The organism is Trinickia sp. EG282A, from assembly GCF_040965455.1.
Classification (GTDB): Bacteria; Pseudomonadota; Gammaproteobacteria; order Burkholderiales; family Burkholderiaceae; genus Trinickia; species Trinickia symbiotica.
The window spans coordinates 1-57671 of record NZ_JBFRCC010000005.1; the positions used below are offsets into that span (position 1 = coordinate 1).

The following is a 57671-nucleotide window of genomic DNA, read 5'->3' on the forward strand; positions in this document are numbered from 1 at the left end:
CCACCATGCTGGAGCCCGAACTCGACCAAAACTGACAAGGAAATCTACAATCGACACCGCGCAACGCCCAAACTCGCCGAATCGGTCACGTTCCCGAAATCGGCGGTCACGTTCGCCGAAATACGCAGCATGGCTGCGAGCTCTTTGCCGGCGGGGGCTGTCGCGCAACGCTACGGACGTCGTGTCGCCTTCATGGTGGGAACTGGCTTAGGTGTGTTGGCGGGCTTGCTTGCAGCTTGGGCCGTCGTGTTGGGCTCGTTTTGGCTGTTTTGCAGTGCGACGTTCCTCGGCGGCGCATATGCTGCGGTTGTGCTTTCTTTTCGTTTTGCAGCCGCTGATTGCGTACCTCACGATCGTCGCTCGCGGGCGCTTTCGTTTGTCATGGGAGGTGGGGTGTTTGCGGGTGTGATCGGGCCTCAGCTCGTCACCTGGACCATGAATATGTGGTCACAGTACACTTTTGCTGCGACCTTCTTGGCGCAGGGCGCGGTAGCTGCGTTGTCCGCAATTGTGCTGCGAGGTGTCCGTCTGCCCAAGCCGGCCGTGGCAACAGTTGCAAGCGGCAGGCCGATTGCCGTTATCGTCACCCAGGGGCGGTTCGTTACGGCTGTGATTTGCGCAGTCGTGTCGTACCTTCTCATGAACTTTCTCATGACTGCTGCCCCTTTGGCGATGGAAATTTGCGGCTTATCGCAGACATCGTCGAATCTCGGTATTCAGTGGCACGTCATCGCGATGTACGCGCCGGGTTTTTTCACGGGTAGGCTGATCGCGCGCTTCGGTGCACTAAGGGTGGTTATGGCCGGACTGGCGCTTACGGCGCTATCGGTGGCGACCGGCTTGCTCGGTGTCGACGTTGCTCATTTCTGGGCCACACTCATCTTCCTCGGGGTGGGTTGGAATTGCGGCTTTGTCGGGGCGTCGGCTCTCGTGCTCGAATGCCATCGACCGGAAGAAAAGGCGCGCGTGCAATCGCTTAATGATTTTCTCGTATTCGGAGCGACAGCCCTTGGGTCCTTCCTGTCCGGCGGACTGCTCGCCGCATATGGATTGAACACAGTGCTCTGGCTGTCGTTTCTTCCACTGGCACTGGCAGTCGTCGCGCTGACTGCGAAGCGCGTGCGCGCGGTCATCACGCTTTGACAGAGTTCTCGTGTTCGAGCAATTCAACGACAAACGGCAGCGGGGAAAGTCGCTTGATGAGCTGCAAGTCAGTTTGAATTGATGTCCTTGAACGCGATCACTTAGACGTCCGCACAGTTACCTGCGGCGAAATTTCGCCAGCTTGGCATTCAAACACACTCCGATAGTGGCTGCTATCGCGGGCAGCAATGCGCTGTGTGTCCCAGCTTCCACTATTCGGCCGGCATTGAACACGAGGATGCGGTCCGGGGCGCGTACGGTCGACAGGCGGTGTGCGATGACAATCGTGGTGCGACCGATCGCATGGATCGCGATCGGACCTGCATCGTCCTGGTCCTTTTCGCTCACAGGTTCGTCACTTATCTGAATAAGTCTTCTGTTTCGTTGACCATGCGCTGGAGAGCTTGAATGTAGCGACCGAGTGTGCGATGCGGTCGCGCGGGGTCGCCCGTACCTTGGCCGTCGTTGAACGACGGGGAGGACAGTTCTTATCTCCAGCACTGAGGCGTAGGCCTGTCGTGTCTGAGCAGCCTAGGGTAAACCGGAATGTTTGAATATTTTTGTATCCGGAAGATGCGTCTGACGGATCTCAAACAGCGTTGTATTGTATTCATACGCTCTACATAGAGATGCAAGGAGACCCGCTTCGCGATCTCATTCGTCAGTGCAATCGCGATCGCAAGAGAATTTCGAATGATGTTTTCGATCGCACCCATCGCTCAGGGCGAAGATTGAAGGCGAGCAGGGCTGGAGGCGATTTTTAGGAACCGACATGCAGTGAAGTCATCTGCCGCTCGCCGATGCAGCGGTTACTGGATATTAGGTCGACGACACGGGAAGGAGCGGGCGTCATGAGTCAGGTTACTGCTGTAGGTAGTGCAGGCGAGCAGCGTTTAGGGGACGAACTGTACAACGAAGATCTCGCACCGACAGGTGCCGGTCAGCGCACCTGGAAATGGCAGCACTTCGCCGCACTGTGGGTCGGGATGGTGATGAACGTTGCGTCATACATGCTCGCATCCGGTTTGACCGGGCAGGGCATGTCACCGTGGCAGGCGGTATTCACTGTCCTGCTCGGCAACATGATTGTACTTCTGCCGATGTTGCTCATTGGTCATGCCGGCGCAAAGTACGGCATCCCGTTCGCCGTGCTGGTGCGCTCGTCGTTCGGTACGCAGGGGGCCAAATTGCCGGCGGTTTTGCGCGCGGTAATCGCTTGCGGTTGGTACGGCATCCACACCTGGCTTGGCGGAAGTGCGATGTACTCGCTGGCGAATATTCTCAGCGGAAACGCGTTGACCGGGGCGGTATTGCCGTTGCTCGGCATTTCGGCGGGTCAACTTGGTTGTTTTCTCGCCTTCTGGTCCTTGCAGCTCTACTTCATTCTCCACGGTACCGAGTCGATCCGCCGACTCGAGAGTTTGTCGGCTCCAGTCAAGATTGCAATGTGTGTTGCCCTCGTCTGGTGGGCAACTTCAAAGGCAGGTGGTGTCGGTGCGATGCTCTCGGCGCCGTCTGCCTTTGTGAAGGGTGGGGCGAAAGAGGGTTTGTTTTGGGTGACGTTTTGGCCGAATCTCACCGCTATGGTCGGTTTCTGGGCGACCCTTGCGCTCAACATCCCTGACTTCACGCGCTTTGCGAAATCACAGCGCGATCAGGTCCTGGGCCAGACAGTTGGCTTACCGATACCGATGGCCTTGCTCTCCCTGATGTCTGTTGTCGTCACTTCTGCGACCGTCGTGATCTATGGTAAGGCCGTCTGGGACCCGATCGACCTAACCGGCCGGATGACGGGCATCGGCGTTGGGGTAGCACTGGTGATCCTGACGCTGGACACGATGTGCTGCAATTTGGCCGCCAATCTAGTTGGTCCTGCTTATGATTTTGCAAGTCTGTCTCCAAGTCGTATCTCCTACCGCATGGGCGGTATGATCACGGCCACCATTGCTATCGCGATGATGCCGTGGAAGATTCTTTCGAGCACGCAGGGCTATATTTTCACTTGGCTGGTCGGCTATTCGGCATTGCTTGGGCCGGTAGCGGGGGTAATGATCGTTGATTACTTTCTTGTGCGGCGTACGAAGCTAGATTCGGCGCAGCTCTTCGAGCCGGACGGCATCTATGCATACAAGAACGGATGGAATCCGATTGCGGTCGTCGCTTTTGCGTGCGGGGCGATTCCCAATCTTCCGGGTTTTCTGAAGACTGCCTTTCCGGCGGCGTTCCCGTCGGTACCGGGCGTATTCATGCAAATCTATACGTATGCGTGGTTTGTCGGTCTTATTATCGCCTCGGTTGTGTACTCCGTCGGCATGGGAGTAGGGCGTCAGCGAGCGTAAGAAAGAGGTGCAATGCGCCCCCACCGCGGAACTCCAGCCGCTGCTCGCGAATGGTCACCTGGATCTTGCTGTTCTCTCAGCGGAAACCGATACGCAGAAGGTCTTGTTTTGCTAAGCGAATGACTTGTGTGGACGGCATCAGGCCAACACGACAACGTCGTGGATCTGGAGTGTCTGCCACCCAAGCTGTTTCGTGATGTTGCATCTTCCTGAAACGGGCGTTGAAACAGCTGCGCACCCGCGGACGGAACGACAGCATCGTGCGTACTAGCCGTAGCATGTCGGCCATTCAGGCACGCGTTGCCAGCGGGGTTCGTTGCGTTGGTGGTCGCTGAAAGTTGTGCCCCGCACGGCGCCATCGTTGTTATCAAGAAGGCTTTCCGGCGCTTCCGCCGTTGTCGGCCATCCTTGATGCTTGGCCGACCATTGACCCGTTGCCGGTTCAACGACTTGGCGACCAGGTGCGCACGAAGCTGCACCGGTTACAGTGCCGCGCCCCGACCGATACTGCCGTGAGGCGATGCGTTACGCCGTTTCGCGCGACTCCAATCGGACTGCAACGTATCAACGCGGCGATGTTTCACTTGCCTCTTACCGAGCATGGATGCCGTTCCATCTGGCTGCCTCGACGGACGCCCCTTGATGCGACGAGGCGGTCGTGCTTCTCGTACTTCTCGCGCCGCCAGGGATGTTTCCTTGCGCATTGTCAAGGATATCCAGCTACTCGCGATCCGCGATTCTAGAGCATCAGAGCGTTCTGCCGTGACCGCCGCCCCGCGCGATCGTTTGGCTTCACCTTGCATCGCAGCAACCTTCAGCTTGCCAGCCCCACCGGGACATCGTTAAAAAAACCCCTTGCGTTGTATTTTGAACGCATATCATTAGTACACAACAGAGTTACATGTGAATACAAAAGTACTATCTTTTCCATCGCTTGGGCGAAATGAGGGAGGAAACTATGAGCGGGGCTGTAGACATCGATGCAGGCGTCCGGCGCGGAGCAGGGTTCGAAGAGCAGACCTATCGGAAGGTGACGCTTCGGCTCATCCCCTTCCTGGTGTTGTGCTATGTGGCGGCATATCTCGACCGGGTAAACGTCGGTTTCGCCAAGCTGCAAATGTTAGGTGATCTTCATTTCAGCGAAACCGCGTACGGGCTGGGGGCAGGCGTATTCTTCATCGGATATTTCCTATTCGAAGTGCCGAGCAACCTCATGTTGCAGCGTGTGGGTGCCCGGGCGTGGATAGCCCGCATTATGGTGACATGGGCACTCGTCTCCGGGGCCTTCTTCTTCGTGCAGACGACAACCGAGTACTACGTGTTGCGGTTCTTTCTCGGCGCTGCGGAAGCTGGCTTTTATCCTGGAATCGTGTTGTATCTGATGCAGTGGTACCCGGCGCGTCGGCGCTCGCACGTCCTGGCCATTTTCATGGTCGGTATTCCGTTAGCCGGTATCGTTGGCGGCCCGCTCTCAGGCTTCCTGCTGGAAGCTTTCAAAGGCGTGCACGGATATGCGGGTTGGCGCTGGCTGTTTATGATCGAAGCCGCTCCATCTCTCGTTCTTGGTGTGGCCGCATTCTTCTATCTGGCCAATCGCCCTGCGGACGCGAAATGGCTCACAGTTGAGGAGGCCGAGCTTCTGACGAACGCGCTGGATGGTACGAGCGCGCACCAGACGCGTGTTGCAAGTACGGTGGGCCAGGTATTTTGCGACGCCCGCATCTTGCTGATGGCATTGATTTACTTCTGCGTGATCATGGGGCAGTACGGGCTGACCTTCTGGATGCCAACCTTGATTCGCGGGTCGGGCGTACGGGACCCGATCATGATTGGCCTGCTTTCCGCGATTCCGTTTGTCGTCGGCGCCGTGAGCATGATTTCGTTCGGCAGGAACTCTGACCGCACGGGTGAGCGCCGATGGCACCTCATCATTCCGATGGCGATGGGCGCGATCGGTTATCTGATCACAGTGTGGGCAGGGTCCAACGTGGCACTGTCGATGCTCGGGTTGTCGTTGGCAGCCGCAGGAGTACTAACGCCGGGGCCGCTTTTCTGGGCCCTGCCAACGGCAATTTTGAGTGGAACGGGGGCTGCCACCGGTATTGCAGCCATCAACGCCTTCGCCGGATTGGCTGGCTTCGTGAGCCCTTACCTCATTGGCTGGCTTCGCGATCTCACGCATTCCGCGACGATCGCAATGTACGTGTCCGCCGGCGTCGTGACCCTAGGCGCCGCAATGATCCTGCTGGTTCCGGCGAAGCTCGTGAACCGTTAATTGGTCGCGCTATCTGAAGCCGCGAGGTTGTCACCTCTCTGCTGTTTCGACAGGGGGCAAGAGATCTCCATAAATCCGCCCCCCAAGAGCCGCCGACCGTGTGGTCGGGGCTTGCTAACCGGCGTGGAGCGCTGTCTCGTCGAACATGAGACGCGGACCATATCGCGCGCGAGCATCCCATCTCTCGTGCGCCGCGCCGCAGTCATTGCATGGCGGCGCACGCACGCGCCGACTTGCAGAAGAGCAACGTGTGAGTGGGCACTTAGGGAAGACCATAGGCCTCAATGTATTCAAACTGCTGGCCTAGTAAATACAAGAAGAGTATATTTGCATTCGTACGGTGCGCTGATGTTCGAGCTGGAGGTGGCGTATCGATGTCTGGCGGGCCATGGTGGACTCAGCCAGGATGGGCCGAGGTGCCAGAGATCTGTGTCGACAGGACCGCGGCCTCAGTGCGATGAAGGGGAAGTCGATGGCGAGTGGGCAAAACTCGTTGCGTTTGATGGTCGAGCACTGGCTCGCTCCCGATCCTGCGATGGGCGTTCGGGTCACGAAGTTCATAAACAGGCGATCCAAACGTGAATGCTATGTATGCGTTGAGACACTACGGACGGACGGTCCCGTTGCCATCTTCTTTTTTCGTCACCAAGACGGGGCATGGCACGTTTTCCCGCCGGCTCCGGAGCGACTTGCAATGCTAGCGGTTTAAATATCGACGAACTTCCAACTTGTCACAGAGTGGTGGCGACGGGCCGATTTCTGTTGCCGAGGCGGAGGCCTCCTCGTGCGGTCAACTGGATCCAGGGTGGAGCAAATGAGCATGCTCAGACGACGCGTTGCAAGTGTCGGCATGTCACTTTCCTCCCAGAGCAGACGGTTTCGACTATGGGGGAACATGGCCACATCATCGCAGCGATCCAGTGGCAGGTTCACAAGCGCGCAGTGCTGCTCCATCGGCGCACACGAGCTTTTAGGCAGTGACATTGTCGGCTTGATTGCACGCTTACCCAACTTTCAGAAATTGGTTCAGTAGACAGACGAAGACGAAAATCATGCCGCTTGAGAATATTCTTCCTGAGGCCAAAGACGGTCACCATGTGTTTTACGATGGCCGCTTCCAAGAGATCATCGGATCGGGGCGATTGCCTGTGCGCAGCCCCGCGAGCAACGAGGTAATCGCCTATATGGCGATTGCGGAAGTGGATGACGTTGCGAAGGCGACGCGTGCCGCCGCTGCGGCGCAGGAGGGGTGGGCCACCCTCGACGCGCTGGATCGCGCTCGCCTCCTTCGAAGTCTCGCCGAACTGATTCGCCGCAGAATCAAGGATCTGGCAAGTTGGGAATCTGCGATCACGGGTCGTCCACTGCGCGAAATGCAGGCGCAGATGTCACGGATTCCCGAGTGGATCGAGTACTTTGCCGGTATTGCACCCGGCCTCGAAGGCGAGTCAAATCGGTTGCGCGGTGGATTTGCATCCACGACGAGTTGGCAACCGTACGGCGTTTGTGCACTGCTGACTCCGTGGAATCATCCCGTTCTGATCCTCGTTAAGAAAATGGCGGCGGCGCTGGCTGTTGGCAACACCGTCGTGATTAAACCATCGGAACTCGCACCCTGCACGGCTCTTGTTCTCGCGGCATGGTGTACGGAAGCTGGCATTCCTCCCGGCGTCGTCAATGTTGTGACAGGCGAGGGCGCAACTGGCGCAGCGCTGTGTGCGGCGCCAGAGGTAAGACGGATTGACCTCACGGGCGGAACGGCCACAGGCCGTCGTGTTGCGGCCGCGGCGGCCGAGCGTCTGGTTCCCTGCACCCTGGAGTTGGGCGGGAAGACGCCGGTGGTGGTCTTTGAAGACTCCGATATCGAAGAAGCAGCGGCTGGCGCGGTTTTCGCAGCGTTCATCGCAGCCGGGCAAACATGTGTCTCCGCGAGCCGTTTCCTCGTTCAGCGTAGCATCTATAACAAATTTATCGCCGCGTTCGCTCAGCGAGTCCGCGCGCTGCGCATTGGTGATCCGGCCGACCTCGGCACCGACGTTGGTCCTGTAATTTCGCAGACGTCATTTCGGCAAAGTCAACGATTTATCGCATTGGCTAAGGCGGAGGGTGCACGGCTCGTGATTGGTGGCGAGCCGCTTCTGCTCGACGCTCCATTGAACGCAGGCAACTTCGTTGCACCCACGATTTTCGCTGATGTCAGTCCCTCGATGGAACTCTTTCGTGAGGAAGTTTTCGGTCCGGTGGTGGCTGTCACTCCCTTTGAAGACGAAGCCGATGCGTTGCGGCTCGCCAATGATTCACCGTACGCGTTGGGTGCTTCAATCTGGACCCGAGATGTTTCGCGCGCGAATCGGGTTGCCGGCAAGATTAAGGCGGGAATGATCTGGATTAACGACCACCACAAGAACGATCCTCGATCAATTTGGGGCGGCTATGGCGATAGCGGCTACGGTTATGAGAATGGCTGGGACGCGTTGAAGTCATACCTGATCAAACGCAACGTGATCGTTTCGACGAACACGAGGTTCGACGATTGGTTCGCGGGCGGCGGTCGCTACGGCTGATCAGTTTGAATTGTACTCGGTTGGTCGCAACCATTTTTCAGCGAGCACTTTCATGAACATCGGTTTTATTGGTATCGGTGCGATGGGCGCAGGAATCGTCCGGAATTTCTTGAAGGCAGGGCACCAGGTCGCCATTTGGGATCGCTTTCAGGAGCCGATGAACGAACTTGCTGAGCTCGGCGCACATGTCGCGGCGAGTCCCGTCGAGGCAGCGCAGGACGCTATCGTCTTTTCGATGCTGGCACACGATGACGCGATCCAAGACACCCTGATCGATAGGGGGTGGCTCCGGGGCGTCAACAAGCCGCTGTTGCACGTCAACATGGCAACGATCTCGGTCCGCTACGCGAGGAAGCTCACAGAACTACACGCTGCCGCCGGTATCGAGTATGTGGGTTCGCCCGTCTTCGGACGGCCAGATGCGGCGGCGGCGCGTACCCTCAATCTCATCGTGGGCGGGACAAAGTCAGCGGTCGAGCGACTCACGCCATTGTTCGACGCAATCAGCAGTAAGGCATGGCATGTGGGCGAGGAACCCTTTCAGGCGAACCTGGTGAAGCTGGCGGGCAACATGATGATCGCCTCGGCGATCGAAGCCATGGCCGAAGCAACGGCCCTCGGTACTGCGCATGGCGTGGATCGCAACGTCATGCTCGACGTTTACCTCGAGGCGCTTTTCCCTTGCGCCGTCTACCGCGGATACGGCTCGTTCATCCGCAAGCGCGAATACGAACCGGTGGGCTTCAAGCTGCCGCTCGGTTCCAAGGATATTCGTCTCGCCCTCGAGGCGGGCGAGTCAGCGCGCGTGCCGCTTCCCTTAGCGGGTGTCGTCCGGGACAGCTTGCTTCAGGCCCTCGCCAACGGCTATGAGCAAAGCGACTGGTCGTCGCTAGCTGAAGCGTCGTATATGCGAGCTGGGCTGGGCCCGAACGAATGAAATTCCTAAACGGAGGACCACGCTGTCTTCCGATACCTCAACCTCATCACTATCGCTGGAAGAAATCATGGATTTGCAACTATCGGGAAAAAAAGTTCTTATCACCGGCGCCTCGCAGGGTATCGGTGAGGGCTTGGCCTACTCGTTCGCGCAGGAAGGCTGCGACCTTCATCTGACGGCCCGTTCGCAGGAAAAGCTAAACGAAATCGCGTTAAACATACGCGAAGACTTCAAGGTCGAGGTAAGCGTCACGGCGGTCGACATGACGCAAACGGGCGCTTGCGAGCGCATCGCGGAGGAAGCGGGCGATATCGACATTCTTGTCAACAATGCCGGCGTGATTCCTAGCGGTACCCTCTTTGACATCGACGCGCAGAAATGGCGTGACGGCTGGGCACTGAAGGGCTTCGGCTATGCTGACATGATCCGCCTCATCTACCCGAAGATGAAGCAGCGCGGTGGCGGCGTGATTCTTAACAACATCGGCAATGGCGGCGAAATCTGCGACCCGAACTACATCGAAGGTGCTGCGGGCAACGCATCGATCATGGCGATGACGCGTGCAATCGGCGGCCGCAGCCTCGATGACAACATTCGCGTTGTCGGTGTGAACCCCGGTCCGGTCGACACGACGCGCATCTACAACATGCTGAAAAAATTCGCCGAGAACAAGCTCGGCAGCGCCGAGCGTTATGACGAGCTGCTCGAAAAGTACCCGCTAAAGCGACCGGCGAAGGTCCACGAAATTACCGACCTCTTCTTGTTTCTCGCGTCGTTTCGATCAGGCTATACGTCGGGTACCGTGTTCACAGTCGACGGTGGCATTGCGTCGCGCCGCACGGTGGTGTAACCGAACCGCATCCACTGAAACCAAAATTTGTAGTTCGTTAAGAACGAATTATTTTTCTGCTGGACAACGTGTAGGTCGACATATCGCCCCAGCAGTGGCTGGGCCCTTGTCGCCCCGCGGCCGGAGTCTCTGAAGGATCAATCATGAAGAACTTTGAAATTCGCAACCTCTATTTCGACAAGCTCTGCAACACGCCGGGGCTTATGTGGCTCGGCCAGAACACTAACCACTATGAGCCGCACGAGTCGGTTCGTGAAGCCGTAATCAAGGCGATGGAGAGCGGCGAATATCACGCTTACGCCCCCCCCGCCGGCTTCGAAGAGCTGCGCAAACTGATCCGCGAAGACATGGGTATTCCCGATGCATCGGTGTTGGTGACGGACGGGGCCGTCGAGGCGCTCTATAACGTGTGCGCGAACATCTGCGAATCTGGTACGGACTTCGTTACGACGGACCCGAGTTGGGCATGGCCGATGGCGTTCGCCCGCAGGGCGGGTTCGAACGTGGTGGAACTGCCTATCTATAATGCCGAGCAGGGTTACAAGCTGACTGTCGAGCAACTGCGAAAGGCGGTGTCGGAAAAGACGCGGGTGATCTATCTTGTCGATCCGAACAACCCGCTCGGCACGTGCCATACCGAAGACGAGATTCGCGCGATCGCAGATATCGCACGGTCGGTCGACGCGTACTTGATCCACGACGCGACCTACTGCCACTTCGCCGAAGAATTCACGCCGGCCTACAAGTTCTACCCTGAGAAGACAATCGTCACGTACAGCTTCTCGAAGTGGCTCGGCCTCGCCGGCATGCGTCTTGGAGCCGTTCTGGCTAGTCCCGACATCATCGAGAAGCTCGCGACGGCATCGCCAAACAACCTCGGCAGTAATGTGCTGTCGCAGCGCGCTGCGATCGCTGGCCTGAAGACGAAGTCGCAATGGTTTCCGGAAATCTGGGGACGTCAGCGTCGTAATCAGTCGGTGGTCGCAGAAACTGCAAAGGCGATCGAAGGGCTCACAATACCGGTCTTTCCATCAAACGCTAACCTGCTCGTGATCGAGACCATCGATGCGGGCGTCAATCCGGAAGCGCTGGTGGCAGCCTATCAGGAAAAGGGTGTGATGATCCGTCAGGGCACGTATCACACCAAACGCTTCGGTGAGCGCTTCGTCAAGGTGAGCTTGACGGTCCCGGAGCTATGGGCTGATCGGTTTTGCGACCTGCTGCCGGCCATGGTGGAACGCGCTCGCAAGATCGAAGTTCCGCCGAGCTTGTTCTGATCGGGGGAAGCGATGCCGTACATCAAGACATCCGACGGGATCAACCTCTACTACGAGGAAGCAGGCGAAGGCGATCCCATCGTCTTCGTGCATGAATTCGGTGGGGATATGCGCGGCTGGGAGCCGCAGATGCGCTACTTCTCACGACGTAATCGGTGCATCGCGTTCAACGCAAGAGGCTATCCTCCGTCCGATGTACCTGAATCGCTCGATGCATACAGCCAGGAGCGCGCAGCACTCGACATCGGATGCGTGCTCGATGAACTCGGTGTGCAGAAAGCGCATATCGTCGGTTTGTCGATGGGCGGCTTCGCCACACTGCACTTCGGTCTGCTGCGTCCTTTGCGCGCGCTGTCGCTCGTTGTCGCCGGAGCCGGTTATGGCGCGGAAAAGCAGCACGAGGAGTACTTTCGAGGCGTCTCAAACGAGGTGGCGAAGCAGTTTTTGGCACAGGGCTCTGAGCAGTACTCGAAAACGTACGGTCTGGCGGCATCACGCATCGCTTTTCTGGTGAAGGATCCGCGTGGCTGGGCGGAGTTTCAAGCCCACCTTGGCGAGCACTCCGCTCTCGGCGCAGCGATGACGATGCGTGGGGTGCAGGCGCGTCGACCGTCGCTCTATGACCTCGAAGACCGGCTGAAGGACATGCAGGTTCCGACCTTGGTGATTGTGGGCGATGAGGATGACCACTGCCTGCAGCCGGGAATCTTTCTGAAACGGACGATTCCTGCCTCGGGCCTCGCCGTCCTGCCGAAGGCTGGGCATACGTTGAACCTGGAAGAGCCGGCCCTCTTCAATCAACTGGTCGCAGAGTTCCACGCGACGGTTGGGCAAGGGCGGTGGCTGCCGCGGGATCCGCGAGCCGTGCCAACTCAGATCATGAAGACATCATGAGCAACCCATTTTCCGACAGCGTTTCGAAGGAGCGACTGTGGGAGCGCCATCAAGCGCTTGCGCGTATTGGCGCCACAGTCACCGGCGGTGTCAATCGTCTAGCGTTGTCCGACGAAGACTTTTCCGCCTGTCGACGTTTGATCGAATGGGGAAAATCATTCGGGATGCTCGAGTCGCGAGACGAGGTTGGTAACGTGTTTCTGCGGCTCTGCGGCACTGACTCATCTGCTGCTCCGGTCGTCTCTGGCTCTCACCTGGACAGCCAGCCGACCGGCGGAAAGTATGATGGTGTGTATGGCGTCCTGGCAGCACTCGAAGCATGCGAATCGATTGCGGCGTCGCGTGTTCCCCTGAGGCGCTCTATCGACGTTGTCGCGTGGATGAACGAGGAAGGCTCCCGTTTTGCGCCTGGCATGATGGGCTCGGCGGTGTTCGCTGGCGCCCGTACCCTGGCCGAGATAAAGGCGGTGAAGGACGCCACGGGCGTCTCAGTCGCGGAGGCGCTCGATAAGGCCGCCACCGCGCTCGCTGACGTACCCCTGCGCGCACTGGGCGGCGTGCCGTTCGCCTATGTGGAGGCGCATATCGAGCAGGGGCCTGTGCTGGAACGTCTCGGAAAGACTATTGGCGTGGTCAGCGGCATCCAGGGCAAGCGTACGTTTCGCGTCGTCGTAGAAGGCGAAGCGGCCCATGCTGGCACCTCCTTGCGAAGCGAAAGAAAAGATGCGCTGCTCGCGGCTACGGCTATGGTCGGTGCACTGATCGAGCATATTCACGACGAGGAAGACGTCGTGAAGTTCACCATCGGGCAGTTTACTGTAACGCCGAACGCACCCTCGGTGGTTCCGAGTGGCGTGACATTCTCCATCGATCTCCGTCACCCTGACTCGGACGTGCTCAGGAAACTGGGGGACGCCATTGACGGTATCTGCCAGCAGAACGCGGCTCCCTGCCGCGTCGACGTGAAGGAGCTGTCGACGGCCATGTCGCTCGACTTTCCCGATCACATGCGGCGGCGCATCGACTCGGCTGCCGCCCGCCTCGGAATCAGCAAAATCGAGCTCTACTCCGCAGCGGGGCATGACGCGAGATACCTCCACGGTGTCTGTCCATCAGGGATGGTCTTTATACCGTGCCATCTTGGCATTACGCACAACGAGGCAGAGTCGATTACTCCCGACGATGCGTTCGCTGGGGCACGGGTGTTGGCAGAAGTGCTGAGTGAACTGGCACAGCTCGAGAGCTGACATCGTGTGCTGCCGGATGTCATACATCGTCGGCACTTTTTAGTGTTACCTGAGCGCAGAGGCGGCGACGGTGTCGTCGATCTCGAACCTGCGTGGGGACCACAAAAAAAGAAAATGAATTGTTCTTGAAGAGTTGATCCCTTCATACGGTCTGGAAACTGATGACGATCCGGACGATTTTCTTAGGAGGAGCTCATGCAAATTGGCGTACCCGCCGAGACGGTAGCGGGCGAGTCGCGCGTTGCCGTCACACCGGAAACTGCGAAGAAACTCGTTGCGCTTGGACACTCTGTTCTTGTGCAAAGCGGGGCAGGATTGGCTGCCGCTGCAGATGATGCGGCCTACGAGGCCGCGGGAGCGCAGATCACTGACGTTGCTGGTGTCTTCGGCTGCGGCCTGATTTTGAAAGTGCGCGCCCCTTCAGCTGGGGAACTGGAAATGATGAGACCGGGCTCTGCGCTCGTAGGCATGCTCAATCCCTTTGACTCCGCGGGAGTCGGGAAGCTTGCGGCTGCCGGTATTACCGCATTCGCGCTGGAGGCTGTGCCACGGACGACGCGCGCCCAGAGCATGGACGTTCTCTCGAGCCAGGCGAACATTGCAGGCTACAAGGCAGTCATGATCGCTGCCGACAGATACCAGCGGTTCTTTCCGATGCTGATGACTGCCGCCGGAACGGTGAAGGCGGCGCGTGTGGTCATTCTCGGTGTTGGTGTTGCTGGCCTGCAGGCGATTGCAACGGCGAAGCGACTTGGCGCGTCGATCGAGGCTTCCGACGTTCGGCCTTCGGTGAAGGAGCAAGCGGAATCGCTGGGTGCGAAGTTCATCGATGTTCCTTACGAAACGGATGAAGAGCGGGAAATTGCGGAGGGCGTCGGCGGCTATGCGCGTCCGATGCCGCAGAGCTGGCTTGATCGTCAAAAGGCGGCTGTTGCCAAACGCGTCGCTCAGGCAGATATCGTGATTACTACTGCGCTAATTCCGGGACGCGCGGCACCGACGCTCATCACTGAGGAAATGGTTCGTTCCATGAAGCCAGGTTCGGTGATCGTCGACCTCGCTGCTGGAAAGGGACCAGATGGCACCGGTGGCAACTGCCCGCTCACCGAAGCGGACCGCACGGTGGTGAAGCATGGCGTAACACTTGTCGGCGAAACAAACCTTCCTGCGCTGGTTGCTGCCGATGCATCGGCCCTGTACGCAAGGAACGTTCTGGACTTCGTCAAGCTGGTTTTGCCGAAGGATGCCGATGCAATCAGTATCCACGACGATGACGAAATTGTTGCGGCTTGCCTGATCGCGCCAGAGCGCGAAACGGAGGAGATTTGAAGTGGAACTGGTATCGCATCTAATCATCAACATCATTATCCTGGTGCTGGCAATCTACGTCGGCTACCACGTCGTGTGGAATGTTACCCCGGCACTCCACACGCCGCTGATGGCGGTAACCAACGCTGTATCAGCAATCGTCATCGTGGGTGCAATGTTCGCGGCAGCCCTGACCGTCACTCCGCTTGGCAAAACGATGGGCGTGCTGGCAGTGGCGCTGGCATCGGTGAACATGTTCGGTGGATTCCTCGTAACTCGGCGCATGCTCGAGATGTTTAGGAAGAAAGAGCGAAAGACGGGAACGAGAGAAGAGGAGAACTAAGAGATGTCAATGAACCTTGTCACATTGCTCTACCTTTTGGCCAGCGTTTGCCTCATCCATGCCCTCAAAGGTCTGTCGCATCCCAGAACATCGGTACGCGGGAATCTCTACGGCATGGCAGGCATGGCAATCGCAGTCGTCACGACGGCTGCCCTGATAACGTCGATCGCTGGCTCAGCACTGGGACTAGGGTGGGTAATGATCGGCATGCTTGTCGGGGGCGGGATCGGCTCCGTTATTGCATATCGTGTCGAGATGACGAAAATGCCGGAACTCGTTGCATTCATGCACAGCATGATCGGACTTGTAGCGGTATTCATTGCTGTGGCCGCGACCGAAGAGCCTTGGGCGTTTCAGATCACTGCACACGGGGCACCGATTCCTGGCGGAAACCGAGTGGAGTTGGCGATCGGGGCATTCATCGGTGCTGCCACGTTCACCGGTTCGATCATCGCATTTGGAAAACTCTCCGGAAAATTTAGATTTCGGCTTTTTCAAGGTGCGCCCGTGAAATTTAACGGGCAGCATACGCTCAATCTGCTCCTTGGCCTCATCTCGATAGCTTTTGTCGTCAGTTTTTGGGACACGCAAAGTTGGGCGGATTTTTTTCTTGTGATCAGTCTTGGCTTGATGCTGGGCGTAATGTTGATCATCCCCATCGGCGGCGCAGATATGCCCGTTGTTGTGTCAATGTTGAATAGCTATTCGGGCTGGGCGGCCGTCGGCATTGGCTTCTCGCTCAACAATAGCATGCTCATCATTGCGGGCTCGATTGTGGGAAGCTCCGGTGCGATCCTCTCCTACATTATGTGTAGGGCCATGAATCGTTCGTTTGTTAGTGTGATTCTTGGTGGCCTAGGCGGTGGCGGGGGTAGCGATGTTGCTGGCGCGAAAGCTCAACGCAACGTCAAGACCGGGAGCGCAGACGATGCGGCATTCGTGCTGAGCAACGCTGAATCGGTGATCATTGTTCCGGGCTACGGTCTGGCGGTTGCACGGGCGCAGCATGCCGTCAAGGAACTAGCGCAAAAGCTTGTCTCGATGGGCGTTCGGGTCAAGTACGCCATTCATCCGGTTGCAGGGCGGATGCCTGGGCATATGAACGTGCTGCTTGCAGAAGCAGAAGTGCCATACGATCAGGTCTTCGAGATGGAAGACATCAACAGCGAGTTCGCCCAAGCAGATGTCGCGATCGTTCTTGGCGCGAATGATGTCGTGAACCCTGCGGCATATACCAAAGGAAGCCCGATCTTCGGGATGCCGATCCTCGAGGCGTTCAAGGCGAAAACTGTGATCGTCAACAAGCGCTCGCTCGCGTCGGGTTATGCCGGCCTCGACAACGAGCTCTTCTACATGGAAAAGACGATGATGGTCTTTGGGGATGCCAAGAAGGTTGTTGAGGACATGGGCAAGACGCTCGATTGAAGTGGCGAACCGGCTGCGCGGAGCGAGCAGATCCCGAATTCCCATTCAGTAATGCGGTTTTGCGACGGCATGCCGATCGATCAGGCAAGCTCATACCGAACTGTTATCAAGAGCAACTCTAAGCACATGCAATTCTGGCGCAAACTTTCTATTCAGAACAAGCTGGTTGTCAGCATGACGAGTTGTCTGCTCGTATTCGTCGCTATTTCCAGCGGCCTGAGCGTCCGTTTGATCAGCGGTGCGGTACGCGATCGCGTAATCCGCGAGGAATTGCCCAGTGCCGTCAATGGCATTCGCGCTGACGTACAGCGTCAGATGGCCGGGCCGATCGCAGCAGTGCGTACTTTGGCGCGCGATGCGTTCCTGCTTCAATGGGAAGCCGACGGAGAACCCGACGCCAGCGCACGCAACTGGATCCAGCTGGCGCGGAATGTGAAGGACGAGCAGAAGGCGACATCCGTGGGCTGGGCGTCGTTGAAGAGCGGCAACTACTACAACGAGGCCGGCCTGCAGCAGAAGCTTACCGAGAAAGATCAGTGGCTGCCGCGCTTCCTATCGTCCCACAAGCCATTCGAAGTGAACATGGCTCACGAGGGGACTGTCGACCTCATGTTCATCAACAGCCGCGTCGAGCTTAACGGGACGCCAATCGGCGCCGCCAGTATTGCCTTCTCCGCGGAGGAACTGGCGAAGGCGATCAAGGGCTATGGAGTCGGCGAAACCGGATTGGCGTATCTCGTGCGTTCAGACGGGACGATTATCATGCACCGTGAAACTTCGCTAATGGACGGCAAGCATTTCCTGAAGGATGAGCGAGGGCTGCCCCACGATGTGTCGTCGGTGCTTCTGGCCGGCAAGCCCTATGCGTACCTGAGCTATGTGGGCGACCGCGGATCCCGCTTCATCGCGACGTCGTTCGTTCCTGAGCTGGATTCGTATGTGGTGGTTGAGGTGCCGCAGGCTGAATTGCTCGGGCCGGTGACGCGGGCGATCCTGAGTGCGACGTTGGTAGCGGCGGTGGCGGGAGTGAGTGTCTCGCTGATCGTGATCTGGCTGGTCGGGCGCGCGGTGGCCGCGCCGATCCGGCGCGCGGCGATGCTGCTGTCGGAGATCGCCAGCGGGCAGGGCGACTTGACGCGCCGCATGACGGTTGATAGCCAGGACGAGATCGGGCAGTTGTCCGAAGCATTCAACCGATTCGTATCGTCGTTGTCCAGGCTCGTGCACCGGATTCGCGCGTCTTCTGCGGCGATCGCGACAGGGGCGACGCAGATCGCGTCGGGCAATGCGGACCTCAGCCAACGGACGGAAGAGCAGTCAAGCAATCTCGAGCGGACCGCGTCGTCGATGGAGCAGATCACGGCGGTCGTGCGAAACAACACCGAGAGGGCCACGACCGCAGCCGAGTCGATCAGCGGCGCGTCGGATGCTGCGGAGCGTGGTGGACAGATTGTCGGCGATGTCGTTAGCACGATGGAGCAGATCAGCGCGGCGTCGCAGCGGATCTCTGAGATCATCGCCATGATGGACAGTATTTCGTTTCAGACAAACATTCTCGCATTGAATGCGGCGGTGGAAGCGGCCAGGGCCGGGGAGCAGGGGCGGGGGTTCGCTGTCGTTGCGGCGGAGGTGCGAAATCTGGCGCAGCGAAGTGCACAGGCGGCCAAGGAGATCAAGGCACTAATCGAGCACAGCGCGGGAACAGTGAGCACCGGGTCGCTGCTCGTCAGCCAGGCCGGCAAGGTGATGGGTGACGTTGTTGCGCAGGTGCAAGGCGTGAGTGCGATGATGCGCGAGATTGCCGAGGCGAGCCTAGAGCAGAGCGCGGGCATCGACCAAATCCAGTATGCCGTGCAGTCGCTGGATGAGACGACCCAGCAAAATGCGGCTTTGGTGGAAGAAAGCGCGGCGGCTGCGGATAGTTTGAAACAACAGGCGGCGGAACTGACGAGACTGGTTTCGGCGTTCAAAGTCGACGATCGCGTTTAGGCAACGTTTTGTGCGGATGCTTACGGCTTCATCGGCAGCATAACCTCATTCGCCAGCGAAAACGAATTGGGCCGACTGCAGTGTTCGCGATTGAAGGAGTGCCGGGCACACGTGTGCCCGGCACTTCTCATACTTTCCTTAATTGCGAGGTAGCCTGGCCGGCCTACGGCGTATTGTAGAGAGCCGTATCAATGATTCGCAGTGAGTAACTACCGGAGCGAGAGGGATGCCGCGGCCATCGACGCGACAGTGCAGGCAGGAAGGACTGCGGTGTCGACTTCGAGCCGTTCATTGGTAACCCGGTTAGAACCGACTACGCAGACGCTTCCGGTTCGAAGTCCGAAGAGCGAGCCGAGTACGAAGAGCGTCGCCGCTTCCATTTCAAACGTCGCAACCTTTCGGGACCGCAGATACTCTGCAGGGCCTGTGAGGTCAGTCATCGAATGTCCACCTGGCAGGGGATTGCCTTGCCCGCCATAAAAGGAATCCACGCTAGCCGTCATGCCCACGTGGTATTTGATGCCAAGCTCATTGCACGCTGCGATGAGCGCGTTCGTAACCTGGAGATCGGCAACCGAAGGAAAATCGCGGTTGACGTACGCGTCGACTGTACCGGTAAGTCTGACTGCGGAGTGCTGAATGACTAGATCTCCCGGCCTGATATGTTCTTGGAGGGCCGCGCAGGTGCCGACCCTGATGAACGTATCGGGACCAGCCTCCGCAAGCTCTAGCACCGCAATTTCCGTAGAGGGGCCACCGATGCCGGTCGAACACGCGGCGACGGATATGCCGCCGAGGGCGCCAACGCCGAGTCGATATTCGCGAACGAAGGAGACGTCCTCATACCTATCCCACGTACTGCCGATTACTGGAACTCGCGCTGGATCGCCTGGTAGTAATACGCAGCGCGGTAGTGCTGTCGCACCAATTTCGACGTGTCGCTTCTTGCGACCGATAACAGATTCGGTTTCGTTCATATATGCCTCTGTTTGACGATTGGAGTACCTCGCAGGAACTGACGCGCGAGCGAACACGAGCCGGCGTGCGGCCGCTCAACGTTAGGGGCGAGGAGAAGTTGGGTACCTAGGACCCGATGTCCCCACTCACGCCCTACCGGTCAAAAACGAGCGGCCGTCGAGAAAGGCGGGCAGACCGAACCACACCGCGAGACTCTGCCCGATATCAGCGAAGGACTCCCGCACGCCGAGGTTTTGACAAGGGACTCTTGGGCCGGAGACCAGCACGGGAACATGTTCTCGCGTGTGATCGCTGCCGGGCCAGGTCGGGTCACAGCCATGATCGGCGGTGAGTATCAGGACATCGTCATCTCGCAGCAGCGCTCTAAGATCAGGCAACCACCGGTCGAATTGCTCGAGGGCAGTTGCATACCCGACCACATCACGGCGGTGACCAAAACTTTGATCGAAGTCGACGAAGTTTGTCATCACGATGCTGAATTCGGGTGCGTCGCGGACGGCATTCAACGTGACTTCCCAGAGTTCGTCGATCCCATGCGCGAACAGTTTCTGCGTCACCCCGACGCCTGCGAAAATGTCGGAGATCTTGCCGATAGCAATGACTTGGCCGCCAGCGAAATGGAGCTTTTCAAGCACCGTGGGTGCCGGGGGCGGCACTGCCAGATCCCTTCGGTTACCGGTTCGGCGGAAAGTTTCTGCCGTCTGGCCGTTGAAAGGTCGTGCGATGACCCGGCAAATGTTGTACGCGTCGACTTCCTCGCGGACGATCTCACATAGACGATATAGCTGCTCCAGGCCGAAACGGTCTTCGTGGCAAGCGATCTGAAAAAGAGAGTCTGCAGAAGCATAGAAAATCGGCTTTCCCGTTCTAACGTGTTCCTCGCCGAGTGCAAAGATGATTTCCGTACCCGATGCGTGGCAGTTGCCGAGGTAGCCCGGAAGATTCGCGCGGCTCACGATCTTCTCAAGCAACTCATGCGGAAAGGTGTTCGTCGGGGCACTGAAATATCCCCAGTCGAACGTCACGGGAACGCCTGCCATTTCCCAGTGCCCGGATGGTGTGTCCTTGCCAGTCGAGCGTTCGCATGCAGCGCCATAGGCGCCGGATAGAGCGGGGGCGACCTGCAAACCGTCGGGGATACGGCCGGAAGCCAGTTGGCTCGCAAGCCCCAGACCCAGTTCCTCGAGGTTAGGGATGTGCAATGGACCTTTCCGGCCGCCTGCGACGTCACAATGACCACCGGCACAACGCGCTGCTATATGGCCGAGAGTATTGGCACCGACGTCACCGAAGCGATCGGCATCTGGTGTTGCGCCAATACCAAGTGAATCCAAAACTAGAACGATTGCTCGCATGGCTGCTCACTCCTCAAGCATCTATTGGCACATAACTCGATGAATGGTTGGTGGCGCCTGCTCACGTTCGTCGCCGAGCGAATACGCGCGCTGCAAGTCTGCAACGGCACGTGCTGCGGCAGCCTCATCGCGCGCATGGACGTAACCGAGCGGATATCCGGCCTCGACCAATTGCCCCAACTCTGCAAGTCCCGAAAGACCAACGGTTGGGTCGATCACATCGTCCGCTCGCATGCGCCCGCCGCCCAAAGCGACCACAGCCATCCCAACGGCCCGGCAGTCGACACGTTGAACCCAACCGGTTCGAGGTGCGGGGACCGGTACTTTTAGCGGCGCATCCGGAAGATGCCGATCGACGGCGCCAATGAGGTCTGTGGGACCACCGAGGGCGTTGACCATTTTTTCGAATCGTTCTGCCGCGGCACCGGAATCAAGCGCGCGGTTCAGCATCGCAACCGCAGCCTGCTCGTCAGCAGCGATGCCGCTAACCTGGAGCATCTGAGAAGCAAGCGTCATAGTGACGTCGTGCAGGCGCTTCGGGCGGGTTTTCCCTGTGAGATAGTCAATAGCGCATCGCACCTCGATCGCATTGCCGGCAACCGGCGCGAGAGGCTGGTTCATGTCGCTCAGGACCGCCGTCGTTTTCATTCCGGCGCCATTACCTACGTCGACGATGCTCGCTGCAAGTTCTACGGACTTTTCGAACGTAGGCATTACTGCACCGGAACCGACTTTCACGTCCATGACCAAACCTGTGAGGCCGGCCGAGAGCTTTTTCGACAAGATCGATGCGGTGATCAGCGAAATCGATTCGACGGTCGCCGTTACGTCACGTACCGAATAGATGCGCTGATCCGCAGGCGCGAGTTGAAGAGTCTGGCCGATAATCGCGACACCAATTTCGCGCACGATACGTTGGAAAGTCTGGGTATCGGGGGTGATGTTGTATCCCGGAATCGATTGGAGTTTGTCGAGCGTCCCTCCAGTGTGACCAAGACCGCGACCAGAGATCATCGGTACATAGCCGCCGCACGCAGCCACCATCGGTCCCAGCATCAGCGAGACCACGTCGCCGACGCCACCGGTCGAGTGCTTGTCGACGATCGGTCCGTTGAGATCGAACGAAGACCAATCGAGTACGGTACCGGAATCGCGCTGTGCCAACGTCAATGCTACCCGCTCGTTGACATTAAGTTCATTGAAGAACACCGTCATCGCGAAAGCCGCGATCTGTCCTTCCGAAATGCTTCCGTCGGTGATCCCTTGGATAAATGCGGTGACGTCTTCCGGACTCACCGTCAGACCATCTCGCTTTTTCCGAATGAATTCTTGAGCAAGGAACATCTGATACTCCTTCCTTTAGTACACGTTGTTTTGAGTCGGCGCGTTGCCATGACCAAGAGTCGCCAGCAGGTTCGCGAGCAGACTTGAGGCGCCAAAGCGGAACCTTGCCGGCGTAACCCATGTCGGGCCGAGAATCCTCTCGGCAAGCTTGAGATAGGCCGCGGCTTCATCGGCGGTTCGCACGCCGCCTGCCGCCTTGAATCCAACGATTCGGCCCGATCCGCGGATCGCCCCGAGCATGATTTGTGCAGCCTCCAGGGTTGCATTCACAGGGACTTTGCCCGTCGAGGTCTTAAGGAAATCGGCGCCGCCCTCGATGCAAATCTCACTCGCCAGACGGATCAGTTGCGGATCCTTGAGTTCGCCTGATTCGATGATGACCTTCAGACACTTTCCGCCTGCAGCCGCACGACTTTGCTTGATCAATTCGCGGCCAACTTGGGCATCTCCATCGATCAGCGCTCGGTAGGGAAAGACGACGTCGACTTCGTCTGCGCCCAGCGCCACCGCCTCAGCGATCTCCCGCGTGGCTGCGCCCGGCACCGGACTACCGTCCGGAAAATTGATGACGGTGGCAATCGGTATCTTCAGACCGCGCGCGAGCAATGCCTTACGCGCGGTGCCGATGAAGCGTGGGTAAATGCATAGGGCTGCGGGCGTGCCTACGGGAGTATCTGCCGATGTCACCAGGGCCTCGATCCGCTCGTCGGTGTCGTCCGGGTTCAGCGACGTGAGGTCGATCAAATGCAACGCCTTGAGGGCGAGTTCCGTCAATTCATTGTGAGCAGGAGCTTGAGCCAGTTCGGAGGTCATTCGGGGTAAGGTCTTCGTTCGATGTGGGAGGGGAGCCTATTAAAGAGCGAGCCGGGGACACGAAAATCAACCTTCGTGACGACAGCCAAATGAGAATTGGACGCGGCAATCACGCGTCCAATTGGTGCAGGCCTTTGTTTACTTACATTGCAGCGAGCGAGACGAATAGACCGGCGATGGTCGCGCTCATCAAATTCGACAAAGTGGCCGACGCGAGTGCTCGAAGCCCATATTTGGCGACGCGTCCCCGCACCTCTGGGTCAATCGCACCGAAGCTGCCGGTCAAAATTGCGATCGACGAAAAGTTGGCGAAGCCACAAAGAGCGAATGAGACAATCGTCAATGTTTTCGGCGAGAGCACCTGGAGACCGCTTGCGATGACCTGCGTGGTGGCTTGTAGGTATGGCGCCAGGCCGGTGTAGGCGACGTACTCGTTCAAGATGAGCTTCACACCGATGAAGTTGCCGGCAATGGATGCGTCGTGCCACGGCACACCGATCAACCACGCAATGGGCGAAAAGATTATGCCGAGCAAGTACTGCAAAGTCACGTCGTGGAATCCGAAGTATCCCGTAATGCCCGATACCATGTTATTGAGCAGCGCGATCAGGCCGATGAAAGTAATCAACATCGCGGCCACGTATACTGCGATCTTCATTCCCACGGCTCCGCCCGCTGCAGCCGCTTCGATCACGTTGGCGGCCCGCTTTTCGTCGAACTCAAGAGAGTCGACCTCGATCTGATTCGGCTCGATAACCGGACAGATGATTTTGCCGAAGAGAATGCCACCAGGCACGGCCATGAACGACGCCGCGATCAGGTATTCCATCTTCACTCCGAGCATGGCATAGCCTGCCAACGCGGCCCCAGCAACTGACGCCATGCCGCTGCTCATGACCGCAAAGATTTGCGGTCCCGAGAGCTTCTTGATAAATGGCTTCACCAGCGCGGGGATTTCTTGTTGGCCGAGAAAGATGGTGGCAACCGCCGAGTAGGCTTCGATCGAGCTGATGCCCATGATCTTCGCGAGCAGGCTACCAATGATCTTGATTATCCATTTCATCACGTGCAGGTAATACAACACGGCGATCAATGCGGTCACGAAAATGATCAGCGGCAGCACGCGGAGGGCGTAGGAAAAGCCATCCTTGCCAAACACTTCGAACATTTTTGGACCGACCAGACCGCCAAACATAAACTCGATTCCGCTCTCGCCGTTCTGAAGTATGCTGCCCACGCCGCGCGCTATAGCGCCCAGCGCGTCGCGCCCGAGCGGAACGAACAGCGCGAGTGCGCCGATCGCGAGCTGCAGCGCGAGCGCTGCTAGCACCGTACGAGGGTTGATTGCTCTGCGATTGTTGGAGATCGCGAAAGCGATCACGAGCAAAGCAATGATGCCGAATACACTGCGCAAAGCTTCCACAATGCGTCCTTCAAAGATGAGTGAATTTAGAATCGGTATCCAACGTAGGCATACCAGCCCCAGCCCGTGGAGGCATTCGCGAACGGACCGTCGCCAAAGTCGAGTGTCTTGCCCGCCCACTGTCCACCGTTATGGAAATAGCGGGCTGCGGTCCAGAAGCGCAGGTGTTTGAACTCGTAGTTCAGCACGTTCGTAGCGACAAAAGCGTTGTCGCTCCGAACGCCCTGTGTTTGCTCGGCGAGGCGTGAACCGAAGTCGTAGTTGAAGAAACCGAAATAGGACAGATTGCCTCCCCAGTAGGTCCCGAGGGGATAGCCGTATTTCATCTGGAAGCGGAATCCGTCGAAGGAGTTTGCGTTCGGCGCGCCGTAGTTTTCGAATTGCCGGCGTGCGTAGACGTTCGCTGAAAGAAACATCTTTCCAGGTGCCGCGAGATCGGTGCCAAGACCTGCATATAGCGTGTTCTGCCGGCCAGCCGTGTTGTGACCTTGATCGTAAATCCAGTCAAAGGCGACGTACCATTCCTTCACCGGGCCGATAGCGAGGCTACGGCCGACAAGATGGTCGATTGAGATGCGTGGTTCCTGCTCCGTGAAGAGAGGCGAGCCCTTGTTCGTGTAGCCACCGTCGTGCGAGTTGCCCACACCGAAAGTGCGCGGAACATCAACGTAACCGTACAGATCAAAAGGTCCCTTTCGGCCCCAGTACTCGTACTCGGCATAGACATCACTAACCTTGTATGGGCCGAAGCGGATGTCCTTCGAGCCGACCACGCCGATGCTCTGATGAACCCAGTCGGACAGGTAGGGACTGGCAGCGGGCGTACTAGTCGCAGGCTCCGCTACCTCGTCGGCCCGGGTCATGGACGGTATTCCCGTCAGTCCGGCGATGCAAATGGCGCTCGCTGACAAAGCGAGCTTCGTGCGGCGCGCGGCCGTTCTTTTCGTGTAGGGAAAAACATTGTTCATCTGGTCCAAACCTTGTCTCCTGCGCCGCGCTTGAGCGGCCTATCTCCTAACCCGCGAATGTGGGCGACGACGAACGCCATACCCATCGCGGTCGCATTGCCGCGAGTCTTATGTGACTTCACGGCGTGCCTGCTTCGGTCCGCGCTGGGGGGGCGCCCCGTGATCGCCGATCGCTGGCCGTAAGCTGCCTCGCCACTGTGACGTTAGGGCATTCACATGTCGATGCAACGTATCTAACATTAACCTTATATGTCGACATAGTCCACTGATAAAAATACAACATGCGGCTTTGATGCATCCTAACCAGGTGGTCAGAGCGTCGCAGCTATGTCCTTGCCGGTCGCGCGAATTTGTAAGGTTCGCTGTCAAAACATGCCAAAGTCCGTTGTCAGGCAAAGGCTTTTCCTTACAGTCGCTGGTGGCGCCTGCCTCCCAGCGCTCAATGTCAAGGCGCCTCGGGGGGCAGCAACGAGAGGGGATAGGTGAAAACCATGAAAAGAGATCGGGCAGCGAAAGGTTGCGCACGGAGGCCGCGCTGTGGCCGAGTCATTCGCTGCTGGTTTGGCTGCCGCCGCGTAGGTTTTGGGGCGTCCTCTCAAATCGTGCGACAATCAGGGCTGCCTAACCGCATACAGACTTGCGCTGAGAGAACACAATGACCCGCGCTGATGAAATCCTGACAACCTTGGAGGGCGAGATCCTGTCGGGGGCGCTGCCTCCTGGATCACGTCTGGAAGAGACTGAACTGTCGGAACGTTTTGACTGTTCGCGCACGCCCATTCGCGAAGCGCTGCGGCAACTCGCTTCCGAGGGGCTGATCACGATGAGGCCCCGCCAACCGGCAATGGTCGCCGCGCTGTCGGCTCGTAAGCTTCTCGAAATGTTTCAAGTGATGGCCGAGCTCGAAGGTTTGTGCGCCCGCCTCGCAGCACGGAGAGCTACGCCTGAGCAGATCGAACGGATGAGGGCGACGCAACTGGAGTTGAAACCAATCGTCCATTCCGACGAAATCGATAGGTTCTACGAGGTTAATCGACGCTTCCACGAGGTCATCTATGAAGCCAGCCAGAACGAGTTTCTGGCCGAACAGACTCGAAGCTTGCGCAACAGGGTCTCGACCTATCGCAAGCTCGTCACGCAGAAAACGCGTCGACGGATCGATACTATCGACGAACATGAGGAGGTCATTGCGGCGATAGAGCGCGGAGACGGAGACGCTGCGGACAAGGCCATGTCAGCGCACGTGAATTTGCTTGGCGAGCAGATGCTTGATTTCATTGCACTCTTCCCGGAGGAAGCGGGAGCCAACGTGTAATGTGTCACCCTGTGAGGTGCGTTCGTTTGCATCGCTGGCCCAACCAAACATCGAATAGGCGGCGCATCTTCTCGAAGCTGTGTCGGTGTTTGACTTAGGTGATGATGCGCCTGCCGGGCCGCCGCTCGCGCCAGCGAGCGGGCAGAAGATCGGACGCTTGGCGCTGGCGCATCGCGCGGTTGCCTGAAGGGCATATCCGGGCATTCGCAATCACCCGTCTCGGCCCGAAAACACCATGCACACAGGGCTGCCGCAATTAGTCGTGCATCCGGTGTATGCGAGGCGGCCTGTCGTGTCGTCAATCGCAAAGGCAACGATGCTGTCGCTGTCTTCGTTGAGCGCATACATCACGCGGCCGTCGGGCGTGCTCGTTATATAGCGCGGCGTATGTCCCCGCGTCGATTCCGCATCGACGAAGCTCAGACGACCGGATGCTTGGTCGATCGCGAAAATCGCAATGCTGTCGTGCCCGCGATTCGACGCATATACGTAACGCCCGTTTCGCGCGACCTCTATCTCCGACGCGCGGCTATTGCCCGTATAGGTATCGGGAAGTGTCGACAATATCTGCAACGGGATAAGTGCGCCGCTGTCTGCTGCGTATCGGTAACTGGTAACCGTGGAATCCAGTTCGTTGACGCAGTACATATATGCGTTTTGGGGATGAAAGGCGACATGTCGCGGGCCGGCCGTTTCGCGCGTGACGATAAACGCGTGTTGCGTCGGCGTGAGCTTTCCACCCTCGAACCGAAAAACGAAGATACGGTCCAGTCCCTTGTCCGGCACCACGACAAAGCGACCTGTGGGGTCGAGCAGATTGAAGTGCGGTTTGGCTTGCGTCTGCTCAATTCGATGCGGACCGATCGGCCCTTCGAGTGGCAAGAGTTGCGAGACAGCCTCGAGTGAGCCGTCCGGCGCGATCGGCAGCACGGCGAGGCTGGCTCCGATGTGATTGGACACGATCACGTATTTCCCGGTCGGGTCAATTGCCAGATGCACAGGGTTTTTACCCCGCGTGCTCTGCGTGTTCATCGACGTCAGCTTTCCAGTGTGCGGATCGATCGCAAATGAGGTGATGTCCGCCATGTCACCGTGCACCGCGTAAAGCCTGCGCCCGTCGACGCTCCGTGCTAGGAAGGACGGGTTGATCAGATCGGTGACGAGTTGAACGAGTTCGAGCGCGCTGTCGGGATGCACTCGATAGACGCTAATCCCTTCGCCTCGTGCGTTGCGCTCGACGGTCGTACGTGAGCCCACGTATGCAAACATTCCTGGCTTCCTCTTGCGATTGAGCTGCGGCAGATTGCACGGTTCCATGCGATCTCGATCTGCACGCCCCTCGCGGGTTTATACGGCATTGTATTTCATTGACAAAAAATACAAAATATAGCCCATGGAAAACACCTACGCTCCTTCGCCGGCCGTGCTGGTCGTGAACGGCAAGTCGTATCGCTTCGTCGATCTGCCCGCCATGTTCGGACAAGGCCTATTCCGGCTGCCTGTCGTGCTGCGGCTGCTGCTCGAGAACGTCGTGCGCAATACCGCGGGCGACGAACGCCGGCGAGCGGTCGAGGCCATCTTAAGGTGGTGCGACAGTGGCAGCAGCGAATATGAGATCGCGTTTCAACCGGGGCGTGTCCTCATGCATGACACGACGAGCACGCCGGCCCTCGTGGATATCGCTGCCATGCGCGATGCGCTCGCCGAGGCGGGAGCCGATCCGGCGGTGCTCAATCCGGTCATGCCTGTTGACTCATCGGTCGATCATTCGCTTGCAGTGGAGTACTTCGCGCAGCCTGACGCTGCACGCGGCAATCTTCAACTGGAGTTTCGGCGAAACGGCGAACGATATCGGTTCCTGCGCTGGGCATCGAAGGCCTTGAACGGCGTGCGTATTCATCCGCCCGGTACCGGCATCATGCATACGATCAACCTCGAGCAGCTCGCCACCGTGGTCACTACGGAGGAGCGCGCAGGTGAGATATGGGCGGTCCCCGACATGATGATCGGCACGGACAGCCATACCCCCATGATCAACGGCATTGGCGTGCTGGGATGGGGCGTCGGTGGGCTCGAGGCGCAAACGGTAATGTTCGGCATGCCGGTCATGCAACGCATTCCGGATGTGATCGGCGTGAAGCTCACGGGCGCGGTTCGCCCCGGCGTGCTCGCCACGGATGTTGCGTTGACCGTTACGCAGCGACTGCGCGATATCGGCGTCTCGGGTGAGTTTGTCGAATTTTACGGCCCTGGCGTTTCTACGCTCACGGCTGGACAACGCGCCGTGGTCGCCAACATGGCGCCCGAATACGGCGCTTCGACGGGGTTTTTCCCTGTCGACGCCAATACAGTCGAATACTTGCGGGACACTGACCGCAGCGTCGAGAATATTGCGCTAGTCGAGGCGCTTTGTACCCGTGCGGGCTTCTGGTTCGATCCTCAGGCCGAGCCCATTTATACGCGCGTGATCGAGATCGACCTGGATGCAGTCGGCATGCATGTAGCGGGTCCGCGTCGGCCTCAGGATCTTTTGAGCTATGCGCACACCGGCAGGGCGCTCGCGCAATTCCCTTGCACTTCGCAGACAGCGCTCCGTGGTATGCCGACTCATCCGGTTGCCATCGCTGCCATCACGAGCTGTACGAACACCACGGATCCTGCACTCCTGATTGCCGCCGGATTGATTGCAAGCAAGGCGCGGCGCCTTGGGCTGAAAGTTCCACGATGGGTAAAGACTTCATTGGCCCCCGGCTCTCCTGCCGCGAATGCCTACCTCGGGCGAGCCGGTCTCTTGTCGGAGCTGGCTGCAGTCGGGTTCCACATCGTCGGCTATGGCTGTACGACGTGCATCGGAAACTCCGGCCCTTTGACAGACATGATTGAGGAGGGAATCTCAGCCAACGCCATCCGGCCGGTGGCCATCCTGTCGGGGAACCGGAATTTTCCGGGGCGCGTTCACCCTGACCTGGATCTTGCCTTCATCATGTCTCCGCCTCTGGTGGTGGCGTTCGCGTTGGCCGGCGATGCGGCATTGGAATTGAGCCATGATGCATTGCAGACGGCACCGGACGGCAGGGCGGTCCGGCTGTCCGATCTTTGGCCGACGAAGGAAGAGGTGGCCGCGGCCCTGCGTGTCGCGGCCGATCCAGGCGATTATCGAAAGTCCTTCGCTGCGGCGGCCGACAACCCGGCATGGCGCGAGCTGGATTCGCCGGATAGCGCACGCTATCCGTGGAACCCCGATTCGACGATATTGCGGCGTCCTCCGTTTGCCTCGCTGGATGAAGCCGGGCAGCTTGGCAGCTACCGCGCGTATCCGTTGCTGGTGGTGGGGGACGACGTCACGACCGATCATATTTCACCGGCAAGCGCGATTCCGAAGGATAGTTTCGTCGCCGATTTTTTGGTGGAGCGAGGCGACGATCGCGATGACTTGAACGTATTCGCTTCCCGACGCGGCAATTGGGAGGTGATGGTGCGCGGAGCGTTCTACAACAAGACGCTCGTGAATCTCCTGAAGCCCGACGCCCCTGTAGCCCACACGCTTCACATTCCAAGCGGGGAAGTGATGCCGATTTTCGAAGCGGCGCAACGCTACCGAGAGGCTGGGCACTCGGTCGTGCTCGTCGCGGGCGAGCGGTACGGAATGGGCTCATCGAGGGACTGGGCGGCTAAGGGGCAGCGCCTGCTCGGGGTACGGGCCGTGCTCGCTGTCAGCTTCGAACGCATTCACCGATCCAACCTGATCGGCATGGGCATCCTGCCGTTACGCCTGCCCGCTGGCGTCAGTCCTTCAACACTGGACATCGCTCCTGGCGACATGATCGAGGTCGATGTAGAGCCGGACGCACTGTTTCCTAGATGCTCGGTCGGCGTGAAGATCGCTCGCGCGAATGATCGCAGTGACACGATAACGGTGATAGCCGCCGTCGAGACGTCGCTCGAAGTCGATTTGTTGCGCGCAGGCGGCGTAATTCCACTCATTCTCCAAAAGGCGATCGCCGGCACGCTGGCGCACCGGTGACGCGACGACTCTTCTATGAATATCGACCCATCTATCATTCGTGCGTTTGCTCCGACCGGAAGATTGCGCGCGTCCATCAATCTCGGCAACCCGGTTCTTGCAAGCCGGCAATCGGCCGACGCCCCGCCGACCGGCATATCTGTCGATCTTGCACACGAACTTGCCCGACGGCTGCAACTCGAGCTCGAATTCGCGATATTCGAAACGGCGAGAAAGTCCGTAGAGGCAGTGACCGAGGGGCGGGCCGACATTGGTTTTTTTGCGATCGACCCGGTTCGCGGCGCCGGGATCGCGTTCACGGCGCCGTATATCCTGATCGAGGGCCGCTACCTCGTTCGTCAGGAATCGCCAATCACGCGCAATGATCAGGTTGACGTTGCGTCGAATCGCATCGCAGTGGGGCACGGGACTGCCTATGATCTGTTCCTGACCCGCGAAATCCAAGCTGCAAAGCTGGTACGCGCGGCGTCGTCACAGGTTGTGGTCAAGACGTTTCTCGATAACGGACTCGAGGTCGCGGCCGGCGTGAAGCAGGTGCTCGAGATGGAGACCCGGAATGTTACCGGTCTGCGCTTGCTGGATGAGCCGTTTATGGTGATTCAACAGGCGATGGGCATCCCCAAGGACCGGGGTTCGGTCGCAGCACGCTTCCTTGGAGACTTCATCGAAGAAATGAAGGCGAGCGGTTTTATAGGCGAAGCTATGACCCGCCATGGCGTTGCTGGCGCCTCCGTTGCACCGCCTGCCTGACCAAGTCTCACAACTGGAGAGCGAAGAGGAGAGCGTGATGGTCATCGAGATGGTTCACATCGAGATCTTGCCGGGCAAAGCCGCAGAGTTCGAAGCGGGTCGCGCGCTGAGGCCCGTGAAACACGCGCCCCACTCCCCATGTTTCGCGGACGCGCATGTGATCACGACCTCACGCTGGGGGGCGGCTCTCGCGGGCAGTGGCGAGGCCGGATGTCGAGGTTTCCGCGTCGGAGTCGACCGCACCTTGGGTTCGGTGAAACAGTGCGTCGCGCATCTTCTGTGGATCGAACGCCTTTTCCCATTTCGCGACAACGACGGCGGCGACAGCGTTACCGATAATCGACGTGATCGCCCGTGCCTCGCCCATGAATCGATCGATACCGACCAAAAGCGCGATCGCGCTCAGAGGAAGCACATGGACTGCGGAAAGCGTTGCGGCGAGCGCGACGAATCCCCCTCCAGGTACGCCACTCATACCCTTCGATGTAACGAGCCCCATCGCGAGTATCACCAACTCCTGACCTAGCGTCAGATGGGTATTCGTCGCCTGGGCGATGAAGATCACGGCCATGGTCAGGTAGATGCAGACGCCGTCGAGATTGAATGCATAGCCTGTCGGTACGACGAGACCGACAACGGACTTTTCGCAGCCCATCCGCTCGAGCTTTTCGAGAAGTCGCGGCAGCGCGGGCTCCGCGCTCGCCGTGCCTAGGGTGATGAGAATTTCGGTCTTGAGGTAGGCAATGAATCGAAACAGGTTGACGCCGCAAAGCTTGAGGACGAAGCCGAGCACGAGCAGCACGAACAATAGGCACGTTGCATAGAACGCCATCATCAGCTGACCCAGCGCGAGCAGGCTCGACACGCCGTACTTGCCGACAGTGAAGGCAATTGCGCCAAACGCACCGATCGGCGCGAATTTCATGACGAACGTCACGACGCCGAACATCGTATAGAGAAACTCGTCCACGATTTTGATCAGCGTGGCGGCGCGTGGCCCGGCGTGGGCGAGGGCAAGGCCAAATAGGACGGCGATGAAGACGACCGGAAGGATGTCACCATGCACGAATGCACCCACGAAGCTTTCGGGGATGATGTGCATGAAGAAATCCTTGAGCGACAATTCCTGCGCGACCTTCGCGTAGCCGGCGACCGACGCCAGATTGAGTGTAGCCGGATCGACGTTCATCCCTTTGCCAGGCGCCAGCAAATGCGCGACGGTGAGACCGATGGCGAGCGCGCCCGTGGTGACAACCTCGAAGTAGATGAGCGCCTTGAGGCCGACGCGCCCGACTGCCTTGATGTCACCCATCTTGGCAATTCCGGTCACCACGGTGGCGAACACGATGGGCGCCACCAGCATCTTGACGAGTTTGATGAAGGCGTCGCCAAGCGTTTTCATGTCGGTGCCGAGCGCAGGCTCGGCCGCTCCGAATGCAATGCCCAGTACCACGCCGATCAGAACCTGGACATAGAGCGGCTTGATGGCCTTGCCGATCGGAAATCGCACAATGTGTCTCCTGATGATGCGGCGTGCCCGCAAACGAAGGTATGGCGATCTTTTTGTCGCCAATCGTTGGAATGACTAACGGGAAAGGAGCGCTTTCAGCTTCTTCACCGCGCTGTCTGTCGTGGTCAGTGTCGGACGTCGAGACGCCGCCTCGGCTGCCGCATGCGCGCTCGTCATCGAGAATTGGGCGAAGCAGACCACGTCATGGTCAGACAGACGGGCACACGCCTCCGCTATCAGCCGGTCATGGGTGGACTTGTCGCCGGATTGCAGGGCTGGCCACGCGCCCTCGACGAAACAGGACGTGACCTGAAGGTCCGTTTTGTTTCCCGCGGCGAAGTCGTGGAACTCCCGAGCAATTGGGGCGAGCGCGGGCTGGAACGTCGCAACAAGCGCGATCTTGCGCCCCAATCCGAGGGCTTCTTCGATCATCGCTTCATTGGGCTTTAGGATAGGCACGTCGATCCCACGTCGGGCTGATTCGATGACCGGGCCGAAGGCCGAGCACGTGAACAAAACCCCGTCGGCGCCGGTACGCAGGGAATAACCGACGAGCGCCGAGAAACGCGAGGTCATTGCGTCGACGTTGCCATCTGCGCGCTTCAGGTCCGCCGCCAGCGAATCGTCCAGGAGGTTGTACACCGTCGCATCGGGCCACCAACGCGTAAAGCTTTCAGTGATCGGCTGAATGGCAAGTGGTGTGGCATGCACGAGGCTGATTCGAGGGGCGCGAGTCATGGGTTGCGGCTCAAATTGTATTTAAGCGCAATATAGTACAGTTTGACGAAGAGGCCTGTTCGGGAAGACCCGTACCGGACTCCAATGCAGTTGGCGAACGAAGTGCCGGCGCCGAATGCACCCAGTGTCCTATCTTTCATCACGCAACAATTTGTGGTATCAACAGGCATCACCAGATCGTTGACTATGAAAACTGAGACAACCGGGGCGCTGGCCGACCAGGTCGCGGCCAAGATCATCGACATTGCACGGACGCGTTCACTGCCGGCAGGGGAACATCTGCGCGAGGAAGCGTTGGCTGCCGAGCTCGGCCTATCCCGATCGCCGATCCGGCGTGGATTGGCGTTGCTTGCCGAGCACGGCCTCGTCGTGAAGGAACCCAACCGCGGGATCTTTTTGGCCGTGGATGCGCATGGCATCGACATCGCCAAGTTGCCGTTCGGCGTCGACCCGCTCGAGGATCTCTATCTTCGGATCGCCGATGACTGCCTCAGCGGAGAAATCGCAGAGGAGTTTTACGAGGCCGAACTGCTTCGGCGCTTCGATGTGCCGCGCGGTCAGCTGCTCAAGGTGCTCACCCGCCTCGCCAACGAGGGCATGATTTCCCGCAAGCCCGGCCAGGGCTGGCGCATCAATCCTTTTCTGCACGATCGCGAGGCGCATATCCAGAGCTACCGGTTCCGCATGGCGATCGAGCCCGCCGCCTTGCTGGAGCCGACCTTTCGTATCGACAAAGCCGCATTCGCGAAAGCCCGGAAGATTCAGACCGAAATGCTCGAAGGCGACATCTTCAAGCTGCCTCGTTCGATGCTGTTCAAGAACGGCTCGGAGTTTCACGAAATGCTCGTGCGCTGCTCCGGCAACCGCTTTTTCATCGAGGCTCTCGAACGTCAAAACCAGCTTCGTCGGTTCATGGAGTACAAGGCCGCGACGGACCGGACCCGACTCATCCGTCAATGCAAGGAACATCTCGAGATGCTCGACCTGATCGAGAGCGGCGGCCGCGAACACGCGGCTGCGTTCATGCGCAAGCATCTCGATGTGGTCAGCAAGATCAAGGCGCAGGCCGAAGAAAAAGAAGAACAGCAGGCGGCGCGCATCGTACCCGAGGCGCACCTCTGATTTGACTTGCCCCTGTGCATCGGGGCAAAGATCGATGTTCCCCGCGCGCCGTCCGGCGTGCGAGTTCCGATACGATCGGAGTCCGCCCAAAGGTGGGGTTTACGTGGGTATAAAGGTAGATGTCGTTTGCATTACATTGTACGTTAATGCAATGTAGTACATATGACGAATAGATAAGTCGTGGACGCCTGTCGTGCAGATGGCGCCGCCGGGCCTGCGTCGTTCGCGCGTTCGCACGCCGTAAATTGTACGTAGTGTTAAGAAAGAACAAAACGGAGCAAACGGAGATTTGGAGATGCGGCACTTGCTGATCGGTTTGGGCGCAACCGCGGGATGTCTGTTTGCGAATGGCGCATACGCACAAAGCAGCGTCACGCTGTACGGCATCATCGATATCGGGATTCAGCGCGCCAGTAACGTCGGGGGACATGCGCAGACGCAGGAAACCAGTGGCATGTTCAACGGCAATCGCTTCGGTCTTCGTGGCAATGAGGACCTGGGCGGCGGGTGGCAAGCCGTGTTTCAGCTCGAGAACGGTTTCAACGGGAACAACGGTACGTTCGGGCAAGGAACGAATGCGTCGGGGACGACTGCCGCCGTCACGCGCATCTTCGGCCGCATGGCCTGGGTCGGCCTCAGATCGCCGTGGGCGACGCTGAGCATGGGGCGTCAATACGACTTCATGTACGACTTTGCCTCCATCGCGGTCTCCAACTACGTGGGATCGTTCATGCACCGTCCCGGCACCGCGAACACGCTGCTTGGCAACAATGGCAGCACGACGGACTTCGATCGCATCGGCGGGGCGCGCGTCGATAATTCGGCAAAACTGACCAGTGCGCCGCTTGCCGGCTTCACACTGGGCGCGTTGTACGGTTTCGGAGGTCAGGCCGGTGCGTTTTCCAACGGGAGCACGGAAAGCTTCGGATTGAAGTACGAGAACGGCGGACTGCTCGCGAACGCCGTTTGGACGAATCTCAAGGAAGCCAACTTTCTCAGCAGCTATCGGACGTATGGCGCGGGCGCGCGCTACCAGTTCGGGCCGATTCGCGTGTCGACCATGTACACGAACGCCCGATGGACTGCGACCGGCGATCGAGTCGATACGATCGAGTTCGGCGCTCAATACCTGATCACGCCCGCGTTTTCGGTTGCAGCCGGGTACTTCTATTCGAAGCCGAACAACGAAAAGAAGAACGTGATCATGCAGGGCACGCGCAATCAGGTTGGCTTCACGACGCTCTATGCGCTATCGAAGGCGACGAACGTCTACGCGACGGTCGACTACCAGCGCGCGAAGCACGGCTATTCGGCACAGATCTACACCCTTTCTCCCTCGGACGCCAAAACCAATCATCAAACGATGGTGGGCGTCGGCTTGCAGCACTTCTTTTAATCCGCGGCCGGGATAGGGCACAAAACAAAACACTGGAGGCTAGGCTTATGAAATCCGAAATTCACGCCCGAACGATGGCGAAAGTTTCGAGACGCTTGATCCCCTTCATGATCGTGATGTTCCTGATCAACTTTCTCGATCGGGTCAACATCGGATTTGCCGCGCTCGAGATGAACAAGGATCTCGGCCTGTCTCCGAGCACATATGGATTCGCGGCCGGGATTCTCTTCGTGGGATACGTCGCGTTCGAAGTGCCGAGCAACCTGATACTGCAACGCGTCGGTGCACGCATCTGGCTTGCCCGCATCATGATCACTTGGGGCATCCTGGCGACGCTCATGGCATTCGTTTTCAACGAGGCCTCGCTGTTCACGCTGCGCGCGCTCATCGGGGTAGCGGAGGCGGGCTTCTTCCCAGGCCTGGTCTTCTACATGATGCGCTGGTTCCCGGCCGAGGAGCGAGCGAAGGCGATTACCGTGTTCATGTTGGGCAATCCCATTTCCGTGATCATCGGTGGTCCGCTTTCGACGGCCATCCTTCATTTCGCTCACCATTTCGGTGGATTGGCCGGTTGGCAGTGGCTCTTCATCATCGAGGGCGTTCCGGCGATCATTATTGGCGCGATCACCCTCGTCTGGCTGACGGAGAGGCCGGAAGACGCCAAATGGCTAGAGCCCGACGAACGTGAATGGCTGATCGCCAGGACCAACGAGGAGGCACGGGCGAAAGAGAGCCGCGGCCATGGCCCCGCGCGTGTACGCGACGTTTTCGTGCATGGGAAGACCCTTGCTTTTGCCTTTTGCAAGTTCTGCGTGCTACTGGCCTTTTTCGGCATCACATTGTGGCTGCCGCAAATCGTGAAAAGCCTCGGCAATCTCACCACGTTCGAAGTCGGCGTGGCCTCCGCAATTCCCTACGTGTTCTCAGCTATCGCGAGCGTGCTGATCGGCCGTCACTCGGACAAGACAGGTGAAAGGAAGTGGCATATCGCGCTGCCGGCGTTCTTGGGCGCAGTCGGCTTCGTCGTGGCAAGCCTCGCGGCTAACCCCTGGAGCGCGATGATTGCGCTATGCGTGGCCGCTACCGGCCTCTGGGTGTCCAACACCATTTTCTGGACGCTGCCGGCGAGCATGCTCGCCGGTACGACTGCTGCGGCAGGCATCGCATTTATCAACGCCTTCGGCAATCTTGGCGGCTTCGTGGGCCCGTATCTGACGGGCTGGATTCGGCAGGCGACCCATTCATACGTGTGGGCGCTCGTCATGCTGGGTGGGTTCCTCGCCCTGAGCGGCATCATGGTGTTGATCGTCGGCCGATCGGAAATGAGGCCGGACAGTCGCGAGAATTCGGCGTCGCGACAACCCGCTGTCGACAAGGGGTAAGGCTGATAGGTCAGGCCGAGCGGGCGCGCCGAGCGTGGTACGGGTGCGCTCATTAGGCCGCGGGACGCAGCGGTGCGCCGCTTTGGCTGAGTCGAATCGTGGTGCTTCCTGGAACAAACAAACCAGCATTGTACTAACGTTTAATGAAGTACAATTACTGACGGCTTTTTGGCGCACAGCGCGCCACCTTATGGAGATTTGCGATGCGTATCTTGGTTTTGCCGTGCGACGGCATTGGCCCCGAAATCACGGCTGCTTCGATGGCGGTGCTGCAGGCGGCAAACAAGAAGTTCGGCCTGAAGCTCTCGTTCGATTACGACGACGTCGGGTTCGTGAGCCTCGAGAAGCATGGCACGACGCTGCGCGATGAAGTGCTGGAGAAGGCCAAGACCTACGACGGGATCATTCTTGGGACCCAATCGCATGCGGATTATCCCGCGCCGGAAAAGGGCGGACGCAACGTGTCGGCCGGGTTTCGCATCGGGCTCGACCTGTATGCCAATGTCCGGCCTGCGCGCACGCGCCCCTTCCTGACGTCCAACATGCGCGAGGGCAAGACGATGGACCTCGTGATCATGCGTGAGGCGACGGAAGGCTTCTATCCGGATCGCAACATGACGAAAGGGTGGGCGGAGCTGATGCCGAGCCCGGATATGGCCATCTCGCTGCGCAAGATCACACGGCATTGCAGCGAGCGCATTGCCCGTCGTGCATTCGAGCTGGCAATGAAGCGCAAGAAGAAGGTCACCGCGATTCACAAGGCGAACAGCTTCCATATGACGGACGGACTGTTTCTCGAATGCGTGCGCGACGTGGCGAAGGACTTCCCGGAGGTGCAGCTCGACGATCTGCTCGTCGACGCTTCGACGGCACATCTCGTTCGCTCGCCGGAGCGTTTCGACGTGCTGGTGGCGACCAACTTCTATGGCGACATCATCAGCGATCTAGCGAGCGAGCTATCGGGCAGCCTCGGGCTCGCCGGCTCGATGATGGCAAGCGATACCCACTGCTGTGCGCAGGCCCAGCATGGTTCGGCACCCGATATCGCCGGTCAGGACAAGGCCAATCCCGTTTCGATGATCCTGTCGGTGGCCATGCTGATCCAATGGATGGGGGAACACCATGGCAATCCGAGCTACATCGAGGCGGGCAAGGCGATGGAAGTGGATGTCGACAAGGTGCTCGAGAACCCGGCCACGCGTACGCCGGATCTCGGCGGCACGTTCGGCTGCAAGGCCTTCGGTAGCGAAGTCGCGCGCGTGCTGGCTGGTTGACGGATCGACGCGCGGGCACATGACGCACCCGCGCGTCGCCCACGGATGCGCTTATAAAAACGAAGGAGACAGCAACATGGTCAATCGCAGGCAGATGCTGGTCGCAACCGGCGCCGCGCTGGGAGGTGCATCTCTCATTGGTTTCGGAAAGGTAATGGGCAAGGAGTTGGGGCACATGTCTCCGATCGGCTTTTCTGTGCCGACGGGAGTGGTGGATTCGCATTGTCATATCTTCAATCCCGAGAAGTTCCCCTATTCGCCGAAGCGCAAGTACACGCCGCCTCCTGCCACGGTGCAGGATCTACGGCGATTTCACTCCGCCATTCATGTGCGCCGCACTGTGCTCGTACAGCCGAGCGTCTATGGAACGGACAACGCATGTCTGATCGACGCGCTGGGACAACTCGGTCGAGACGCCCGCGGCATTGCCGTGATCGACCCGAGCTTTTCGAGCCAGCAGCTGGACGATCTGGCAGGCGCGGGTGTCGTGGGCGTGCGTATCAATCTCGAAGTTGGCAAGAACCACGATTCGAATCTTGCCGTCGAGCGCCTGGAGCAAACGGTGGAGACGCTGCGCGGCAAGCCGTTCATCGTTCAAATCTATGCGGCCTTGCCGGTGCTCGCCGACCTCGCGCCACGTATCCAGGCGCAGCCTCATCCGGTTGTGATCGATCATTTCGGCTTGGCAAAAGCCGCCGATGGACCGGAACAGCCCGGGATGTCCGCGCTAATCGGCATGATGCAGTCGAAGAAGGTCTTCGCGAAACTATCCGGGCCGTACCAGATCTCGTTGCAAAAGCCGCTCTACGCCGATACCGCGCAGATCGGCAGCGCGCTTGTCGAGGCGGCACCGGATCAGGTCATCTGGGGAAGCGATTGGCCGCACACGGGTGGCAGCGAGCGCAAGGCCGACGCGAAGCCTACTGACATCGAGCCTTTCCGTGATGAGGACGAGGGGCGTAACTTCTCGTTGGTGAAGACGTGGGCACCGGCGCCGATCGAGCGGCGCAAGTTGCTCGCTGACAACGCCAGCCGCCTGTTCGGCTTTGTCGACAGCGCGGTGTAATTGCATTGGGAGCATGGCATTGAGCAGACCTCTCCTCGGCTGTATTGCCGATGATTTCACGGGCGGCACGGATCTGGCCAGCACGCTGGTGCGCGGCGGCATGCGCACGGTCCAAACGATCGGTGTCCCCGCGCAGGCCGAGTTGCACGATGCGGACGCGATCGTCATCGCATTGAAAACGCGAACAGTCGAGCCGGAGCAGGCCGTACGTGAGTCGCTCGCGGCGCTGGAGTGGCTCAGAAAAGCCGGCTGCAAGCAGTTCTTCTTCAAGTATTGCTCTACCTTCGACTCGACGCCGAAGGGCAATATCGGCCCGGTCGCCGATGCGCTGGCCGATGCGCTCGGCGTCGACCTCGCAGCTGCCTGTCCGGCGTTTCCCGAGAATGGCAGGACGATTTACAGGAGCCACCTCTTCGTCGGCGATGTGTTGCTCAGCGAATCCGGCATGCGGGACCACCCGCTCACTCCAATGACGGATTCCAACCTGGTGCGTGTATTGCAATCGCAAACCAGGCGCAAAGTGGGGGCGGTCAAGCTCGATGCCGTTTCTCGTGGCCCGGATGCGATCGCCGCGGCCTTCGATTCACTGCGCAGCGAAGGCGCGCGATATGCCATCGTCGATGCGGTAGCCGATCGCGATCTGATTAGCATCGGCGCTGCGTTGTCGGGCCATCCACTCGTGACGGGCGGATCGGGCATCGCCATGGGCCTGCCGGAGAACTTCCGGCGAGCCGGCAAACTGACGGCGGCCGTATCGGCGGCGTCGGATCTTCCGAACATCGTGGGGGCGGGCGTGATTCTCTCGGGAAGCTGCTCAGTGGCGACAAACGCGCAGGTGGAACAGTGGAAGCGTTCGCGCCCGGCATTTCGGCTCGACGCGCTGCAGCTTGCCGAGGGCGACAGGCAGATCGAAGACGCGATCGCCTGGTGTGCCGAGCGGCTTTCCGGCGGGCCCGTGCTCATCTACGGAAGCGCGGCGCCCGACGTTGTAAGAGCCGCACAGCAGAAGCTCGGTGCGGACGTTGCCGGCGCGCTGATGGAACGCGCATTGGCCACGATCGCGAGCGAGCTGGTTCAACACCATGGCGTGCGCAAGCTGGTGGTTGCCGGTGGCGAGACCTCAGGTTCCGTCGTCAAGGCGCTCGGCGTCCGAGCCTTGCGCATCGGCGCACCCATTGACCCGGGCGTGCCGTGGACGACAAGCAGCGGCAGTGAGCCGCTAGCGCTCGCGCTGAAGTCCGGCAATTTCGGCACTGTCGATTTCTTCGAGAAGGCGCTGTCGACAGCACCTTGATGCAACGCCCGCCGAAGCGGCGCTATTCCGCTTCGGTATTTTTCGCGACTCGCTGAGCAGTTACGCGTGCGCCAGTTGCCGGATCTGGTCCATGCTCAAGCATCGGATCGTTCCAGCATCCACTCCCTATGCTTGAGTAGCGTCCGGCCGAGCACGTCGAATGCCGCCTTCGGCAAGTCCTGCAATCGTTCGACGACCGCGCTTGTGGGATAGAACGTTTCGACTGCGTCAGTGAGAATGCCCACGCCGACCAGTTCGACGCCTCGCTCGCGCAGTTCGGTTATTCGTGCCTGCAGGTCGGCACGCAGGACGTCGGGATTGCCGTCGCCGGTTGCGGGATATCCATCGGAAAGCACCATCAAAATGTGACGATGTGCGCGGCGAGCGAGCAGCCTGGATGCGGCCCAACTCAGCGCTTCGCCGTCGGGGTTCTCGTGCCCGCATTCGACGCAGGTCAGACCGACCAGATTGTCGGAATCGAAACGTTTGTAGATCTGTAAATCCAGCCGTTCGACGAAGCGGTTGAAACCGGATGAGGCGTGGCCGGCCGCGAGCCAGCGTTCGTAGTATTCGCGCATCTCAACGTCTTCGATCGAACTGTAGCCGAGTACCTCCAACGGAAAGCTCAATTGGCTCAATGCGTCGCTCAACGCCGCGGCGCACAGGGTGGCGAGTTCGATCTTCTGCCCGGCCATCGAGCCGCTGCGGTCGATCAGGAGCGTGACGGCCGCGTCGCGGCCCGGTTTCACGAGCCGCGTGCGAAACGGCGTTCGGTAGCCCGGTGCTACGGCGAGCCTGACAAGGCAAGGGCGGTCCAGTTCACCGCGCTCCTGTTCGCGCCTCCAATGGGTCTGCTCGTCGGCCTTAAGCGCGCGTTCGAGCCTTGCCTTGAGCGATTCCGTTTGCGCGCGCGCGGTACTTCTCAGCTTTCTCCATCGGATAGCGTCGCCTTTGCCTGTGAAGTCGGCCTCGCGGTCGAATTGCGTCGTGATCGGGACGGATAGCGCAGCCCGACTCATCGCAGGACGATGTGGCTGCTTGCCGGCGTCGCCCGATGGCTGTTGAGCTGCATCGGACGCGGATCGGGTGAGGCCGCCACCCATGGTCAACGCCGATGTTTGCGAAGAAGGTGGAGCATCCCCTGTATCCGAGCCGTCCGACTCGAACTCGTTTCTGGTGGCAGGGGAATCGAGCGTGTCCTGTGCGTCGGCGGTCAACATCATGTTGTTCACGTCGCCCGCTGAGAGCTCGCGAATCCGTTCGATGAGTCGCAGCGCGATACGCATGCTGTCGGCCGTCGAGGCCGACCGGCTCGCTTCCTCGAGTAGATCGATACTCGCATGGACTGCCGCATTCAGCGAGGGACTGGACTCGATTGCTGTGGACTGCTCGTTCCACACATAGCGTTCGACATGCCAGGCGAGCTTTTCAGCCCAACTGAGCGTTGTCCACTGCGCGGCCGCTACGCGTGCCATTTCGGCACGCAGCCTGGTGAGAAAAGGTGCCACGCCGGGATAGGCGCGCGCCAGCTCGCAGCACGCGCGCCGATCGTCGATTGCCTGCGCGAGTCGGCGCGCAACGGGCGAGCCAACGCGCTCGATCGCATCCTGAGTTGCAAAACGCGCGCGGGCAGCCAGCAGATCGACATAGCCGGTCATCAATTCCTGCAAGGCATCCATGCCAGCAACGGCCGGCGGAAGCACGAATTGATCGTCGCGCAGACGCGGGCCGTCGTCCGCGATCACGACCGTCAGGCGGTCCTGTCCTGTCAACGTCCGCGCCAGACGGGACAGATGGGCGAGCGTATCGTCGACAGATTCCGTCAGCCCGTGGTCCATTCGCTCACCCGTGCGGATCGATATGGTGCTGGATGATGCTACGGATCAGCGCGACATCTTCCGCGCCGACTTTCGAGTAGATGGTCGGACCGGCGGCGACCTCCGGATCTCCGGTGCGCAGCATGAGCTCGGTCCAATCGAGCAACCTTCGGGTCGAGAACGCGCTGGCCAGGTCTTCTCGCATGAAGGCCTCGCGGCAGTCCGCCGCGATCGCGGCCAGCGTTTGCGCCATTTGCACGGACACGCGCCGACCAAAAGTGCGCAGCAGCACCTGTGCCTCTTCGTCGCGCGAGAGATAGTCGATGCGATAGACGCGCCATCGGTCCAGAAACGCCTCGTTCATGACATTGGCGCCCTGATAAAGGTGGCGATATTGCCCCATGGACCCGACGGCATTGGCTGTTGCAAAGAGCCGGAACGAGGGATGCGGCGCAACGATTTCGTTGCCTTTTTCCTTGAGCAGCAAGCGGCCGCCCGGCTCGAGCACGGCAGTCAGAACCGCAAGGATCGCAGGCTCCGCAAAGTCGACTTCGTCGACGATCAGCCAAAGACCTTCGCGCATGGCCGTCGGCAATACGCCATCGACCCAGAGGGTCTCGCCTCCTTTCACGGTCCAGAATCCAACGAAATCGCCGACCGTTGTCTGCCCGTTCATATTCGAGCGCAGAACGCCCTGATTGGTGTGCGCGGCGACCTGCTCGATGAGACTGGTCTTGCCGCTGCCGGTGTGACCGATCAGCAGAATACGGCGATTTTCAACGATGTCCCGCAGAACGTTGTCAAACCGCGGGGCGAAGAGGTAGGCGCGATTCACGGCGGGCACGAATGGCCCACCATTTCCGTGCGGCATCGCTACATTACCGACACGTGTGCCGGCGAGCGAACCGTCGCGCTCGCCGGGCGTTTGTCCAGCACTCTCGAGCAGGTCCCGCATGAACGTCGATCGATGGATGGGCTTCTCGTCAGGTCCCGCATGCTCGCGGCGGACGAATCCTTCACGATCCCACTTCAGCAGCTTGGCCTTCAGGTTGTCGTAGTCGACCACCGTATCGATGTGCTGCTCGCCATTGGCACGGCGATGCCGGATTCGGTACAGATGCGGCCGCTCCGACGGACTCACGGTCCACTGACCCGCGGTCACGTCCGTCGGGTGATGGTAGGTACCGGTCGGGTCGTCGTCTTTGATGCTGTTCGCCGCTGGGACTTTCATGGCTAGATGCGGGGCGTGTTGAGCGTCAGTGCGCGCTACCAACGGGCGCCAAATGTATTGCGCAGCTCGTCGATGGCGTCCGTTGACATCGGCGTGGCAGAGCGCGCGAGCGACATCCACAGCAACGCCGTTTCCTCGAGCTCTTCCAAAGCGAACGATGCGGCCGAGACGGTCTTTTCCCAAACCACCGGACCCAGTCGCTCGAGCAACACCGCGCGCACTTTCGGCGCGAGTACGGCGACCTGGTCGGCAACCTCCGGTGCGCCTGGCCGATGATACGGGATGAGCGGCACGTGGCCGACCTTCATCACGTAGTACGGCGTGATTGGCGGGATGACGTCGTCGGTGCTCCAGACGCCAGCCAACGTGAGCGCGACCAGATTCGTCGAATGCGTGTGTACGACTCCGCGCGTTTCCGGTGAATTCTCGTAGATCCTGCGGTGAAGCGCGAGCGTTTTGGACGGACGCCCGCCTGATACGTGCTGCCCGTCGCAGCCCACTTTGGCGATATCGTTCGGATCGAGTCGGCCCAGGCATGCGTCTGTCGGTGTGATGAGCCAACCATCATCAAGGCGCGCGCTGATATTGCCGGCGCTCCCCACTGTGTATCGGCGGGAGTAAAGACTCGCGCCGACCGTGCAGATCTCCTCGCGGATTTCGGATTCAGCAACTCCCACAGTTCCTCCAGCAGAGCATAGGTGGCCAAGACCGTACGCGTCGCGCATTCGGCCCTTCGCCGTCGGTAGCCCGGCACCGATCGATGATTGTACTGTTTTGCAATGGCATACATTGTCGCTCAGAATGCCGTCCAACGCGCGGATGTGTCAAAGGCCGGCTCCGGTCGCCTCGGTATGAAAGACCTCGGGCGGTCGAGCAAAATGAGAGCCGACGAGTTGACGCCACGTCTGAAAATCCTGGGATTGGCGAAAACCGATCATGTGGTCGTCGACGGACTTCCAGCGAACGAGAAGGACATATCGGTTCTCGGTTTCTATCACGCGATGCAGCTCAGCGCCGCCGCAACCCTGGGCGCGGGCGAAGAGGGGAAGCGCTTGCGCGACACCCGCCTCGAAACCTGCCGCATGGCCGGGCAGGACTTCGATGTGCGCCATTTCAAAGATCATGTCGTACTCCTGGTCGGAAAATGTCTGATCGACGCCACGGCGCAGCGCCGTGGCGTCGACTCTCGCGAGAAATTGATGGGTTTAGTCCTGACGCGCAAGTACCGGGAGCGTGGCGGCCAGCGTCGCCGAAACGCCAAGAATGGCCGCCATCGCCCAGATGCCGGCGGAAAACGTGCCGGTCGTCTGCTTCAGAAAGCCCACCAGATAGGGGCCGGCGAATCCGCCGAGCGTCCCGAGCGAGTTGATGAAGGCCAGGCCGCCCGCTGCCGCGACACCGGTCAGAAAGCGAGTCGGGATCGTCCAGAAAATCGCGCGGGCGGAACTGACCGCCACCACGGCCAAACTCAATCCGATCATTTCGACCACGATGCCATTGGCGCATGCCGACAGCGCCAGACCCGCGGCGCCTACCGCGCATGAAGCGACGAGGTGGAAGACGCGTCGGCCGCTGCGATCGACGGCGCGCGCCCAAATCAGCATGCCGATCACGGCGGCAATATAAGGCACGGTCGAAAAAAGCCCGACGTTGACGACGCTGAACCCGTGACCTCTGAGAATCAGCGGCAGCCAGATACCGACGCCATACGAGCCGAGAACGAAGCCGAACTGGGTCGCCGCCAGAAGCAGCACGCGGCCGTCCTTGAGCGCGGCGAACAATGCGGTCGTGGGCTTGCGCCGCGGTTCTTCTGAGAGCATCCGGACGAGTTCGGTGCGCTCGTCGTCCGTGAGCCAGTGAGCGTCGTTCGGGTCATCGCGCAGCAGCGCGTAGACCGCGAAGCCGATCAGCACGGCCGGAAGCCCCTGGATCAGGAACATCCACTGCCAGCCATGCAGTCCCGCGATACCGTTCATTTCCAGCAGCAGCGCGGACATCGGGCCGCCGATAATCGACGACACCGGTACACCGAGCATGAAGAAAGCGAGGACGCGGACGCGATATTGGGCGGGAAACCAGCACGCCAGGAAGAACGTCACCCCGGGAAAAAAGCCGGCTTCCGCAACGCCGAGCAGCAAGCGCAACACGAAGAAGCTTGTCGGTCCCTGAACGAACGCGGTCGCCGCCGAGGCAAGTCCCCAAGTGATCATGATGCGCGTGAGCCAGCGGCGCGCACCATACCTGTACAGCGCGAGGTTGCTTGGAATCTCGCAGAGACAGTAGCCGGCGAACAGGACGCCCGCACCCCAGCCGAATTGCATCGGCGTGAGACCGATATCCTTGTTCATCGTCAGCGCGGCAAAGCCGACGCTCGTGCGGTCGATGTAGTTGAAGATGAAGGCGAGCGTCAACAGCGGAAGCAGTCGCCAAGCATTCTTTCGCAGCACGCGCTGCCGGATCGCCATGTCGGCGGGACGGTTTTCGGGCGGCACGTCCATTGCCATTGATTCTGAATGCATATTGAATCCTTCGGTGGTGGCTCTCGACAAGGAAGCCGTAGTCGTCATGACCGGCTGGCTTACTTGCCCAACGCGCGCGAATTCCACGCTGCCATCATCGAACGTCTCCTTGATGGTTGTAGTGTTCCGACAGAGGGGACTGCTCCGTCGGACGGATCGCAACTCAGGCCTTTTGGACCGACGCGGCGACATGCTCGGCGAAAGCCGTGCAGCCCATGGTTCCCCCCAGATCGGCCGTACGGGTTTCGGGATTTGCCAGCACTGCGTCGATCGCCGCGTCGATTGCATCCGCTGCGCGGACGAAGTTCGATTTCTGGCGATGTTCGCCAATCCAGCGCACCAACATGCTCACCGAAAGAATCATCGACGTGGGGTTTGCCTTGTCCTGATTCTGGATATCGGGCGCCGAACCGTGTTGCGCCTGTGCGCAGCACAGGGCGTCGCCTGCCATCACCGAACCGCCGAGACCCAGACTGCCCGAAAGTTCCGCGGCCAGATCGCTGATGATGTCGCCGTAGAAGTTGGTCGCGACGAGCACGTCGAACGTTTCCGGGTTGCGAACAAGGTGCGCGGTCGACGCGTCGACGAGGAGGTCGTTCAGTTCGACTTCCGGAAAATCCTTGGCCACATTGCGCACGCACTCGAGGAACAGGCCGTCCGTCATGTGGAAGCTGTTGGCCTTGTGAATCGCGGTCACCTTCTTCCTGCGCTTCATCGCGAGTTCAAAAGCCCGGCGCGCGATGCGCTCGCTGCAATGTCGCGTGATCTTGCGCACTGAAAGCGCCATGTCCTTCGACGGCATCATTTCGCCCCAGCCCAGCGCCATGTTTCGGTCCGGGTAGAAGCCTTCCGTCGCCTCGCGCATGATGACGAGGTCCATGCTCTTGCCTTCGCGCATGTTCGATGTCAGGAACGGACGTGTACGGGACGGGCGCACGTTCGCATACAAATCGAGCTCGCAGCGAAACGCCGCGGACACGTTGCGGCCGCCTTTGTCGGGGGGCGGGTAGTCCGCATGCGAAATGGTGCCGAGAATGAGGCCGTCGAAGGTGGGCGCCTTTTTCAGCACTTCCGGGCGCAGCGTCGTGCCGTACTTCTCGAGGCTTGCGAAGCCGATGTCTTCGTAGTGATATTCCAAGCCGAGGTCAAAGAGCTGGTCGGCTTTGCCGAGAACGTGGATGGATGCGGCGGTGATTTCTGGGCCAATGCCGTCGCCCGGACAAACGAGGATACGCATGATGATTGATCGGGTTAATTCGAAGAAGGGCTTTGATGCTCCGCGGAGACGGGGCGGGTCTCACCGGTGTCTGCGAGCGTGCGCGTCGCGTCCTGACGCGCATAGATCCACAGGATCTTCATCGGTTCGGTCTCCGAAATATTGCGGAATCGATGCGGCACGTTCGGTGGAATGAACGTCGTGTCGAGCGGCTTGAGTTCATATTCGAGGCCGTCGATATCGAGAATTGCACGCCCTTGGACGAGTACCACGCTTTCCTGGCAGTTATGGCTGTGGAACGGGATCTTCACGCCGGGTGCGAACGACGTATAACCGGTGATGAAGCTGTCCGAGCCGACCGACTTGCCGACGAGCGGCGTGGTGCTGGCGCCGCCGCCGCGATCGTAAGTCGTAAGTTGCTCGGGTTTCAGGAGGGCGGCTCCCGAGGGCGTCTTGATGGTCATGGCGGGTTCCTTTGGGGACGGTCGAGGGTGCGGAGTCAGGCGGCGGGGCCAATCCAGACTGTTTTGACGTTGGTGAATTCGCGGATGCCGGCGGCGCCGAGTTCTCGGCCATAGCCCGATTGTTTGATGCCGCCAAAAGGCAAACGGGCGTCCGACGCGACGAGGCCGTTGACGAATACGGCTCCAGCTTCGATTTGGCGCACGAGCGTCCTCGCCTTTTGCAGGTCGGCAGTCCACAGCGCTGCGCCCAGGCCGAACTCCGTCGCGTTCGCGAGCGCGACGGCTTTTTCAGTGCTGCTGACGCGCAGAATGGCCGCGACCGGGCCGAACGTTTCCTCGACCGCCGCCGCCATATCGGGCGCGACGTGGTCCAGCACGGTCGGCGCGTAGAAGAAGCCCGGACCGGCGATGGCATGGCCACCAGCCTTGAGGACAGCGCCGGCTTCGACCGTGCGCTCGACTTGACGATGCAGTTCGTCGCGTAGATTCGCGCGCGCCATCGGGCCGATCGTCGTGTCGCGCCGTGTAGGGTCGCCGACTTTGAGCTGCGCGACGCCTTGGCAGAACAGCTCGACGAAGCGATCCGCGACCGTCTCGTCGACGATGAAGCGCTTCGCCGAAATGCAGCTCTGGCCGGTGTTCGAAAAGCGTGCCTTGACGGCGGCCTTCGCGGCGGCTTCCACGTCCGCGTCGGCCAGTACGATGAATGGGTCCGAACCGCCCAGTTCGAGCACCTGCTTCTTCATCGCACGGCCCGCCTGCGAGGCGACCAGCTTGCCGACGGCGGTCGAGCCGGTCAGCGTCACGGCCGCAATGCGTGGGTCGTCGATGAGTGCCGCGACGTTTTCCGGTTCGATGAGCAGCGATGCGATGAGTCCATCGGGCACTTCCGCTTCGGCGAAAAGATTGTTAATGACGAGCGCGCATTGCGGCACGTTACCCGCATGCTTGAGAATCGCCCCGTTGCCTGCGCAGAGTGCGGGCGCAGCGAAGCGGATGAACTGCCACAGCGGGTAGTTCCACGGCATGATAGCCAGCACGACACCGAGCGGGTCATACGCGATGTAGCTTTCGGTTGCGTTGCTCGACACGGCTTCGTCGCCGAGATAGTTGCCCGCGTTCTCCGCATAGAAGCGGCAGGTCCATGCGGACTTCTCGACTTCCGCTTCCGCTTCGGCGATGGGCTTGCCCATTTCCAGCGTGATCAGCGCCGCGAGCGCCGCCTTGCGACGTTGCAGGACTTCACCGATGCGCGCGACGGCGGCGGTGCGAACATTCAGCGGCTGTTTCGCCCATGCGCGCTGGGCAATCTGCGCGTTCGCGAGCGCCTGCTCGATGCGCTCGGGTGTATCGGAGCCGAAGGTTGCGACAACTTGTTCGGTGGCGGGGTTAAGGGTGCGAAACATGAAAAAATCCTCGGTGGGCAGCGGGTGGGTCAGCTTGCCTCGGCGGCAAAGCCATAAAGTCGTGCGGGGTTGTCGACCAGAATCTGTTGCATTACAGCGGCGGTTTCCGCCCATGCGAGCATCTGATTGAGCGCGCGGCCGGCGTCTTCCTTGCGGAATGGCTCAATGCGCGCGAGGTCACCGTCGCGATGACTCGCGCTGCCCGTATGTGGCCAGTCCGACGCCCACAGCATGCGGTCCGGCCGGCTTTGGACGAGCCGCTGCGCGAACGGGGCGATATCGGCGTAGTCGGGCGCCTGCCGCGATGCACGATAGGGGGCGGAGAGCTTCACGTAGACATTGCCGGCCCTCACTAGCTGCAGGACAGTCTCGAACGCATCCTGCTGCTCGGGCTGTCTGGCGGTGCGCACGCCGGCAAAATGGTCCAGTACGACCGGAACCGAGAGCTCGGCAATCGTGGGCGAGAGCGCGGCAACGACATCCACATCGGCATAAATCTGGATCGACCACCCCAGTGGGGCGACAGTCCGTGCCGCACGCTGGAGCTGCGAAAGGGCCACTGTCTCGTCGCGCTCGCCCTTTACCTCGAGATTGAGGCGAACGCCGCGTATGCCACCGTCATGCAACGCGCTCAGTTCCGCCGCGGTGATCGCGTACGGATCGATGACCGCAACGCCGCGCGCGCGCCATGTTCCCAGCTCCTTCAGCGCGGCGAGCATAGCGGCGTTGTCGGTACCGTACACGCTTGGCTGCACAACGACGACGCGCTCAATGCCGAGGCGATTTTCAAACTGAAGCAGATCCGAAATCAGCGCGGGGCCGGGCGTGTACGAGCGCTTTGCCGCGAACGGATACCGCTCGGCGTCGAACACGTGAATGTGACAGTCGCAGCTTCCGCGCGGGAGTGCGAACGCTGGCGGGCTAGGGTTGTTGCACGGCGCCGGCACGGCGGAACTGCCCGGAGCGCCGGATGGGGACGCATCCGCGCATGCCGGCGGCACCCGGCCGCCGGCCGCTGCAAAGCCTGCTGCAGGAAAGTTGCTGCGATACATATGGCTCTCGCACGATCGAAACTGGCTTGTATTTTATGTTTACAAGATACGATGTAAAGGTCTTTTGTGAGATTTTAGTACCAAGCAGGGTAAACCACAGTGCCGGCGCACGTGTCAGGCAGATCGCTACAAGCGGAACCCTTCTCTGGAGATGGTGGGTGAGCGCGCCTTCGGGTGGTTGCCGATAGATGGTCGGGCGGCATGCGATGAGGTTCTCTGTGCTATCAAAAAACCAATAAACGAACTGTGATAGCATGACCAGGATTCCACCATTTCGACTGCCATGCCCCGCGCTTTAGCCGACGTGCTCGCGACGAACATCCACCAGCACATCACCCAGTCTGGTATGGCTCCCGGTACGCGGTTGCCGGAGCGCGCGCTCGCGGAGCAGTTCAACGTATCGCGCTCACCGGTGCGCGAGGCGCTCAAACGGCTCGCTGCCCAATCAGTCGTCGCCGCCCATCCGGACGGCGGTTATGCGGTAGCGGAGGGCATTGCGCCCGCAAGCGGCGCGGGCGTCATCGAGATCGAAACCGTCGATGCCGACGAGCAGACCTATCTTGCGATTGCCGAAGATCGTCTCGCGGGGCGCCTGGAAGACCGCATAACGGAAAACGAACTGATGCGGCGGTACGGCATCACGCGTGCGCAACTCCATGCGGTGCTGCGGCGGATGGCGCAGGAAGGATGGATCGAAAGACGGCCGGGGCATGGCTGGATGTTCCAGTCCGTGCTGACGTCTGCGGAGAGCTATCGACAGGGTTACCGGTATCGGCTGCTGATCGAGGCGGCCGGGATACTCGAGCCGACATTCCGGCTGGATCGCGACGCGCTGACGCGCTGCCGTATCGAGCAGGAGGCGCTCGCGAACGGCGGTGTGCGAACGGCGTCGCCGGCGGCGCTGTTCGACGCGAATAGCCGACTGCATGAAACCATCGCCGCCTGCTCGGGCAATGTCTTCATTCTCGACGGCTTGCGTCGTCTCGATCGCTTACGCCGGCTGATGGAGTATCGAAAGGCTGTTGACCGCGATCAGGCAGAACGGCGTTGTCGCGAGCATCTCACGCTGATCGATCTTCTTCTCGAGGATCAGCGCGAGGCCGCAGCGGATTTCATGAAGCTCCATCTGCGTAACGCGGTGCGCGAAAAGACATCGGACTGAATCGGCCTCCGCTTGCCGCTACGCATCGATGTGCGGAGAACTCGTTCAGCTGGGTGGTATGCAAACGCAAGAAAATTGCATATCGATCCCCGACGTTGCGCGCATATACCACGCTGTCTGAAATAACATTCTCCTCCATGAGCTCGGGCGCTCGCCCGAACGCTTCTTCATAGAACAGGGATGCTCGCCTTGGCACCGCGATCTCCATCACTGCGGCACCCCGCGAGAACTGGCCGCTTGGCATGGTCCTCAACCACCGTGCGGTGGGCGGATGTTGGTATCCCTGTCCCGCTCTTATCTCACGTACATCACCGTTGGAATCCCACGACCATGCTGATCGCCAATCCCCGCGCCACGCGCACCCCGTATCCCGAGGAACTCAGGCGCATCCTGAGCATCGAGAAAGCGGAGCAGAGCCGCTCATGGCTGTCTTGCTGGGACAAGATATCGTCGCCCGCGACGCCACTGCGCGAGCTTCCCGGGCTGGCAGCCGAGCTTGGCATCGGCGGCCTGAGCCTCAAGGACGAGTCGATGCGTTCCGTTCTCGGCAGCTTCAAGGCGTTGGGCGCACCAATCGCGTTGGTACGTCTGATTATCCGGTTGTGGCCTGATCATGACGTGGATCCGCGTGCGTTATTCCAAGGGCGCTATCGGGATTTGCTGACGCACTTCACGGTTATCAGCGCGACGGACGGTAACCACGGTAAGGCACTCGCGGCCGCTGCGCAGACGCTTGGTTGCCGATGCGTCATCGTGCTGCATGCGAACGTGAGCGTCGAGCGGGAAGCGGCGATTGCGGCGTACGGTGCAGAGATCGTCCGAATCGCCGGCAACTATGACGAGTCAGTCGAAGAGGCCGCGCGACTCGCGTCGGTGAACGGCTGGCATGTCGTTTCGGATACGTCGTACGACGGCTATGAGGACATTCCACGCGATGTGATGCAAGGCTATGGCACGGTGGCCGCGGAGGTCGTCTCGCAGAGCAATGGTCGACCCGATGCGCCTGCATTCACGCACGTTTTCCTTCAGGGCGGCGTGGGCGGGTTGGCCGCGGGACTGATCAGCTACATGTGGGAGTTCCATGGAGCACATCGTCCCCGGTTCATCGTGGTCGAGCCGCAGCAGGCGGATTGCCTATATCAGAGTGCCTTGGCCGGGCAGCCCTCCCGGGCAACAGGTTCGGTGGATTCCATTATGGCGGGTCTCGCCTGCGGCGAGACGTCGCCGCTCGCATGGAAGTTTCTGCAACCCGCTGTCGACGAGTTCATGACGATCCGCGACATCGATGCGATCGACGCGATGCGTGTACTGGCATCGGGTAGCGAAGGCGATATACCAGTCGTGGGCGGCGAGTCGGGCGTCGCGGGGCTGGCTGGACTTGCCGTCTTGCTGCGGCAGCCGGAATTGGCCAGCCAGGCCGGGCTCGATCGCCGTTCTCGCGTACTGGTGATTAATACGGAGGGGGCCACCGCGCCTGCGGCGTATGAGGAACTGGTCGGCGAGACCGCCGAATCGGTGCTCGCTCGCCAAACGATGTGGCGCGCCGACGCCCCCGCCAGGCAACTCTGAGCCATCGCTGCGATGGCGACGACGGTATCCCTATCTCGCTCACACGCAAGGATTCCTCGTTTCGGCCGCCTCGAATGCGTGCAAATTCCCTTTCGGCTCCGATAGCCAATATTGGCGATCGAGGCCATTCCGTAGCATTGATCCAGCCGGCGCGCACGTGCCGGACTGGAGCGGAAGCAACGGCCGCTCATTTGCCACGCGAGTACTTCACCATGCGAGTTCCGATCATGAACATCTCAAAAGTTTTCCCCGCGATGCTTGGCGTCGCACTGGCCCTCCAGACGATATCGGCTCAGGCCGACGTCACCGTGAAAATTGGGCAGGTCTCGCCACTGACCGGCGAACTCTCACACATCGGAAAGGATGATGAGAATGGCGTACGCCTCGCGATCGAGGATCTGAACGCGAAACGGTTGAAAATCGGTGGACAGGCCGTCACGTTCGTGCTCGATTCGCAGGACGATGCGGCCGATCCAAAAACGGCCATGGTCGTGGGCCAGAAGCTCGTGGACGATCGTGTGGCGGGCGTGATAGGTCACGCGAACTCGGGGACGTCGATTCCCGCTTCAAAAATCTATGCCGATGCCGGTATTCCAATGATTTCCGAGTCCGCGACAAATCCGAAGCTGACGCAGCAGGGCTATCGGAACGTGTTTCGAATGGTGGCGAATGATGTTCGGCAAGGCAACGTGATCGGCACTTACGTTGTGAAAGATCTGAAGGCGACAAAGGTAGCGATCGTCGACGATCGGACTGCTTATGGCCAAGGCTTGGCCGATGAAGTAGAAAAGGCCGTCAAAGCGGCAGGCGGCACGGTCGTGGATCGCGAATATGGGACGGACAAGACCACCAACTGGATGGCCGTGCTCACCACCATCAAGAACCATACGCCGTCGGCCATCATGTTCTCAGGGGGAGACACGCAGGCCGCTGCGTTCGCTCAACAGGCGCGCAAGCTGGGAATCAACGCGAAGCTGATTGCCGGGGATGAGGCCTGCACACCGCAGTTTATCGCGCTTGCAGGCGCGTCGATGAACGACGACATGTATTGCACTCTGGCAGGTGTGCCGCGCGCACGCATGCCGCAGGGGGAGGCGTTTTTCAAGCGCTACCAGCAGCGTTTCGGGGTGCCGGTTCAGCTGTACGCGCCATATTCCTACGATGCCACGATGGCGCTCGCGAATGCAATGCAGTTGGCCCAGTCGACTGACCCAAAGGTGTATCTGCCCAAGCTTCGTGAACTCCGGATGGAGGGCGTCACTGGAGTCATTCAATTCGACGAGAACGGCGATATTCGCAATGGTGCCATCACCGTGCGCCGATATGGCGGTGGCGAGTGGCACGACCAGAGCGTCGTGAGGTAAGGCTCGATCCCGAGCATCGGAATCGTTGAACGGGGGATCGTGTGCGCTTGCCGGAGCCTCACGATCGTCGCTGGTTCGTCGCATTTCTTGCTGAGACTTCACGCTGACGGCGCGACCGGTATGTCAAGTCCGGCCTTGACGCGGCTCATCGTGACGAGCGTCTTGAAACGCTTGACGTTGTTGTTGGCGAAGAAGAGCTGCCGAGTGAGGTCGTTGTATTCCTCCATATGGCGGACGGAGAAAATCAGCACGAAGTCCCACTCGCCAGCCACGTAGTAGCACTGTTGGATCTGCGGGCATGCCTCGAAAGTGCGTTTCATCGCGTCGAGCAGGTCGATTTGCTCGCTTTCGACTTCGATCATGCTCACGATCGTTAGAGGATAGCCGACCTTCTCCGGGGCCAGAATAGCCGTGTAGCGGTCAATGACTCCCTCGTCAGCCAATCGGCGGAGCCGGCGGTTGACGGCCGCCGGCGAAAGATTGATGCGGCTCGCCAGTTCGCTTTGGGGCGTATCGGCGTTGCGCTGGATTTCGCTCAGCAACTTGAGATCGTAGTTGTCTAGCATGGTCATGGGGGCAGGCCGTGAAATTTTATTGCAAAGCTACGGGGCGGAACGCATCCGAATTGAGCATGCTTTGAAATATTATTTTCGCCTTGGCATCGCGTCAATGGAACGCTGCAGCGGCTGGAGGAATTCGTCCGCAGGCACTGCCTACAGGACCCTCCCGCCATGCACGGGGCGGTGCGGCGGGGGATCGCCGTTTTTCCTGAAGCCGCGGCGAGCCGTTGCAGGCGCGACTTTTATGTCGATTTTGAGGGATATCGCGAGCATGGAAAGCACACTGCAATCGAAGCTGAAGCATTGGCGGCATCACTTTCACCGCAACCCCGAGACCGGGTTCGAAGAAGTCGCGACATCCGACTACATTGCCACGCTTCTCGAGAGCTTTGGCTTGGAGGTCCATCGGGGCATTGGCGGGACAGGTGTCGTGGCGAACCTCAAGGTTGGTGATGGGACGCGTGCCATCGGCCTTCGAGCGGATATGGATGCGCTGAACATTTCGGAGGATGCACCCGCGCGTGCCTATGCGTCATGCACGGCTGGGAAGATGCACGCGTGCGGGCACGACGGGCATATGGCGATGGTGCTTGGAGCGGCGCGCTTGCTCTCGGAAGCGCGCGACTTCGACGGTACCGTGCGGTTTATCTTCCAGCCGGCGGAGGAGCACGGACGCGGCGCGAAGGCCATGATGGCAGACGGCCTGTTCGAGCGTTTCCCCGTCGATGCGATCTTCGGCGCGCACAACATGCCGGGCATGCCCGCAGGATCGTTTTCGACGCGGCCGGGCGGCATCATGGCGAGCGAAGACAACTTCGTCATCCATATCAAGGCGAGAGGCACGCACGCGGCGCGTCCGCATATGGGAGTCGATCCGATCGTGATCGCCTCGCAGATCGTGCTCGGTTTGCAGACGATCATTTCGCGTAACCTTGATCCGAGCCTGCCGGCGGTGATCTCGTGCACGGAGATCATCACAGACGGTCTGCGTAACGTGATTCCATCGAATGTGACGATCAAGGGCGACACGCGCAGCTATTCGCCGGAAGTGCAGAAGCTGCTCGCCACGCGCATGCGCGAAGTCAGTGAGGGCATCTGCCGGATGCATGGAGTCGAATGCGACTTCGAATACACGCACGAATTCGCGCCGACAGTGAATTCACCCGAGTACGTCGATCTCGCCGTGGCCGCGGCGACGAAAGTGGCCGGTGCACAAGGTGTCGATGCTAACGTTCAGCCGATGATGATCTCGGAGGACTTCGGCGCATTCCTTCAGGCCGTTCCGGGCAACTTCATTTTTATCGGTAACGGCGATGTCCGCGAAAAGGGTGGCGTGCCGTTGCACAACGCGGCATACGACTTCAACGACGACATACTCCCGCTGGGCGCCCGTTATTTTGCGGAAGTTGCGCGCCTGGCGCTCGCGAGCGCCTGACGACTGACGCTGATTTGTATCAATCGGGTCCGGTTTTTCCCGAACCACCGGGTTCCTCACCGAAGCGCTCGTTGAACGACTCATTCCTCGCGTTATCGGTTGGCTTGCCAGGGCCCGAGAAATTTGCACGCCATTCTCATACGCCCAATTGTCCAGAACCTTTGGACTGGCTGTCATTGTCCGCCTTGACGAAGCTCGGGGGAGGGGGCGGCTGGCCGCCAGAGATCGCGATGACGCTCCGCTTGGGCTGCCGCAGCCGAGCGGCCTTGTCGCTCAGGGACCGCTTAGTGCCGCGCTGACAGTCCCTGCTCCGGGTACAACGACCAAGCTGGCCTCAATTCCGGATTCCGGGTTGGGTTTAATCGGGCACGCCATTAGCGGTCTGTTCCTAGAGGGCTTCTGGTGTTTTCCCCAGGACTTGAACACTTGACAGGGGGATGTCGCAGACACTACATTTACGCGAATACATTGTAGCGTACGCGACAAATGGATTCGAATACGGCCATTCCGGCATCATTCTTCGAGGCGATTCG

45 protein-coding genes and 3 pseudogenes (1 of these 48 running past the window's edge) are annotated in these 57671 nt (G+C 59.8%); 27 read left to right on the forward strand and 21 right to left on the reverse strand.

Annotated elements, in window-relative coordinates:
* A partial coding sequence (locus tag AB4Y31_RS22875) for an MFS transporter (protein WP_368675964.1) occupies window positions 1–1143 on the forward strand: 1143 nt, incomplete at its 5' end.
* A gap of 97 nt (window positions 1144–1240) precedes the next feature.
* Here the strand turns inward: AB4Y31_RS22875 and AB4Y31_RS22880 are convergent.
* A pseudogene (locus AB4Y31_RS22880) lies at window positions 1241–1440 on the reverse strand (ABC transporter ATP-binding protein); the annotation flags it as partial.
* A gap of 554 nt (window positions 1441–1994) precedes the next feature.
* Between AB4Y31_RS22880 and AB4Y31_RS22885 the strand changes: the two are divergent.
* From AB4Y31_RS22885 to AB4Y31_RS22940, 12 genes are all read left to right on the forward strand, one after another.
* A complete protein-coding gene (locus AB4Y31_RS22885; protein ID WP_368675965.1) occupies window positions 1995–3482 on the forward strand; it encodes an NCS1 family nucleobase:cation symporter-1 in 1488 nt (495 codons plus the stop codon).
* Between the two features lie 958 nt (window positions 3483–4440).
* Complete coding sequence (locus tag AB4Y31_RS22890) at window positions 4441–5757, forward strand: MFS transporter (RefSeq protein ID WP_368675966.1); 1317 nt, start codon at window positions 4441–4443, stop codon at window positions 5755–5757.
* A 1052-nt stretch (window positions 5758–6809) separates the two neighbouring features.
* Window positions 6810–8321, forward strand: a complete 1512-nt coding sequence (locus tag AB4Y31_RS22895) for an aldehyde dehydrogenase family protein (RefSeq protein WP_368675967.1) — start codon at window positions 6810–6812, stop codon at window positions 8319–8321.
* Between the two features lie 52 nt (window positions 8322–8373).
* Window positions 8374–9258: an NAD(P)-dependent oxidoreductase gene (locus AB4Y31_RS22900; RefSeq protein ID WP_102607052.1), complete on the forward strand. Its 885-nt coding sequence runs from the start codon at window positions 8374–8376 to the stop codon at window positions 9256–9258.
* A gap of 67 nt (window positions 9259–9325) precedes the next feature.
* Entirely contained in the window at window positions 9326–10108 is a 783-nt protein-coding gene (locus AB4Y31_RS22905; RefSeq protein WP_102607051.1) for an SDR family oxidoreductase, read from the forward strand.
* 143 nt (window positions 10109–10251) lie between these two features.
* A complete protein-coding gene (locus AB4Y31_RS22910) occupies window positions 10252–11385 on the forward strand; it encodes a pyridoxal phosphate-dependent aminotransferase (RefSeq protein ID WP_368675968.1) in 1134 nt (377 codons plus the stop codon).
* 12 nt (window positions 11386–11397) lie between these two features.
* Complete coding sequence (locus AB4Y31_RS22915; RefSeq protein ID WP_368675969.1) at window positions 11398–12279, forward strand: alpha/beta fold hydrolase; 882 nt, start codon at window positions 11398–11400, stop codon at window positions 12277–12279.
* Entirely contained in the window at window positions 12276–13526 is a 1251-nt protein-coding gene (locus AB4Y31_RS22920) for a M20 family metallo-hydrolase (RefSeq protein WP_368675970.1), read from the forward strand. Before AB4Y31_RS22915 ends, AB4Y31_RS22920 begins: the two co-directional genes overlap by 4 nt.
* A 195-nt stretch (window positions 13527–13721) precedes the next feature.
* A complete protein-coding gene (locus AB4Y31_RS22925; protein ID WP_368675971.1) occupies window positions 13722–14855 on the forward strand; it encodes a Re/Si-specific NAD(P)(+) transhydrogenase subunit alpha in 1134 nt (377 codons plus the stop codon).
* A 1-nt stretch (window position 14856) separates the two neighbouring features.
* The gene (locus tag AB4Y31_RS22930; protein ID WP_102607046.1) at window positions 14857–15177 is read left to right on the forward strand and encodes an NAD(P) transhydrogenase subunit alpha; all 321 of its coding nucleotides are present in this window, start codon (window positions 14857–14859) and stop codon (window positions 15175–15177) included.
* A gap of 3 nt (window positions 15178–15180) precedes the next feature.
* Entirely contained in the window at window positions 15181–16602 is a 1422-nt protein-coding gene (locus AB4Y31_RS22935; RefSeq protein WP_368675972.1) for an NAD(P)(+) transhydrogenase (Re/Si-specific) subunit beta, read from the forward strand.
* A 126-nt stretch (window positions 16603–16728) separates the two neighbouring features.
* Window positions 16729–18591: a methyl-accepting chemotaxis protein gene (locus AB4Y31_RS22940; protein ID WP_368676575.1), complete on the forward strand. Its 1863-nt coding sequence runs from the start codon at window positions 16729–16731 to the stop codon at window positions 18589–18591.
* A 209-nt stretch (window positions 18592–18800) separates the two neighbouring features.
* Here AB4Y31_RS22940 and AB4Y31_RS22945 read toward each other — a convergent pair whose 3' ends face one another.
* From AB4Y31_RS22945 to tsx, 6 genes are all read right to left on the reverse strand, one after another.
* Window positions 18801–19568 carry a nucleoside phosphorylase gene (locus AB4Y31_RS22945; protein ID WP_368675973.1) on the reverse strand — a complete coding sequence of 256 codons (768 nt, stop codon included), beginning with the start codon at window positions 19566–19568 and terminating at the stop codon, window positions 18801–18803.
* A 126-nt stretch (window positions 19569–19694) separates the two neighbouring features.
* Window positions 19695–20924 (reverse strand): phosphopentomutase, encoded by a 1230-nt coding sequence (locus AB4Y31_RS22950; RefSeq protein WP_368675974.1) that lies wholly within the window; start codon window positions 20922–20924, stop codon window positions 19695–19697.
* 21 nt (window positions 20925–20945) lie between these two features.
* Window positions 20946–22268 (reverse strand): thymidine phosphorylase, encoded by a 1323-nt coding sequence (deoA, locus tag AB4Y31_RS22955; RefSeq protein WP_368675975.1) that lies wholly within the window; start codon window positions 22266–22268, stop codon window positions 20946–20948.
* Window positions 22269–22283: 15 nt separating this feature from the next.
* Window positions 22284–23081: a deoxyribose-phosphate aldolase gene (gene deoC, locus AB4Y31_RS22960; protein WP_368675976.1), complete on the reverse strand. Its 798-nt coding sequence runs from the start codon at window positions 23079–23081 to the stop codon at window positions 22284–22286.
* A gap of 142 nt (window positions 23082–23223) precedes the next feature.
* Window positions 23224–24504 (reverse strand): NupC/NupG family nucleoside CNT transporter, encoded by a 1281-nt coding sequence (locus tag AB4Y31_RS22965; RefSeq protein ID WP_368675977.1) that lies wholly within the window; start codon window positions 24502–24504, stop codon window positions 23224–23226.
* Between the two features lie 26 nt (window positions 24505–24530).
* Complete coding sequence (gene tsx / locus AB4Y31_RS22970) at window positions 24531–25472, reverse strand: nucleoside-specific channel-forming protein Tsx (protein WP_368676576.1); 942 nt, start codon at window positions 25470–25472, stop codon at window positions 24531–24533.
* A 655-nt stretch (window positions 25473–26127) separates the two neighbouring features.
* Here tsx and AB4Y31_RS22975 point away from each other — a divergent pair.
* Window positions 26128–26787 carry a GntR family transcriptional regulator gene (locus AB4Y31_RS22975; RefSeq protein ID WP_368675978.1) on the forward strand — a complete coding sequence of 220 codons (660 nt, stop codon included), beginning with the start codon at window positions 26128–26130 and terminating at the stop codon, window positions 26785–26787.
* A 210-nt stretch (window positions 26788–26997) separates the two neighbouring features.
* Here the strand turns inward: AB4Y31_RS22975 and AB4Y31_RS22980 are convergent, their stop codons facing one another.
* A complete protein-coding gene (locus AB4Y31_RS22980; RefSeq protein WP_368675979.1) occupies window positions 26998–28056 on the reverse strand; it encodes a lactonase family protein in 1059 nt (352 codons plus the stop codon).
* Between the two features lie 124 nt (window positions 28057–28180).
* Between AB4Y31_RS22980 and acnA the strand changes: the two genes are divergently transcribed.
* Window positions 28181–30811, forward strand: a complete 2631-nt coding sequence (gene acnA, locus AB4Y31_RS22985) for an aconitate hydratase AcnA (RefSeq protein ID WP_368675980.1) — start codon at window positions 28181–28183, stop codon at window positions 30809–30811.
* A 15-nt stretch (window positions 30812–30826) separates the two neighbouring features.
* Window positions 30827–31561 (forward strand): transporter substrate-binding domain-containing protein, encoded by a 735-nt coding sequence (locus AB4Y31_RS22990; protein ID WP_368675981.1) that lies wholly within the window; start codon window positions 30827–30829, stop codon window positions 31559–31561.
* 169 nt (window positions 31562–31730) lie between these two features.
* Here the strand turns inward: AB4Y31_RS22990 and dctA are convergent, their stop codons facing one another.
* Window positions 31731–33071: a C4-dicarboxylate transporter DctA gene (gene dctA / locus AB4Y31_RS22995; protein WP_368675982.1), complete on the reverse strand. Its 1341-nt coding sequence runs from the start codon at window positions 33069–33071 to the stop codon at window positions 31731–31733.
* 75 nt (window positions 33072–33146) lie between these two features.
* Entirely contained in the window at window positions 33147–33809 is a 663-nt protein-coding gene (locus AB4Y31_RS23000; RefSeq protein ID WP_368675983.1) for an aspartate/glutamate racemase family protein, read from the reverse strand.
* A 186-nt stretch (window positions 33810–33995) separates the two neighbouring features.
* On the opposite strand from AB4Y31_RS23000, the gene AB4Y31_RS23005 reads away from it, so the two are divergent.
* The 6 genes from AB4Y31_RS23005 (at window position 33996) to otnK (ending at window position 41343) form a co-directional block, all read left to right on the forward strand.
* Window positions 33996–34931 (forward strand): GntR family transcriptional regulator, encoded by a 936-nt coding sequence (locus tag AB4Y31_RS23005; RefSeq protein WP_107152592.1) that lies wholly within the window; start codon window positions 33996–33998, stop codon window positions 34929–34931.
* Between the two features lie 295 nt (window positions 34932–35226).
* A complete protein-coding gene (locus AB4Y31_RS23010) occupies window positions 35227–36327 on the forward strand; it encodes a porin (protein ID WP_368675984.1) in 1101 nt (366 codons plus the stop codon).
* A 47-nt stretch (window positions 36328–36374) separates the two neighbouring features.
* Complete coding sequence (locus tag AB4Y31_RS23015; protein WP_368675985.1) at window positions 36375–37709, forward strand: MFS transporter; 1335 nt, start codon at window positions 36375–36377, stop codon at window positions 37707–37709.
* Between the two features lie 203 nt (window positions 37710–37912).
* Window positions 37913–38983 (forward strand): isocitrate/isopropylmalate dehydrogenase family protein, encoded by a 1071-nt coding sequence (locus AB4Y31_RS23020; protein ID WP_368675986.1) that lies wholly within the window; start codon window positions 37913–37915, stop codon window positions 38981–38983.
* A 76-nt stretch (window positions 38984–39059) separates the two neighbouring features.
* Window positions 39060–40049, forward strand: a complete 990-nt coding sequence (locus AB4Y31_RS23025) for an amidohydrolase (protein WP_368675987.1) — start codon at window positions 39060–39062, stop codon at window positions 40047–40049.
* A 13-nt stretch (window positions 40050–40062) separates the two neighbouring features.
* Window positions 40063–41343, forward strand: coding sequence for a 3-oxo-tetronate kinase (gene otnK / locus AB4Y31_RS23030; protein WP_368675988.1), 1281 nt, complete (start codon window positions 40063–40065; stop codon window positions 41341–41343).
* A gap of 95 nt (window positions 41344–41438) precedes the next feature.
* Here otnK and AB4Y31_RS23035 read toward each other — a convergent pair whose 3' ends face one another.
* From AB4Y31_RS23035 to AB4Y31_RS23075, 9 genes are all read right to left on the reverse strand, one after another.
* Window positions 41439–43181, reverse strand: coding sequence for a cobalamin biosynthesis protein CobT (locus AB4Y31_RS23035; protein ID WP_368675989.1), 1743 nt, complete (start codon window positions 43179–43181; stop codon window positions 41439–41441).
* 4 nt (window positions 43182–43185) lie between these two features.
* A complete protein-coding gene (locus tag AB4Y31_RS23040; RefSeq protein WP_102607022.1) occupies window positions 43186–44391 on the reverse strand; it encodes an AAA family ATPase in 1206 nt (401 codons plus the stop codon).
* Between the two features lie 35 nt (window positions 44392–44426).
* Window positions 44427–45116, reverse strand: a complete 690-nt coding sequence (locus tag AB4Y31_RS23045) for an aldolase (RefSeq protein ID WP_368675990.1) — start codon at window positions 45114–45116, stop codon at window positions 44427–44429.
* A 99-nt stretch (window positions 45117–45215) separates the two neighbouring features.
* Complete coding sequence (locus AB4Y31_RS23050; protein WP_368675991.1) at window positions 45216–45515, reverse strand: antibiotic biosynthesis monooxygenase; 300 nt, start codon at window positions 45513–45515, stop codon at window positions 45216–45218.
* An 81-nt stretch (window positions 45516–45596) separates the two neighbouring features.
* Window positions 45597–46910, reverse strand: a complete 1314-nt coding sequence (locus AB4Y31_RS23055) for an MFS transporter (protein ID WP_368675992.1) — start codon at window positions 46908–46910, stop codon at window positions 45597–45599.
* A gap of 163 nt (window positions 46911–47073) precedes the next feature.
* Window positions 47074–48147 (reverse strand): isocitrate/isopropylmalate dehydrogenase family protein, encoded by a 1074-nt coding sequence (locus AB4Y31_RS23060; protein WP_102607020.1) that lies wholly within the window; start codon window positions 48145–48147, stop codon window positions 47074–47076.
* 14 nt (window positions 48148–48161) lie between these two features.
* A complete protein-coding gene (locus tag AB4Y31_RS23065; RefSeq protein WP_368675993.1) occupies window positions 48162–48590 on the reverse strand; it encodes a cupin domain-containing protein in 429 nt (142 codons plus the stop codon).
* A gap of 35 nt (window positions 48591–48625) precedes the next feature.
* On the reverse strand, window positions 48626–49996 hold the full coding sequence (locus tag AB4Y31_RS23070; protein WP_102607018.1) for an NAD-dependent succinate-semialdehyde dehydrogenase: 1371 nt from the start codon (window positions 49994–49996) through the stop codon (window positions 48626–48628).
* 29 nt (window positions 49997–50025) lie between these two features.
* Window positions 50026–51048 (reverse strand): amidohydrolase family protein, encoded by a 1023-nt coding sequence (locus AB4Y31_RS23075; protein WP_368675994.1) that lies wholly within the window; start codon window positions 51046–51048, stop codon window positions 50026–50028.
* 283 nt (window positions 51049–51331) lie between these two features.
* Between AB4Y31_RS23075 and AB4Y31_RS23080 the strand changes: the two genes are divergently transcribed.
* The 3 genes from AB4Y31_RS23080 (at window position 51332) to AB4Y31_RS23090 (ending at window position 55143) form a co-directional block, all read left to right on the forward strand.
* A complete protein-coding gene (locus AB4Y31_RS23080; protein ID WP_368675995.1) occupies window positions 51332–52210 on the forward strand; it encodes a GntR family transcriptional regulator in 879 nt (292 codons plus the stop codon).
* A gap of 330 nt (window positions 52211–52540) precedes the next feature.
* Window positions 52541–53779 (forward strand): diaminopropionate ammonia-lyase, encoded by a 1239-nt coding sequence (locus AB4Y31_RS23085; RefSeq protein WP_368675996.1) that lies wholly within the window; start codon window positions 52541–52543, stop codon window positions 53777–53779.
* Window positions 53780–54006: 227 nt separating this feature from the next.
* The gene (locus AB4Y31_RS23090) at window positions 54007–55143 is read left to right on the forward strand and encodes a branched-chain amino acid ABC transporter substrate-binding protein (protein WP_368675997.1); all 1137 of its coding nucleotides are present in this window, start codon (window positions 54007–54009) and stop codon (window positions 55141–55143) included.
* A 98-nt stretch (window positions 55144–55241) separates the two neighbouring features.
* On the opposite strand, the gene AB4Y31_RS23095 is transcribed toward AB4Y31_RS23090, so the two are convergent.
* A complete protein-coding gene (locus tag AB4Y31_RS23095) occupies window positions 55242–55709 on the reverse strand; it encodes an Lrp/AsnC family transcriptional regulator (RefSeq protein ID WP_102607107.1) in 468 nt (155 codons plus the stop codon).
* A gap of 265 nt (window positions 55710–55974) precedes the next feature.
* On the opposite strand from AB4Y31_RS23095, the gene AB4Y31_RS23100 reads away from it, so the two are divergent.
* On the forward strand, window positions 55975–57138 hold the full coding sequence (locus AB4Y31_RS23100) for a M20 aminoacylase family protein (protein ID WP_368675998.1): 1164 nt from the start codon (window positions 55975–55977) through the stop codon (window positions 57136–57138).
* Window positions 57139–57190: 52 nt separating this feature from the next.
* On the opposite strand, the pseudogene AB4Y31_RS23105 reads toward AB4Y31_RS23100, so the two are convergent.
* Window positions 57191–57449: pseudogene (locus AB4Y31_RS23105) on the reverse strand (IS3 family transposase); the annotation flags it as partial.
* Between the two features lie 175 nt (window positions 57450–57624).
* Here AB4Y31_RS23105 and AB4Y31_RS23110 point away from each other — a divergent pair.
* Window positions 57625–57671, forward strand: a pseudogene (locus tag AB4Y31_RS23110) (MurR/RpiR family transcriptional regulator) (its annotated part continues 181 nt past the right edge of the window); the annotation flags it as partial.

What these genes read in the sequence shown, in the direction of transcription:
- AB4Y31_RS23055 (WP_368675992.1), bottom strand. Translation starts at nt 46,910, where the DNA reads ATGCATTCAGAATCAATGGCAATGGACGTGCCGCCCGAAAACCGTCCC.
- AB4Y31_RS23005 (WP_107152592.1), top strand. Translation starts at nt 33,996, where the DNA reads ATGAAAACTGAGACAACCGGGGCGCTGGCCGACCAGGTCGCGGCCAAG.
- deoC (WP_368675976.1), bottom strand. Translation starts at nt 23,081, where the DNA reads ATGACCTCCGAACTGGCTCAAGCTCCTGCTCACAATGAATTGACGGAA.
- AB4Y31_RS22890 (WP_368675966.1), top strand. Translation starts at nt 4,441, where the DNA reads ATGAGCGGGGCTGTAGACATCGATGCAGGCGTCCGGCGCGGAGCAGGG.
- AB4Y31_RS22895 (WP_368675967.1), top strand. Translation starts at nt 6,810, where the DNA reads ATGCCGCTTGAGAATATTCTTCCTGAGGCCAAAGACGGTCACCATGTG.
- AB4Y31_RS22920 (WP_368675970.1), top strand. Translation starts at nt 12,276, where the DNA reads ATGAGCAACCCATTTTCCGACAGCGTTTCGAAGGAGCGACTGTGGGAG.
- AB4Y31_RS22885 (WP_368675965.1), top strand. Translation starts at nt 1,995, where the DNA reads ATGAGTCAGGTTACTGCTGTAGGTAGTGCAGGCGAGCAGCGTTTAGGG.
- AB4Y31_RS22910 (WP_368675968.1), top strand. Translation starts at nt 10,252, where the DNA reads ATGAAGAACTTTGAAATTCGCAACCTCTATTTCGACAAGCTCTGCAAC.
- AB4Y31_RS23100 (WP_368675998.1), top strand. Translation starts at nt 55,975, where the DNA reads ATGGAAAGCACACTGCAATCGAAGCTGAAGCATTGGCGGCATCACTTT.
- AB4Y31_RS22925 (WP_368675971.1), top strand. Translation starts at nt 13,722, where the DNA reads ATGCAAATTGGCGTACCCGCCGAGACGGTAGCGGGCGAGTCGCGCGTT.
- AB4Y31_RS23020 (WP_368675986.1), top strand. Translation starts at nt 37,913, where the DNA reads ATGCGTATCTTGGTTTTGCCGTGCGACGGCATTGGCCCCGAAATCACG.
- AB4Y31_RS23050 (WP_368675991.1), bottom strand. Translation starts at nt 45,515, where the DNA reads ATGATCTTTGAAATGGCGCACATCGAAGTCCTGCCCGGCCATGCGGCA.
- AB4Y31_RS22990 (WP_368675981.1), top strand. Translation starts at nt 30,827, where the DNA reads ATGAATATCGACCCATCTATCATTCGTGCGTTTGCTCCGACCGGAAGA.
- AB4Y31_RS23010 (WP_368675984.1), top strand. Translation starts at nt 35,227, where the DNA reads ATGCGGCACTTGCTGATCGGTTTGGGCGCAACCGCGGGATGTCTGTTT.
- AB4Y31_RS23070 (WP_102607018.1), bottom strand. Translation starts at nt 49,996, where the DNA reads ATGTTTCGCACCCTTAACCCCGCCACCGAACAAGTTGTCGCAACCTTC.
- deoA (WP_368675975.1), bottom strand. Translation starts at nt 22,268, where the DNA reads ATGTTCCTTGCTCAAGAATTCATTCGGAAAAAGCGAGATGGTCTGACG.
- AB4Y31_RS22980 (WP_368675979.1), bottom strand. Translation starts at nt 28,056, where the DNA reads ATGTTTGCATACGTGGGCTCACGTACGACCGTCGAGCGCAACGCACGA.
- AB4Y31_RS22915 (WP_368675969.1), top strand. Translation starts at nt 11,398, where the DNA reads ATGCCGTACATCAAGACATCCGACGGGATCAACCTCTACTACGAGGAA.
- AB4Y31_RS22950 (WP_368675974.1), bottom strand. Translation starts at nt 20,924, where the DNA reads ATGCGAGCAATCGTTCTAGTTTTGGATTCACTTGGTATTGGCGCAACA.
- AB4Y31_RS23040 (WP_102607022.1), bottom strand. Translation starts at nt 44,391, where the DNA reads ATGAAAGTCCCAGCGGCGAACAGCATCAAAGACGACGACCCGACCGGT.
- AB4Y31_RS23085 (WP_368675996.1), top strand. Translation starts at nt 52,541, where the DNA reads ATGCTGATCGCCAATCCCCGCGCCACGCGCACCCCGTATCCCGAGGAA.
- AB4Y31_RS23025 (WP_368675987.1), top strand. Translation starts at nt 39,060, where the DNA reads ATGGTCAATCGCAGGCAGATGCTGGTCGCAACCGGCGCCGCGCTGGGA.
- AB4Y31_RS22935 (WP_368675972.1), top strand. Translation starts at nt 15,181, where the DNA reads ATGTCAATGAACCTTGTCACATTGCTCTACCTTTTGGCCAGCGTTTGC.
- AB4Y31_RS22905 (WP_102607051.1), top strand. Translation starts at nt 9,326, where the DNA reads ATGGATTTGCAACTATCGGGAAAAAAAGTTCTTATCACCGGCGCCTCG.
- AB4Y31_RS23065 (WP_368675993.1), bottom strand. Translation starts at nt 48,590, where the DNA reads ATGACCATCAAGACGCCCTCGGGAGCCGCCCTCCTGAAACCCGAGCAA.
- tsx (WP_368676576.1), bottom strand. Translation starts at nt 25,472, where the DNA reads ATGAACAATGTTTTTCCCTACACGAAAAGAACGGCCGCGCGCCGCACG.
- AB4Y31_RS22940 (WP_368676575.1), top strand. Translation starts at nt 16,729, where the DNA reads ATGCAATTCTGGCGCAAACTTTCTATTCAGAACAAGCTGGTTGTCAGC.
- AB4Y31_RS22900 (WP_102607052.1), top strand. Translation starts at nt 8,374, where the DNA reads ATGAACATCGGTTTTATTGGTATCGGTGCGATGGGCGCAGGAATCGTC.
- AB4Y31_RS23095 (WP_102607107.1), bottom strand. Translation starts at nt 55,709, where the DNA reads ATGCTAGACAACTACGATCTCAAGTTGCTGAGCGAAATCCAGCGCAAC.
- AB4Y31_RS23060 (WP_102607020.1), bottom strand. Translation starts at nt 48,147, where the DNA reads ATGCGTATCCTCGTTTGTCCGGGCGACGGCATTGGCCCAGAAATCACC.
- AB4Y31_RS22975 (WP_368675978.1), top strand. Translation starts at nt 26,128, where the DNA reads ATGACCCGCGCTGATGAAATCCTGACAACCTTGGAGGGCGAGATCCTG.
- AB4Y31_RS23000 (WP_368675983.1), bottom strand. Translation starts at nt 33,809, where the DNA reads ATGACTCGCGCCCCTCGAATCAGCCTCGTGCATGCCACACCACTTGCC.
- AB4Y31_RS23090 (WP_368675997.1), top strand. Translation starts at nt 54,007, where the DNA reads ATGAACATCTCAAAAGTTTTCCCCGCGATGCTTGGCGTCGCACTGGCC.
- AB4Y31_RS22945 (WP_368675973.1), bottom strand. Translation starts at nt 19,568, where the DNA reads ATGAACGAAACCGAATCTGTTATCGGTCGCAAGAAGCGACACGTCGAA.
- AB4Y31_RS23080 (WP_368675995.1), top strand. Translation starts at nt 51,332, where the DNA reads ATGCCCCGCGCTTTAGCCGACGTGCTCGCGACGAACATCCACCAGCAC.
- AB4Y31_RS23035 (WP_368675989.1), bottom strand. Translation starts at nt 43,181, where the DNA reads ATGGACCACGGGCTGACGGAATCTGTCGACGATACGCTCGCCCATCTG.
- acnA (WP_368675980.1), top strand. Translation starts at nt 28,181, where the DNA reads ATGGAAAACACCTACGCTCCTTCGCCGGCCGTGCTGGTCGTGAACGGC.
- AB4Y31_RS23045 (WP_368675990.1), bottom strand. Translation starts at nt 45,116, where the DNA reads ATGCGCGACGCGTACGGTCTTGGCCACCTATGCTCTGCTGGAGGAACT.
- AB4Y31_RS23015 (WP_368675985.1), top strand. Translation starts at nt 36,375, where the DNA reads ATGAAATCCGAAATTCACGCCCGAACGATGGCGAAAGTTTCGAGACGC.
- AB4Y31_RS23075 (WP_368675994.1), bottom strand. Translation starts at nt 51,048, where the DNA reads ATGTATCGCAGCAACTTTCCTGCAGCAGGCTTTGCAGCGGCCGGCGGC.
- otnK (WP_368675988.1), top strand. Translation starts at nt 40,063, where the DNA reads ATGGCATTGAGCAGACCTCTCCTCGGCTGTATTGCCGATGATTTCACG.